Consider the following 57,671-nt stretch of genomic DNA (forward strand, 5'->3'; position numbering starts at 1 on the left):
GTTATGAGTTCAAAATGGCAGGAGAAGTCGAGCGTTCGGCCGAAACTTTTGGTGGACTTGGTACAATCATCATTATTACTATTTTTGGAATTGTCGCTATTTTAATTCTCGAATTTAAGACCTTCAAAAGTATGTTTATCGTACTTTCCGTTATTCCATTGGGAATGATTGGTGCAATTTTAATTTTACTTTTTACAGGTAATTCTCTTTCGTTTACTGCCATCATAGGAATTATAGCTTTGGCAGGAATTGAAGTTAAAAACTCTATTTTATTGGTAGATTATACCAATTTCTTACGAAAAGAGAATGGTTTGAGCATCGACAAAGCCATCGAAGAAGCGGGTGAAACTCGATTTATTCCAATAGTGCTAACAACAATGACTGCAATTGGAGGAATGATTCCGCTAATTATGGAACACTCTCCATTGTATTCGCCTTTGGCTTTGGTCATTGTTGGGGGCTTAATTTCGTCATTGATTTTGACCAGAATCGTTACGCCTGTGATGTATAAATTGCTACCTCCGAGTGTGTAATTCTTCCAAAAAAACCCTGCAAGGTCTAAAAAAAGACGGGGTCGCCCAGACCTTGCAGGTTTCAATTTCTGTTATCAAAACATCTTACAACTGCTTTCTTAAACGAGCCACTGGAATATTGAGTTGTTCACGGTATTTGGCAACCGTACGACGAGCAATATTATAACCACGATTATTGAGCATTTTTTCTAATTTATCGTCAGATAGTGGCGAATTTTTAGGCTCATTTTCTATCAATTCTTTCAAGATATTTTTCACTTCACGGCTCGAAGCATCTTCTCCTGAATCTGTCGCAATTCCTTCCGAGAAGAAATATTTCAATGGATAAATACCAAAATCGGCTTGCACAGACTTGCTATTGGCTACACGAGAAACCGTTGAGATATCCATTTCAATACGATTGGCAATATCTTTCAAAATCATTGGTCGTAACCTTGATTCATCTCCGTCTAAGAAGAATTCATGTTGGTATTCCACAATCGACTTCATAGTTTTCAAAAGCGTCTGTTGGCGTTGCTTAATGGCATCAATAAACCATTTGGCAGCATCTAATTTTTGCTTTACAAAAGTTACAGTTTCCTTAATGCTTTTATGTTGAGCCGAACCATTTTTGTCAGTTTTGTCGTAAGTATCAAGCATTTCGGCAAAAGAACGACTTACACGAAGTTCGGGGGCATTTTTAGAATTCAGAATAACATCTAACTTGCCATTGTTATTTGTTACGATAAAATCAGCCATCAAATATGCGGCTGTGCTATCACCGTTACCAATATTACCGGGTTTTGGATTGAGACGAGTAATCACTTTTATTGCAGATTTTATACCTTCATCATCAATATCTAATCGACGTTGAATTTTTTCGTAGTGTTTTTTTGTAAATTCATCAAAGAAGTTTTCAATAATTTTTACTGCTGTTTCAACCGCTATGTCTCCTTGGTCTTTACGTTCGAGTTGCAGTAACAAACATTCTCTTAAATCTCTTGCTCCAATACCTGCTGGCTCAAAAGTTTGAACTTTTTTCAGAAGACCAATCAGTTCGTCTTCGCTGGTATAAATATTTTGTGTAAAAGCTAAATCATTACAAATAGAGCGAAGCGGACGGCGGATATAACCATCTTCCTCAATACTACCTATCAATTGCATCCCTATTGTTTCTTGGCGAACATCAAGGCGTAAAAAACCTAATTGTTGTACCAAAGATTCGGCTAAAGTATTGGTCGCAATAACAGGCATTATATCTCGGTCATCATCGCCCCAACCATCGCCTTGCATTTTATAGCCCGCATAGTCATCTTGGTTCAAGTATTGCTTTACGTCAAGACCTTCATAGGTTTCGTATTCACTATACTCACTATAATCATCATGTTGACTATCTCCGTCATAATCATCATACTCATCTTTCACACGCTCATCTATATCCATGCCTTCCTCTAAAGCAGGGTTCACCTCAAGTTCTTCCTCGATTCTCTGGTCAAGCTCGGCAGATGGAATTTGTAACAGTTTTATAAACTGAATCTGCTGAGGGGACAGCCGCTGCTGTAGTGATTGGTTAAGACTTAATTTTTGCATTGTTTAAGTAGAGTTATTTCATTCATAATAGGGATCTTTATCAACCCCTCCACATTTTTCGTGCCAATTGAAACATCTTGCGTAAATAAAGTAAAATGTTTTTTTTCTAACTGCCAAATATTTTACGGAAATAAATATGAAAAATAAAATGATATTCTAATAAACAACTGATAATAAACACTTTAACTGTTTTTTATAAGTTTTTATTTTTCTGTATTATACAGACAATAATATCTGAAAAAAAGTAAAAGGGTAGAAAATAAATACTCAAAAATATTTTTCAATATTTGAGAAAAATGGGAAGTAAAAAGATTTGTATGTTGGCTCACATCAGCCTTCTTTTTAAGGATTAGGCAACAAAAAAGTAGCAGTGTAAAGCTGCTACTCAATCAGTAAAATGATTTGATTTTAGTGTTTTTTAACTTTTGCTTTTGAATTGCAATAGTCAAAATAGGTAGGTGTTGAACATCCGCCGAAGCGAAAAAATGGTATAGGTTGAATAAGGTGATGCAAATATAGTACATTTCTTTGAAAAAATATAATACTACAAAGTAATTTTAAAAAAACATTAATTCATTAGAAAAATTTGACATCAGACATTCGGCAAAACTTCAATCCAAATGAAACGAAAATATATACTAATAAACTCCATTTGCCTGTAACTAATTGATTATCAATTGTATTCATAAATCTGAAATCGCAAATCATATAATCACTTTAGTATGTTTTGCAAAAATCACTAACTTTGGGGTGTTATTTCTAACAAAACCATTGCCCAATGACAGTTCAAACAAACGTGCAGCTAAAACCTTTCAATACTTTTGGAATCGAAGCTAAAGCTAAATATTTTGTAGAAATTTCGACCATAGTCGAACTTCAAAACATCTTACAAAATCCTGATTATCAAGGTATTGAGCGACTGATTTTAGGCGGAGGAAGTAACTTGCTTCTAACAAAAGATTTTGATGGATTGGTCATAAAAATCAACATTAAAGGCTTTGAAGTTGTGAAAGAAAACGACGAAAATATTTGGATAAAGTCGGGAGCTGGCGTTGCATGGCATGATTTGGTGATTCACTGTGTGAACCAAAATTATGCAGGAATAGAAAATCTTTCACTTATTCCTGGCACTGTCGGAGCAGCTCCTATGCAAAACATTGGTGCGTATGGCATCGAAATAAAAGATGTTTTTGAGGACCTTGAGGCTATTGAGATAGCAACAGGCAAAACCAAGATATTCGATCAACAAATTTGTAACTTTGGCTACCGAGAAAGTATTTTCAAACACGAAGCCAAAGGAAAATATATTATTCTGAACGTAACATTTAAATTAAACAAAAAGCCAACGTTTTATGTAGAGTATGGGGCGATAAAAGATACGCTTGCCGAAATGGGCATTACTGAGTTAAGTATAAAGGCCATTAGTGACGCCGTAATTCATATTCGCCAAAGTAAATTGCCAAATCCTGCCGAAATTGGCAATGCGGGTAGCTTTTTCAAAAACCCTGAGATTCAGAAAACACAATTTGAAATACTGAAAGCACAATTTCCAACAATTCCTTCCTATCCTGTTAGCGAAACAACAACTAAAGTTCCTGCAGGCTGGCTCATCGAGCAAGCTGGCTGGAAAGGACAACGCTTTGGCAATGTGGGTGTTCACGCCAAACAAGCCTTAGTGCTGGTCAATTATGGCGGCGGAAAAGGTGAAGAAATCAAGATATTATCTCAGAAAATTCAAGTTTCGGTCAAAGAAAAGTTTGGCATTCAACTTTCGGCTGAAGTCAATTTTGTTTGATTAATAAAATATTTTTCACAATATAACCTATTGATAATCAGTAGATTATGTTGTGAAACTTTTGACTATTTAAAAAAAGATTTCTTATAAAGCAACCTTCTTTGCTACTTCTTGCATCTTCATTATGTAAAGCAAATTTTCAAAAACGCTGCAGCAGTTTTTCAAATATAGCTCAATAGAAATGGCATTTCTATTGAGAATAAAATACCAATCACTCACATTTAATTTAAAAAATTATGAAAACGCTTGTAAAAACAATCGCTGCTTTAGCTGTGGCTATTACAATAAATTTTGGTGCTGTTGCACAAGACGAAGACACAGATTACACCCATGTTTCGGTCAAAAAACGTAACATGTTTTCTCGAAAAGACTTTGGTTTGTACGTAGGTTTGAATAATTACGAGTCTAAAACTCTACCAGAATTAGACAACCTTAATTCAAGATATGTAGCTTTGAATTGGAGAAAAAATCATCGTTTAATCACAGGAAATAATGTAGATGTTGCTCTTGGAACTGGTTTTGAATTTGCGTGGAACAATTTTATGCTGAAAGACAATATTGTTTTGAAAAACCAAACCAACGGTGCAACTTTTATCGATGCTAAAGAAAATTTGAGCAAATCGAAATTGGTCGTGACAAACTTTAACATTCCTTTGATGTTGCAATTTGGATTCAAAGAAAGCCATTGGAAATTAGGTTTGGGAGCGTATGGCGGTGCAAGAATTGACAGTTATATGAAAACTGTGGGCGAAAATGGCAAAAAACGTAACCACGGTACCTATAACTTAAATAAATTTCACTATGGACTTGCCGCAGAATTAGGACGAAACAACTTTGCTTTCTTTGCTCGCTACGAAAAAACTCCCATGTTTCAAGACAAAAACCCTATCAATGGGAATACCATTATGTTTGGAATTCGTTTATAAAAAAATGTGGTACATATATTTTTTACTTGTAGGTGTTCAAAACTTTGAACACCTACAAGTATTTTTTCAAATCTTCCAAAAGTCATTCAAAAGTCAAATCCAAAATACAGTAATAGTTTCGTGATAACCACTCGAATCGGTATTCGTTCCACCACTGGCTTCATTGTAGGTGCGAATGCCTACTTGCATTTGGGCGAGGGCTTCATCATAATCAAAGTTAGCCACATGCCAAAGTTCACTAATCAAATGGGCTTCGTGAGTTCATTCTTTAGGTGAAAGTGTTTTGGCTCTAAAGCCATCAACAATATGCTCGAATTCTTTGTTGAGTAGAGGAGATTAAATAACTCTCGTGGCAAATTTTATTCTGTTTTTTTAAGCAAAAGAATAAAAATGCTGTGAAAATTAAAATATTATTTTGTTGCGTATTTTAACCTCAATATTATCATATATTTGTCGAAAACTAAACCTTAAAAACAATGCATATTTTCGACCATACCCTACTCAAAATCCTTCAAGTAACCATTTCGCTTTTTGCGGGAGTACTTTTCTTACAATCAGGCTTTGACAAAGTCTTTGATTTTAAAGGAAATAAACACTATATTCAGAGTGTTTTTGCCAAAACCATTTTCAAATCTTTTTCGGGTATTTTGTTTATAATTATTACGATTTTGGAAATTTTAGCAGGGATATTAGCATTTTTTGGCGGAGTTTTTTATTTTTTTGAAGGACAAGCTGACTTTGCTATTTTGGGCTTGGAACTTTCTCTTATTTCTATTCTTTGTCTTTTTACAGGTCAACGCATTGCCAAAGACTACGCAGGAGCTGCTTCGTTGGTAGCTTACTTTTTGTTGATAGCTTTCGGACTTTATTTGTTTGCTTTGGTAGGGTAAAACGCTGCCTTCGACTGCTTCGGTAGCCCGATTGGCTTAGGTAAATTTTTTCGGTAGGTGAGCGGAGTTGAAACCATTATAAAACATCAAAACCACTCGCTCCGCATTTCAATCGTTACACTATCGGCACTTTGTAAACGTTTTACTAAAGAACCAACTTTTACTAATTCGTACTCATAAAAATACCTCATTGTCATCAATTTTCCTTGATAAAAATCTTGGTCTGCTTCATGAGCCGTTGCTAAATTTTGCTTTGCCACTACCGACTGACGCAACCATTGCCACGCAATGGTGATGATGCCAAACATTTCTAAATAAAGTGTTGCATCAGCCAAATATTTCTCTACTTCGCCTTTGCCAGCCAAACCTAACAAATAGCTAGTTGCTTGCTGAGCTCTGCCCAATGATTTTTGCAGTTTTTCACTAAATGGCTGTAAGTCAGATATTTGAGAAGCATCAACCAATGTTTTAGAAACTTCTCCAAAGAAAATCTGTGTTGCTTTACCATTTTGAATCGTGATTTTTCTGCCCAATAAATCAAGTCCATGAATACCAGTTGTTCCTTCATGAATCGGGTGAATACGAGCCTCACGATAATATTGCTCCACAGGAAAATCAGTTGTATAACCTGCTCCACCCAAAATCTGTACCGCCGCACTTGTTGAAAGGCAACACATTTCGGAAGGATATGATTTGGCAATAGGCGTGAGCAAATCAAGCAATAAATTAGCTCGTTCTTTAGCTTCTCCTTCTTCAACATGAATCAAATCTGATAATTTACTACAGTACAAAAGCAAAGCCAACGAACCCTCAACTACTGATTTTTGAAACAACAACATTCGCTTCACATCGGCATGATTGATGATGCTAATTTGAGGTTTATTTGGGTCTTTTTCAGAAATCTTTCTGCCTTGCGGACGCTCTTTTGCATAAGCCAACGAAGCATAATAAGCTGCCGTTCCAATAGCCGTTGCGTTCATTCCTACGCCAATACGAGCTTCATTCATCATCTGGAACATATAACTCAAACCCTTGTGCGGCTCGCCAAGCAAATACCCCAAGCAATCATCATTTGAGCCAACCATCAAATGAGCAATCGGAGCCCCTTTATAACCCATTTTATGATAAACGCCTGCTGTCAAAACATCGTTACTTTCCAAGCTTCCATTTCGAATTCTTCTTTGAGGAACTACAAACAACGAAATTCCTTTAATGCCTATCGGCCCGCCTTTGATTTTTGCCAACATCAAATGCACCACATTTTCACACATATCGTGGTCGCCACACGAAATATATATTTTTTGTCCTTTTATCTTGAAAATATGCTCGTTTTCGGTCGGTTCGGCAGAAGTAGTGATATCCGAAAGAGAACTCCCTGCATCTGGTTCGGTCAATGCCATTGTGCCTTGCCATTCGCCTTTATACATTTTTGGCGTGAATGTTTCGACCAATGTCGATGAACCAAACGTGCGAATCAAGTTAGCTGCACCCGTTGTAAGAAAAGGGTAAACACTTGCCGAATAATTGGCAGCTTGGAAGATAAACGCTGCGGCATTGAGCACCGTAGCTGGAATTTGCTGCCCACCTTCTTCATAGCTGAATGACGCATTTATCCACCCATCTTCACCAAATTTTTTGATGATTGCCTTCATTCCTGCATGAACTCTAATTTTTCCATCAACCAATTGCGGTTCATTTCTATCCATTTCGGTCAAGAGCGGACGAAGCATTTTTTCGGAAATCTGTTCTGCAGCATCAAGCACCATTTCGAAAGACTCTCGATTATGATCTTGAAAATAAGAATACTGCGTAAGTGACTCACTATCAAGTATTTCAAATAATTGGAAATGTAAATCTCGTTTTGAAAAAAACATATTTTCAGGTTGAATTTTATTTTTGATGAAGATATTTTCACTGATAACCACTTCTCCCATCCAACGGGTTTCGCCGCCTTCAAAGGGAGATTTTTGGGTCTTTTAAACTTCTATAATTATAGGCTATCCACACAACCGACACCACAGCCACGCCCAAAATTCCTCCTGCAAAAACGTCTCTTGGGAAATGTTGAAAAAGATACATGCGTGAATAACCCACCAAAATTGCTACGAAAAGGCTGAAAAAACCCCATTTTGGTTGCTTCAAAATTAGTAAAACGAAACTTGCAAAAGCAAAAGCGGTAATAGTATGTCCCGATGGGAAACTCTGCCAATGATGTATTTCTACGCCTTTTACTAAATGAATATCTCGTCCCGTATTTTGATAAACCTCCATGGGGCGAGGCAAATTAAATATTTTTTTCAGCGAAACCGAAACAAAAACCTTTGCCAACCATACCACTAAAAGGAGTTTTATTTTACCCAATTTATCTTTTTTCAATATATAGTTTGAAAAAAAAAGTGCGACGAATAACCCTAACCAAACATAATCATCTCCCAAAAATGTTATGTATTTAAAAACCACATCAAAGAAGTCGTTATGGTGTTGATTTACCCAAAACATCAAATCATTTGTAAAATAAAAAATCTGTAATAATGCCCCTACGATGACCCAAAGCAAAAAAACAACAAAAAATGAGCGGTTATTAATAAGTATTTTAAGCATTTTCTCTAAGAAACTTTCGTAATTCCAAAATTAGCCGTAAATTTGCAACCTTTCTGTGAAAACGTGAGCAAGATACTATCAAAATATGACATTCACATTCAAGGACTCGAAGATAAGCGTTATACGCTTGATTTCGAGGGAGAGAATGCTTTTTTCGAGGCTTTCGAGCAAGACCTTATCACAAAAGGTTATTTCAAAGCGGTCGTAAAACTCAATAAAAATTCTTCTTTTATACAGTTGGATTTTGAGATTACGGGCGTTGTTGAACTGATGTGCGACCGAAGTCTTGAATTATTTGATGAGCCAATTCAGACTTTTGACAAATATATTTATAAATTTGGCGACCGTTATGAAGAAATCACCGACGAACTCGAAATGATTCCTCATGGTGCGGCAACTATAAATATTGCCCAACATATTTATGATTTTATTGCCATCACAATACCTATGAAAAGACTTCATCCAAGATTTAGAGATGAAGAGTTTGATGAAGATGGTTTATTACTTTACTCGACTGATAAAGAAACGGTTGAAGAAAAAGCACAAGAAATTGACCCTCGTTGGGCAGCTCTTGGAAAATTGAAAATTGAGAACGGTTCGCAATAGCGATTAAGTGCGTAACGCAACCAATTCCTTTTATATTTATAAAAATTGTTACATAGTTAATTGTTAAATTGAAAAATGGCACATCCTAAAAGAAGACATTCGACAAGTAGAAGAGATAAGCGTAGAACGCACGATTCTTTATCAACCAAAGCATTATCGGTAGATGCAACAACAGGCGAAATTCACGTTCGTCATCGTGCCCACGTATTTGAAGGTAATTTGTTTTACAAAGGCAAATTAGTTGCAGAAGGCTACCAAAAGGTTTAAAGTTTAATGCTTGCGATTGGTTACTGGTTACTTTAATTTGTATGTATTTTGGTTCAAAAAAACCAATTTACAGATACCAGTAGCTAATACCCAAAAACAAATATTTACTCACCAAAGAGATTGCTTTATGAAAATTGCCGTTGATGTTATGGGGGGCGATTTTGCTCCCAAAGCCATCGTCGAAGGTGCTGTCATAGCTGCTAATCAATTGCCAGAAGGAGTTAAACTGGTATTGATTGGTAAACAAAGTATAATGCTTGATATTTTGCGAACGCTGAAATATCCTGCTCATGCTATTGAAATGGTCAATGCTGATGATGTCATCGAGATGGGTGAACATCCTACACGGGCGTTTTCTCAAAAACCCAATTCCAGCATTGGAGTTGGGTTTAAACTTTTAAAGGAAAAGCAAGTTGATGCTTTTTGTAGTGCTGGTAATACTGGTGCTATGATGGTCGGCTCGCTTTTTACTGTAAAAACCGTTGGAAACATCCAACGTCCACCCATTGCGGGTTTCCTTCCTTTGAAAAATGGCGGTTATAGCCTAATGCTTGACATTGGTGCTAATGCCAACTGTAAACCAGAAGTTCTTGCCGAATTTGCCGAATTAGGTTCACTTTATTCTAAATTTGCCTTTGGTATTGACCACCCGAAAGTTGCTTTACTAAATATTGGTGAAGAAGAACAAAAGGGCTCTACCGTGGTGCAGGCTGCCTACCAATTATTAAAAATCAACAAAAAATTAAACTTTATTGGAAATGTTGAAGGTCGTGATTTATTTGATGGTAAAGCTGACGTAATCATTACCGAAGGGTTTACTGGGAATGTGATTTTTAAAATGGGTGAATCATTTTATGATTATACTGCTTCAAAAGGCATCAAAGACCCTTTGATTGATCGCATGAACTATGAAGTTGGTGGTGGTAGCCCAATCATCGGTATTAAAGGAAATGTGATTGTAGCACACGGTATTTCTTCACCTGAAGCTATCAAAAACATGATTTATTTGGCAAAACGTCAGATTGAATCAAGAGTAACTGAGCAAATAATCGAAGCTTATGAAGATTAATATCTAGTCTTCAATATTACAGGCTTCATTATTCTACAAACTGACGACCATCAGTTTATAGACAGATAAACCTAAATTAATTAGGAGGTCAGACTTTTCTTAACCAAACTATAAATGAAACTAAAAGCAGCCATCACAGGCGTTCATGGCTATGTGCCAGAAGATATTTTGACCAATGAAGATTTAGCGAAATTGGTAGATACTAACGACGAGTGGATTGTTACTCGAACAGGTATTAAAGAACGCCATATTCAACGAGGTGACGGTTTAGCTACTTCTCACATGGCATCTGAAGCTGTAAAAGGATTGCTCGAAAAAACAGGTACTGACCCAAAAGATATAGATTTAGTCATTTGTGCAACGGTTACGCCCGACTATATGTTTCCTTCTACTGCCAATTTGGTTTGTACCCAATGTGGTATTCCAACTATTGGTAGTTTTGATATTTTGGCTGCTTGCTCAGGTTTTTTATATGCTTTATCGGTTGGTTCTCAGTTCATTGAGTCTGGAAGATACAAAAAAGTAATCGTAATTGGTGCCGATAAAATGTCGGCAATTGTAGATTACACCGACCGTACCACTTGCGTACTTTTTGGTGATGGTGCAGGAGCAGTATTACTTGAGCCAACTACTGAAGATCAAGGTTTAATAGATTTCATACTTCGCTCTGACGGAACAGGAGAAAACCACTTGATTATGAAAGGTGGTGGAAGCCGTTTTCCTGCAAGCCACGAAACAGTTGAAAATAGATGGCATAATATTCACCAAGAAGGCCCATCGGTATTCAAGTTTGCTGTAACAAATATGGCAAATGTATCTGCCGAAATAATGGAAAAAAATAATTTGACGGGTGATGACATTGCTTGGTTAGTGCCTCATCAAGCCAACAAAAGAATCATTGATGCAACGGCTCGCCGCATGAATATTGGAGATGACAAAGTAATGCTTAATATACAAACCTATGGCAATACTACTGCCGCAACTATTCCGCTTTGTTTGTTTGACTACGAAAAACAAATAAAAAAGGGCGATAATTTGATTTTAGCAGCCTTTGGTGGAGGTTTTACTTGGGGAGCAGCTTATGTAAAATGGGCGTATTAATTTAATGAGTGAATGATTGAAGGGGGAGAATGTGTAACTTTTTTAAATAAAATATACTAACTTCATTCCAAATCTATCTACTATCAAATATTTACGAATAAAAAAATAAGAATTAGTAATGGCAAATACAGCAGATTTTAGAAATGGTCTTTGTTTAGATTGGAACGGCGACCTTTATACGATTACAGATTTTCAACACGTAAAGCCAGGAAAAGGCCCCGCTTTCGTTAGAACAAAGCTAAGAAATATCCGAACAGGAAGAGTGATTGATAATACCTTTAACGCTGGCGTAACTGTGGTTACAGCACGTATCGAAAAAAGAGAATATCAATTTCTTTATAAAGATGAATCGGGCTATAATTTCATGGAAAACGAAAATTTTGAGCAGTTTAATCTTGACGAAAAATTAGTTCCGCAAGCCGATTTGATGAAAGACGGACAATTAGTTTCAGTATTGGTTCATGCCGAAACAGAAACTGTTTTGAGCGTAGAATTACCTCAATATGTTGAGCTTCGTGTTACTTATACAGAGCCGGGTTTGAAAGGCGATACTAGTAATAATCCAATGAAACCTGCAACTGTTGAAACAGGTGCAACAATTAAAGTGCCTCTTTTTATCGAAAATGATGAATTAATTAAAGTTAATACGCTTACTTACGAATACGATGCCAGAGTAAAAGAAGGCAGGTAATTAAAGCCATTTTAAAGACGATAACTTTTTGAGTTCGAAAAACAGAATTTAGAGTATGGAATTTTATCAATTCCAAAATCATATCTTCACCTTTTCAAATTTCTTTGCAGCTATCGTCTTTCTTTTTACATTTGCAAACCAAATACTTAAAACCACGAATAACCTCTACCCTTCATGGAAACAAAAGACATTCAGAAATTAATAGATTTTATCTCTCAGTCTGGCTTAGACGAAGTAAATATCGAAACTTCAGAGCTAAAATTGGCTATCAAAAGATATTCAAATGCTGTACCTGTCGCAGTTCAAACACAGCCGAGTTTTATTGCACCAGCTCCAGCAATGGCTACCCCAACTGCACCACAAGTAGCGGCTGCTCCAATTATAGCTGCTCCAGTTGCCGAAGCAAGCAATTTGATTACCATAAAATCACCAATGATAGGCACTTTCTATCGTTCGACAGGTCCAGATAAACCCAACTTTGCCGACATTGGCAGTGATATTGAAATAGGAAAAGTAGTTTGTATCATTGAAGCAATGAAGCTTTTCAACGAAATAGAATCAGAAATATCTGGTAAAATCGTGAAGATTTTGGTTGAAAATGCAACTCCCGTTGAGTTTGACCAGCCTTTATTCTTGGTTGAACCAGTTTAAAAATTCATACGCTCATGGCATCTGTTCATTATCCTCGCACATTTCAAGGATTCCTTAACTGGAAACCCGAAACTCGCTATAAATACGAGTGGAATAAAGGGAAAATTGAAAAAACTGACAAAATGAAACAATTAGAATTCTTTATTTTAAAGGCACTTAGCCGCCTTTTCGTAAAGACAAATGCTTATCAAAATGGTGCAGAACTTCTTACAGAAGGTGATGTTTTAACTTCTTCTGAACAATTGAGAAGACCCGATTTGGCTTATTATACAGAAAGCCAGATTATTGAAACAACCAAGGGTATCAATCAAGTACCAACGTTTGTTATTGAAATTATTTCTCCGAGCGATAATCAGAATAAAATTTTAGAAAAAAATCAAGAATACTTTTTAGCGGGAGTACAGCTTATTTGGCTAATTATGCCTAACCTTAAACAAGTTCATATTTATTCGTCACCAAAAAAAGTACATATTTGCACAGATGATGATATTTGTTCGGCAAAACCCGTTCTTCCTGATTTTGAAATAAGTGTGAATAATTTGCTTACATTTCCGAGTTAAAGTATATCAATTAATATTGATTATTTTATTGCAAACCTAAAACCTATGTTCAAAAAAATATTAATAGCCAACCGAGGCGAAATCGCCCTCCGAATTATCAGAACTTGCCGCGAAATGGGCATCAAAACAGTAGCCGTTTATTCAACTGCCGATCGTGAAAGTCTGCACGTAAGATTTGCCGATGAAGCTGTTTGTATCGGACCTGCAGCCAGTCGTCAGTCATATTTGAGTATTCCGAATATCATTTCAGCAGCTGAAATAACCAATGCCGATGCCATTCACCCAGGGTATGGTTTTTTGTCAGAAAATGCTGAATTTTCACGAATTTGTGCCGAATATGGTATCAAATTTATCGGAGCAACCGCCGAACAAATCAACTACATGGGAGATAAAGCTACGGCAAAAGCAACTATGAGAGATTCGGGCGTACCCATTATTCCAGGTTCAGACGGTTTACTCGAATCGGTTGAAGAGGGCATCAAACTTTCGGAAGAAATGGGTTATCCTGTTATTGTGAAAGCAACGGCGGGCGGTGGTGGACGTGGTATGAGAATCATTCATAAAGCAGAAGAATTTCAGAAAGCTTGGGACGATGCCAAAATGGAATCGGGTGCGGCTTTTGGAAACGATGGTTTATACTTAGAAAAATTTATTGAAGAGCCTCGTCACATCGAAATTCAAATTGTGGGTGACCAGTATGGTAAAGTTTGCCACCTTTCGGAGCGTGATTGCTCGATTCAACGCAGACACCAAAAATTACTTGAAGAAACTCCTTCACCAGTAGTAACACAAGAATTACGTGAGCAAATGGGCGAAGCTGCCATTAAAGGTGCGGCTGCCATTGGTTATGAAGGTGCAGGAACAATTGAGTTTTTGGTTGACAAACACGGCAAGTTCTATTTCATGGAAATGAATACCCGTATTCAGGTTGAACATCCTATTACGGAAGAAGTTACTGATTTTGACTTGATTAAAGAACAAATAAAAGTAGCGGCTGGCGTACCAATTTCGGGCAAAAATTACTTTCCAAAATTATTTGCCATGGAATGCCGTATCAATGCCGAAGACCCTAAGAATAATTTCCGACCTTCGCCAGGCAAAATTACTAATCTCCATTTCCCAGGCGGACACGGTGTCAGAATTGATAGCCACGTTTATGCAGGATATACAATTCCGTCAAACTATGATTCGATGATTGCCAAGTTAATTGTAACTGGGCAATCGAGAGCAGAAGTGCTTACACGAATGAAACGTGCTTTGCAGGAATTTGTGATTGAAGGTGTAAAAACTACGATTCCGTTCCATATCAAATTGATGGATGACGAAGTTTTCAAATCTGGCTTATTTACAACAGCTTTTTTAGATACATTTGATTTTAGTGATTTATAAAAAGTAGTTAATTGCCGACAGTCAACAGATTTTATAAAAAGCTCCCTAACAGGAGCTTTTTTAGTTTCAATACATCTTCCAAATATCATAACCAAACCTCAGAATTAGCCCAAAAACTACTACCAAAAAGAGAATTCTGATAAAGCCATTTCCACGTAAAAGTGCCATCCGACTACCAATGTAAGAGCCAGCCATATTAAAAAGCATCATTGGTAATGCTACTTCAAAAACCACAAATCCTTTACTTACAAAGAAAATTAGCGAACAAATATCAGCAATGACATTGACCACTTTTGAAATAGCCGAAGCCGTCAAGAAGTTATAGCCAATGATACTTACAAAGCCAAAAACCAATAAACTACCAGTTCCTGGCCCTACAAAGCCATTGTAAAAACCCGTTGTCATGCCAATTAACAAACCATAAAGAGGAATTTTACTCAACTCAAAACGATGTTTTTCTTCATGACCTAAATCCTTTTTACGATAAGTATAAATCGCAATCAAGGTCATTAAGATCAAAATCGTTGGTTTCAAGATTCGTTCGCTCATCAAACTCGACATCAAAGCTCCTAAATATGACATAATTCCCGCCCCAATTCCTGCATAAAGAACGGTTTTGAGTGGGATTTTAACTTTTTTAGAATATTGATAGCCCGCAACGGCCGTTCCCATAAATGAAGCAAAACGATTCGTTCCGATGATTTGTGGAACCGAATAACTCGGAAATAAAATGAATAATGCAGGGGCTTGTACTAAACCGCCACCGCCAACAATAGAATCAACAAAGCCTGCTAAAAAAGCAGCAAGACAAGCAAAAAAAGTAATTGTAACCAAGAGAATTTTAATTGAAAATGAAAAATAAGACGTTTGATTTATAAAAAATACAATCTCGTGGTTTTCAAACTGTTTTATATTTTTTTATGCGTTTGGGGTTATACCAAAGCCAAAAACCACTAAAAGAAAGCAAAATTAAACTTAAAGAAACAATTGTGGTATAAAAAAGCTTTATTTCATCATTTTTAGTATTCACCCAAAAATCCAAAATAGAACCATCATGAATTTTTTCAATAATATCAGAATTTCGTCTTGAAACCGACATAATTTTACCTGATGTACAGTCAACCTGTAATTCGGTAAAATGTTCGGTAAAAACAATTTTTGCAACGCCTTTTTGTGGTCTTACATCAATTCTATCTATTTCGCTTGATAATTTTAGGCTGTCTTCGGCAAATTGCTTGGCAGTGTGCTGAATATTATCAAGCGAAAGCCATGTGGCTGATTCATTATTTGTCCCTTTTTTAGTGCTTGGCAGCAAACCTATATTTTTTTTCCATCCTAAAAGCAAGCCTGTTGCTCCAATAAGAAACATAAATACAAACAAAGGAACAGCAATCCATTTATGAAGTTTTCGGTAAAATCGGGTATTCTTGGCTATTTTTTCTGTTTGTACTGACAATGTAATATTGTTTATTTAAAAAATCATTTTTATATTCTCTCAACCTTTACTGCCACATTATTAAAAGCAGCATTGCCCGTCAATTCGTCCAAAACTAACTCGTCGGTCAAATCATTGATGCTCACTCCTGCGTGTTGGATTGCAATATCAAGTTGCACACCTTTTCGGGCATGCCCGTAGCCGTGCGGCATACTCACAACTCCTTGCATCATGTGGTCAGTAATTTCGATAGGAAGCTCAATAGTGCCAACTCTCGATGTAACTTTCACTGAAGAATTTGCTTCAAGACTCAACTTTTTTGCATCTTCCGAATGAATCATTAGCGTACAACGATTACGACCTTTTACCAATCTTTCCGAATTGTGCATCCAAGAATTATTGTCTCTCAAATGTCTTCTTCCGATTAACAAAAATTCAAAACCATTTTGTAAGTCACTCATATTCAACGACTTACGCAATCTTTCAATATCTTTTACCAAAATTTCGGGAGCAAGGTTAATTCTTTTTTCTGACGTAAAAAGTCGGTTAGGCAAGCACGACTTTAAAGCACCCAAATCAATTCCATGCGGATTTTCTCTGAGTTTTTGGAGTGAAAGTCCATAAGGTCCGAATTGCAAACCTAAGTCTAATTTTATTTCAGGAGCTTCTGAAACAAAACCTTCGTTGCTCAAATTCGGTTGATTCATGCGATAAGCTAATTCTTGATAAATTTCCCAATCGTATTTTGCCCCTTCAGTTTTCGGGAAAAGTGCTTCCGAAAATTTGGCTGTATTTCGAACCGCCAAAACGTGAAAAGTCATGTCGTAATGTGGCACTTCCAAACCAGTAGCGGGCGGCAAAATAATATTGGCATATTTGGTGCTTTCATTAATGTAAATATCAATCGCAACCATGTATTCTAAAGTTTCAAAAGCTTTATCAAGTTGCCCGCCATTGGGTGTAGACAAAATCGGATTTCCGCAACTGGTAATCAAGCATTTTATCTGATTTTCGCCTTCGGTCAAAATTTCTTCGGCGAGCGTTGCCACGGGCAATTCACCTAAAAACTCGGGCAAACCCCTTACCCTACTTTGCCAACGATTGAAACGATTATCGGTTTTAGCTCTTGCCAGAAAATCAACGGCAGGAGCAGTAAACATCGCTCCGCCAGTACGGTCAAGATTTCCAGTTAGCACATTTATCGCATTGATAAGCCACTGAGCAATACTGCCAAAAGTCTGTACCGATACCCCCACCCTTCCGTAACAAACGGCAGTTTTGGCATTGACAAAATCATGTGTAAGTTGACGAATATTTTCAGCCGAAATGCCTGTTTGTTTCTCAATTTTTTCGGGTGTAAACTCAGAAGAGATTGTCTTTAAAAGCTCAACTCCATCTGTAAAATCACTTAATCTGCTTAAATTCACTAAGTTTTCGGCAAAAAGTGTTTGAATTATTGCCAGAAGCAAAAAGGCATCTGTTCCTGGACGAATAAAGAAATGTTGGTCGGCTTTGGCAGCAGTTTCTGTTAATCGTGGGTCAATCACAACAACTTTTCCACCTCGTTTTTGAATGGCTTTTAAGCGATTTGCTACGTCTGGCACCGACATTATACTGCCATTGGAAGCAATCGGATTGCCGCCAATAATGAGCATATAATCTGTAAAATCAATATCAGGGATCGGCATCAACATTGGGTGTCCGAACATTTGCCAAGCAGCAAAATGATGCGGTAATTGGTCAGCAGATGTTGCTGAAAAAAGGCTTTTTGTATGTAATGATTTAGCAAAAAGCGGTGAGTTCATGGTAGTTCCCAAATTATGAATCGAAGGGTTTCCTTGGTACATCGCCACGGCATTTTTGCTATTTTTTGATTGAATTTCTTTGATTTTACTCACAACTTCTTCAAAAGCAGCTTCCCAAGAAATCTGTTGCCAGCCATTTTCAGTACGCTTTACAGGCAATTTGAGGCGATTTGGGTCTTCATAAATATCTTTCAGAGCAACGGCTTTCGGACAAATATGTCCACGACTAAAAGGGTCGTTTTTATCGCCTTCTATTTTTATTACAACGCCATTTTCTACTTTTATTTCGAGTCCACACATGGCTTCGCAGAGGTTGCAAGTACGGAAATGTGTCAAGTTTTCCATTATAAATTTTTAGTGTTGAATATTGAGGTAAGCAAGTTAGGTGTTTTTTAGGGAATACTTTTCACATAAGATAAGAAATTATGTTTAAATTTGAACATAATTTTTGTCCTTTTCTCGTAATTTATGTCTCTTTCAAATTTCTTTAAAAAAGTTCAAAAAGTTATAGAGGCAAATCCTGCGGTATTTAACCTCGACCCACCAACGCCCGCTATTGTAAAAAAAATGCAGGAGATTTTGGAAAAACACGTACCAGAAACTGCCGTAGAATATTGTTTCAAATTATGGCAATCACAGCCCTTTTCATTCAAGATTTCTCGTACTCGTAGCAGTTGTTTCGGAAATTATACTTTTCGTGACGGACAGCACAAAATCACCGTTAATCATGACCTACATCATTATGCTTTTTTGATAACGTATATACACGAAATTGCTCACCAAAGAGCTTGGCTCGACAAAAGCAGGCGTAAAATTGAGCCTCACGGCAAAGAATGGAAAAAAAAATTTCAGGATTTGATGACACCAATCCTCAATTTAAACGTTTTTCCTGAGAAGGTACTCATTCCCTTGAGTCAATATATGCAAAACCCTGCCGCCTCGTCGGTGAGTTATGCCCCTTTATTTGAGGCGTTGCGGAGTTTTGATGTGAAAGAAGAGAATGAAGTGTCTTTGGCAGAACTTACTGACAATCAATGGTTTATGTTTAGAAACAACGTTTTTCAGAAATTAGAAATACGCCGCACGAGGGTTTTGTGTTTGGAAAAAAAATCTAAAAAACGATATACTATTTTAGCAACGGCAAGGGTAAAGCTTATTCAGTAAACAGTTATTAGTCAAAAATCAGCATTTGTATCTATTAAAAAAAATATCGAAATCGAAAATTCGGCAAGCAGCAATGTTCTTCCTTTTTTTGCTATTTCCCTATTTATCCTCATACGCCCAACCTTCCGTACTTTCCAAAGGCGAATGGTATAAAATAGCCACCACACGTATGGGCGTACACAAAATTGATGCTAATTTTTTGAAAAGAGCAGGCATTGATATTTCAAAAGTCAATCCTCAAAACCTTCGAATTTATGGAAATGGAGGTGGTTTGCTTCCCCAAGCTAATAATATTCCTCGTCCAACAGATTTAACCGAAAATGCTATTGAAGTTGTTGGTGAAAATGATGGAAAATTTGATGCTTCCGACTACATTATTTTCTATGCCGAAAGCACACATCAAGTAATTTACAACACTGATAATCAGCAATTTACTCATCAAAACAACCCTTACTCTGATTCTACTTTTTGTTTTTTAAATATTTCTGACACAAAAGGGTTACGCATCAAAAATCAGGCTTTAGTAGCCGCTACAAAATCGGTCAATAGCTTCGATAATTTTAGTTTTCATGAAATTGACCAACGAAATATCGTTAGTTTAGGTGGTAAAGATTTGGGTGGTTCGGGGCGTGAATGGTACGGCGAGTCTTTCGGATTAAGTAACGAACAAAATTTCGAGCTAAAAACCGAAGGGATTTTGCCCAATTCTGTCATTAAAATTACTTCTGCTGTATTGGGAACTTCATTTGTGCCAACCAAAGTCAGTATAAAATTAAATACCGATTCATTGATTGGCACTCAAAATTTAAGAACGATTGGTGCAGGAACTTATGAAGTCAAAGGCAATGAAAACATTCAAACATTTTCAAGCATTTCCAACGGAAAAAATACTCAAAAACTTAGCTTTATTTTCGATAAAAATGGTCAAAATTCATCAGTTGCTTATTTGAACTATTTTGAGATTCAAACTAAGCGAAAGTTACAGTTTTATGACCAACAAACTGTCGTTCGTTCGATAGAAAGTTTAGCAAATAAGACCACCAATTTTGTAATTTCACAAGTGAGTCTTCAACAAAGAATTTGGAATATAACCAATCCTCTGATTCCTGAAAATATTTCTATTCAAACAAACAACTTAGAAGCAAGTTTTGGCGTAGAAACAAGTGATGTTTTGAAAACTTTTTTACTTTTTTCGGAGAATAATTTAATCGAACCAAATAATATACAAAAAATAACTAATCAAAACATTCAACAATCACAAACACCTGATTTGTTGGTAGTTACAGTAAAAAACTGGCGAGAACAAGCAGAAAAGTTAGCAGATTTTCGTAGAAAAAATGATGGTTTGTCTGTCATAGTTGTGAGTATTGACGAGATTTATAACGAATTTTCATCAGGTAAACCTGACCTGAGTGCCATTCGAGATTTTGCTCGTTTTTTATGGTTGAAAAATTCTCAAAAATTTAAATATTTATTACTTTTTGGCGATGCTACTTTTGATTATAAAAACATCATTCAATACTCGTCTGTCAACACCAATTTGATGATTCCGACTTACGAAAGTCGTGAATCGCTCGACCCAGTAAGAAGCTACGCATCGGACGACTATTTTGGATTTTTTGAAGAAACTGAAGGTCAATGGATTGAAAATGAAATCGGAAATCATACCCTCGAAATCGGCATCGGACGTTTGCCCGTAAAAACTGAAGACGAAGCAAAAAACGTGGTTGATAAGCTAATTTTCTATGCTAATAACCCAAAAACTGTTGGTAATTGGCGAGAAAAAATCAGTTTTGTAGCTGATGATGGCGACAATAATATTCACCAAAAAGATGCAGACGATATTTCAAAACTAACAGCAGAAACAAATAAACACCTGATAGTTAACAAGATATACGTTGATGCTTTTCCGCAAATAGCTACGGCTAATGGAGCAATTGCCCCACAAGTAAACAAAGCACTCAATAAAGCGGTCAATGAAGGTTCACTTATTATCAATTATAGTGGGCATGGTGGCACAGACGGTTGGACAGAAGAAAAGATTTTGACCAGAGAACAAATTCAAAATTGGCGAAATCTGAATAATATGCCACTTTTTCTGACTGCCACTTGTTCATTTGGGCGTTTCGACGACCCTGCTAATGTTTCGGGTGCAGAAATGGCAATGCTTAGTCCTCGAGGGGCGGCAATTGGCTTACTTACTACCACTCGCCCCGTATATTCTAACACTAATTATTTACTAAATTCGGCATTTTACAAGGCTCTCTCGACTAAAAATAGCAATAATTCGTTACGTTTGGGCGATATTTTGAAACAAACAAAAAATAATTCTTTTAGTGGTGTAATCAACCGAAACTTCTCTCTTTTGGGCGACCCTTCAATGAAATTGGCTTACCCAAAAGACAAAATTGTTTTAACAAAAATTAATGGCCAAAGTCCCGAAAAGCAAACATTAAAGGCTTTATCGAAAGTACAATTCGAAGGAGAAATTTTAAACTTAGTCAATAGCACTCGCCGAACAGATTTTAATGGAAAAATACTTATTTCTGTTTTTGATAAACCTTCGGAGGTGAGTACCTTGAATCAGAAAAAAGATGGGAAGTTTTTATACAAAGTTTATCGAAATCAAATTTTTGAAGGAAAAGTTGAAGTCAAAAATGGTATTTTCAAAGTTAATTTCATCGTACCCAAAGACATAAATTATCAATTGGGGCAAGGAAAAGTAAATTTCTATGCAGTTTTGGCTGATAGCACCGCCGATGCGATTGGAAGTTACGGCGAACTAATGATTGGCGGCAGCGAGACAAACATCGAAAGCGACACGCAAGCCCCCAAAATAAGCCTTTCTGTTGATGGAAACAATGTGCTGAAAGCTGATGTTTCAGACGAAAATGGCATCAATATTTCCCAAGCAGGCATCGGGCATGAAATGCTTTTGACACTCAATGATACCTTACAAATAGTTGCTAATCAATACTTTACGAGTGAAAATGATTATACGAAAGGAATCATCAAATACGCTTTTGGCAAACTACCTGCGGGAGCATATACCGTTAAATTAAAAGTTTGGGATACCTATAATAATTCTGCCGAAGTATCGTTAAAGTTTATAGTAGAAAGCGAAAAATTCAAGATTTTGAGCGTTTATAATTTTCCAAATCCATTTGAAGAGTTAAGTAATTTTCACATCGAACATAATGCTGAAAATCAAGATTTAACATTCAAAATCGAAGTTTTTGATGGTTTAGGAAAAGTTGTTTTTGAAAAACACGAAACCTGTTATTCTTGCGACAAAACAGTAAACCTTGGCATGAATATTGAGCCAAAAAACTGGATAAAAGGCATCTATTTTTACCGAATTTCTGCCCATTCTTCTACCGAAAACACAACAAGTACCGCATCAGGGAAAATGGTTTTTTGGAAGTAATTAAGAAAATCTGTTATATTTGACCTTATTTTTGAAACATTATACGAATTACGAGATTTAGCGGCACATAGTATTAACATATATTTTTCAAGCACTCGTAAATCGCCATTGCACCAAACAACCGTTCAAAAATTGTAAATAGAATACTGTAAATACTATAAAAAACCTTAATCAGAAGGTAGAATATTAAAAAGTCTCACATGAAACGTAAATTATTAACCGCTTTGGCAAGTGTAGTTTTGATGAATACCTTGACGAGCCAAGCACAAGTAAATAATAAAAGCCAACAAAGAGTTATTGTGCCTGCTGTGCCTTTTCTTACTATTTCTCCCGATTCGAGAGGTGCATCAATGGGCGATGCGGGCGTAGCTTCAACACCTGATGCCAACTCAATGTATTGGAATACGGCAAAATTGGCGTTTATCGATAAAAGCATTGGTTCAACCGTTTCATACACTCCTTGGCTACGCGATTTGGTTGATGATATGGGCCTGATTCATGCTTCTATCTTCAAAAAAGCAGCAAAAGACCAAGCATTAGGGCTTTCGATGACTTATTTTAATCAAGGCGAGATACAATTTACAACAGCTACTGGACAACCCAACGGAACTTTCCAATCAAGAGAATTTAATATTGCGGGTGGTTACAGCCGAAAGTTAGGAAGAGATTTTTCGATGGGTCTGAATCTAAAATATATTCATTCAAATCTTATTGGTTCACAAGTAGTAAATAACTCATCAAGCAAGCCAGCCAATACTGTTGCAGGAGATATTTCGTTCTATTATGTAAAAGAAAAACCAAGTGCAACAAGCAAGGACAAGGGCGTAATATACTCGGCAGGAGCAGTTATTCAAAATCTTGGTGGTAAAGTAAATTATGGTAGAGATGCTTATTATTTACCTACAAATCTTAAACTCGGTGGTGGCTTGAATTATAAAATTGATGCCCATAACCAATTCAATTTTTTGGTTGATGTAAATAAACTTTTAGTGCCAACTCCACCTTTGAGAAATAATACAGGAGTAATCGTGAAAGGAAAAGACCCTCAAACAACAGGAGTTATCTCAGGAATTTTTGGTTCATTCAACGATGCTCCCGATGGATTTAAAGAAGAATTAAGAGAATTTACGGGTTCATTCGGTGTAGAATATTGGTATAATAATATTTTTGCCGTTCGTGGTGGATATTTTGCAGAAAGCAATGCAAAAGGCGGTAGAAAATATGCAACAATGGGTTTAGGTTTCAGAATAAAAAATAGTTACGGTATTGACTTAGCATACTTAGTACCGACTACACAGGGTAGCCCATTGGCTAATACTTGGAGGGTTTCATTGATATTTGATATGGAAGCTAAAAAAGTAAGTAATCCAACTGAAGGCACTGGCGTAGATAATTGAGTAATAATAATATGAAATATTAACGTCAGCAGGATTTTGAATTCTGCCGACGTTTTTTTTTAAATTGGTCGCATATTTTAGGGATTTGGGCGTATATTTCTATACATTTAGCCTTTTCTGACTAAATTTGTTTAAGACAAAAACCATAAGTAAGAATGTTTAAAACCTCTCTGACCGCTACTTTTCTATTTCTAAGCATTTTTTCTTTCGCACAAAAGAAAAACGACAAAGTCGAATACCATATTCACCGAGCTACATCGCCCATAAAAATTGATGGTGTTGTTAATGAAAAAGGCTGGGCGGATGCTCAATTAGCTACCGATTTTTATCAAGTTTTGCCCATGGATACGTCTTATGCAAAAGTACGTACCGATGTAAAAATGACTTATGATGACAAAAATCTTTATGTTGTTTTTACCAATTATGACAAACTACCTGGGCCATATATGGTAGAATCTTTAAAACGAGATTTCAATTTTGGCAAAAACGACAACGATTTACTATTTTTAGATACTTTTAACGACCAAACCAATGGTTTTTCGTTTGGCTCTAATGCCATGGGAGCTCAATGGGACGGTCTGATGTTTAATGGAAGTAATATAAGTTTGACGTGGGAAAACAAGTGGGTTTCGGAAGTAAAATATGACGACGAAAAATGGGTTTGGGAATGTGCCATTCCGTTCAAAACCCTGCGTTATAAAAAAGGAATTACCCGTTGGGGTGTAAACTTTAGTCGTTTAGACTTAAAAACGACCGAAAAATCGTCTTGGGCTCCAGTGCCACGCCAGTTTCCGACGGCATCGCTTGCATATGCAGCTTCATTAATTTGGGACGAAGCACCGCCAACGGCTACCTCAAATATCTCGGTTATTCCTTATATTTTGGGTGGAATAAGCCGAAACCAAGACAAAAAGCTTCCAACCAATTACAGAGGCGATATTGGCTTCGATGCAAAAGTTGGTCTTACTTCTTCATTGAATCTTGATTTAACGGTCAACCCAGATTTTTCGCAAGTTGAAGTTGACCAACAGCAAACAAATCTCGACCGATTTGAGTTGTTTTTTCCCGAAAGAAGGCAGTTTTTCTTAGAAAATGGCGATTTATTTTCCAACTTTGGTTATCAGAATCTTCGTCCGTTTTTTTCACGTCGAATCGGTTTAAATACGCCCATTAAATTTGGGGCAAGAGTAAGTGGAAAACTCAATAAAGATTGGAGAATTGGTATTATGGACATGCAAACTGGAAAAAGTGATGCAGTCTCAAACGCCCAAAACTTTGGCGTAATTGCTTTGCAACGACAGGTTTTTGCCCGTTCAAATATTGCAGTGATGTTGATAAACAAGCAAACCATTGATTATCAGTCAGTTGCCGACAAAAAAACAGTCAATGAATATAATCGAAACTTAGCGATTGAGTATAATTTGCTTTCACAAAACAACGCTTGGACAGGAAAACTGATGTATTTTAAGGCATTTAGCCCGAATGCAAAAAAGGATGACGGCGTTTTTGCAGGAAATATATTGTATACCAATAAAAGGTTGACGACAGGATTTGAATTTGAGAATGTGGGCAACAATTACACTGCTGAAGTGGGTTATGTACCACGGATCAACTACGGGAAAATAAATCCTCAAGTTGGTTATTTGTTTTTTCCAAAATCGAAAAATATTTTGAGCCATGGCCCAACTGCCATGCTGACGCACTATTTTACAAAAGATTTTTCGCAAGAAACTGAAAATGAAAAATTTATATCCTACCGAATAAACTTTAGAAAAACCAATACCTTGATGGCGTGGGTGGCTCATAATTATGTGTATTTATTAAGGCCTTTTGACCCAACGAATTTTGCAGGAGTTTTCTTGCCTCGGAATAGTGAGCACAAATGGAATTCTTTTGGACTTGATTACACATCGAAGCCCCAATCGCTACTTACTTACTTGGTCTCGAGCCGATATGGTGGCTACTATGCCAACGGAACACGTCTCCGCCTTAATGGTGAAGTTGGTTACCGTTTTCAGCCTTATGTAGCTATCACGATGAATGCCAATTACAATCATCTGGATTTTAAATCCGACCCTATTTTACCAAAAGAATTGGTCAATAAACAATATAATTTTTGGCTTGTTGGACCTAGAATTGATGTTACTTTTACAAATAAATTATTTTTCACTAACTTTATCCAGTTCAACAATCAAAACAAAAACGTCAATCTAAATACTCGACTTCAGTGGCGTTATAGTCCAGCGTCAGATTTATTTTTGGTTTATACCGACAACTATTATTCTGATACTTTCCAAGTTCGAAACCGAGCTTTGGTTTTGAAATTTACTTATTGGTGGAATATTTAAAAACTTACGATTTACGAATTTCGAGTAAAAATCATATACGTTTCTGATAGTCAGCAATTTATGCATGAATTTAGTCAAACAATTTACAAATTGTAATTCGCAAATCTTAATTCGAAAATAATGAAAGCCTTACTCCTCATTTTATTTCCTACTTTAACCTTTGCTCAAACTATGAATTTTGAGATTCAGGGGCATCGTGGCAGTCGTGGACTAATGCCCGAAAATACTATTCCTGCTTTCAAAAAAGCAATAGATTTGGGCGTGCAAACACTCGAATTAGATGTGGTTATTTCAAAAGATAAGCAGGTGGTCGTTTCGCACGACCCTTTTTTCAACCCCGACTGCACGACCGACCCTAAAGGAGAATTTGTTACTAAAAAAACTTCTGGCAACTTATATTTACTTGATTATCAAGATATTAAAAGATTTGACGTAGGGTCAAGAGGTAATAAAAATTTTCCCGAGCAAAAAAAAACAAGTACTTATAAGCCTTTACTGAAAGACATGATTCGGGAAAGTGAAAAGTATGCTAAGGCTAAAGGTGTTCCGCCTTTAAAATATAACATCGAAATAAAAAGCGAGGAAAAAGAATACGACAAATCGCAGCCACAAGTTGCCGAATTTTCTGATTTAGTTTATAAAGTTATTATCCAACAACTACCCGTCGAAAGAGTAACTTTACAAAGTTTCGATTATAACGTTTTGAAGCATTGGCACAAACAAATGGAAACAGGGAAGTATCAAAAAATTGCTCTTGCAGCTTTAATTGAGCCAACTGATAATAATGACATACAACCCAATTTAGACAAACTAGGTTTTAAACCACCTATTTGGAGTCCATATTTTATGCAATTAAATGAAACTCGTATAAAGCAATTACATGATTTAGGCATAAAAGTTATCCCATGGACAGTAAATAAGCGTGAAGAAATGGAAAAAGTGAAGGCTTTGGGTTGCGATGGACTCATTACCGACTATCCCGACCGTGCAAAAGGTTTGTGAGAGTCAGAAAAAAACCTTAATTTTCCGCAAAATTCAACCTTGAGTAAGTAATATTTCAAATCCAATGGCACTCCTAAACGACGTTCTCAGCTTTTTTATCAAACGCCGCATCGAACGTATTGAAGAGTTTTTGCGACACCCGATTGATACGCAGCATCGGGTTTTTCATGACCTTATCGAAAATGCTCGTTATACAGAATGGGGCTTGAAATACGACTACAATAGCGTTGATACCATCAAAGATTTTCAGGAAAGAGTGCCTATTTCGACTTACGAAGAGCTTTTTCCATATATTGAGCGTGTCTTGAAAGGCGAGCAGAATATACTTTGGGCATCAGACATAAAATGGTTTTCAAAATCTTCTGGTACAACCAATTCACGCAGTAAATTTATTCCCGTTTCCGACGAATCGCTCGAAGATTGTCATTATCGTGGAGGTAAGGATATGATGACCCTCTATTTTCATAACCGTCCTGATTCAAAACTGTATGAAGGAAAAGGTCTTTCGATTGGCGGAACTTTACACCCAAATCCTTATAATATTGAAACCCAAGCGGGCGATATTTCGGCAGTAATTACCAAAAATCTTCCTGCATGGGCCGATTTTATTCGTACTCCCCCAAGTGAAATTGCATTATTAGACAATTGGGAGCAAAAAATGGAGCAAATGATTCAGATTTGTACGCCCGAAAACGTGACGAGTATTCTGGGCGTGCCAACTTGGACGGTGGTATTACTCGAAAATATGTTGGAACGGTCAGGCAAGAAGAATATGCTTGAAATTTGGCCTAATTTTGAGGTTTTTGTACATGGAGCCGTTGCTTTTCAGCCATATCGAGATTTATTTCGAACCAAACTTTTCCCATCAGACCAAGTAACTTATCTCGAAACTTATAATGCTTCTGAGGGTTTTTTTGCTATTCAGGATGAACTTGGTAGAGTTGGTGAAATGCTTTTGATGCTTGATTATGGCGTTTTTTATGAATTTATTCCAATGGAGGAATGGGACAAAGAGCATCCTAAAACGCTGACATTGGAAGAAATAGAATTAGACAAAAATTATGCTTTGGTGATTTCGACCAATGCCGGTTTATGGCGATATAAAATTGGAGATACTATCAAGTTTACGTCGCTTGACCCTTATCGAATCAAAGTGAGCGGTCGCACTAAGCACTTTATCAATGCTTTTGGTGAAGAAATTGTTATTGAAAATGCCGATGAGGCTATTACGGAAGCCTGTGCTGCAGCAAATGCAAGCATTGTGGACTATACGGCTGGGCCAGTTTATATGGGCGACGGCAGCAAAGGTCGTCATGAATGGATAATCGAATGCTCGCAAAAACCTGATAACGAAGTAGTTTTTATTAAGGTTTTAGACGATACACTTCGCAAAATAAACTCCGATTATGATGCCAAACGCTACAAAGACATGGCTCTTTTGCCACCAAAAGTCCATTTCGTAGAAAACGGCACATTTTACCATTGGATGTCGAAACGAGGTAAATTAGGTGGACAAAACAAAGTTCCACGCCTAAGTAATTCACGAGAATATTTAGATGATATATTATTGATGGTCAATGAATTAGCATAAAAATTATTTGCGAATGACGATTTAAGATTAAAAAAGTAAATCATTGATAATCAAATAGTTATATCGCTGTCATTCGTAATCGCAGTGGCGAACCGCTCGTAATTCGTAAATATTCCCAACATTCACTCATTCTAACAATCACTCATTCAAAATTAAAGATGAAACTATTCCGTTTTGGTGAACCAACCAAAGAAAAAACTGGTATTATTCTTTCCGATGGAAAAAAAATTGATGTATCAGCCTTTGGCGAAGATTATAACGAAAACTTCTTTGCCACCAACGGCATTCCAAGATTAGCCGATTGGCTTGAAACCAATTTGGAAAACTGTGCCGAAGTAGCCGATGATATACGTTTAGCCTCGTGCGTAGCTCGTCCATCAAAAATTATTTGTATTGGATTGAATTATGCCAAACACGCTTTGGAGTCGAGTATGCCAAAACCAACTGAACCCGTTGTTTTTTTGAAAGCAAGTTCGGCACTTTGTGGGCCAAACGATGATGTAATTATTCCCAAAAACTCTGTTAAAACCGATTGGGAAGTTGAATTGGCTTTTGTCATTGGCAAGAAAGCAAGTTATGTGAGCCAAGAAGATGCGATGAATTATATTGCGGGCTATTGCTTGCACAATGATTATAGCGAGCGTGAATTTCAGTTGGAACGTGGCGGACAGTGGGCAAAAGGAAAAGGTTGCGATACTTTTGCTCCACTCGGGCCATTTTTGGCAACAATAGACGAAGTAGGCGACCCACAAAATTTGAGACTTTGGCTAAAAGTAAACGATGAATTACTGCAAGATTCTAACACTGACGATATGATTTTTGATATTTCTGTCATTGTGAGTTATCTAAGTCAATTTATGACTCTGCTTCCTGGCGATGTTATTTCTACAGGAACTCCCGCTGGCGTAGGTCTTGGTTTCAAACCACCACGCTACCTAAAAGCAGGTGATATTGTAGAGTTAGGAATCGAAAATTTGGGTACACAAAAGCAGACTGCTGTAGCCTATGTGTAAAAAACAAATAAAAGCATTTATTAGAAAGCCACATTTATAAGTAATGTGGCTTTTTTATTGATATTTTTAGAATATAACCTTAAAATCATCTAATTTTAGGGACGATTATAGCCCTTTTTTCTACAAAAATATCAAGCCCAAAATGAAAAAGTTTTTATTATTTATCTGCCTGATAGTCAGTCATTTAAGTTTTTCGCAACAAGCGTGTCTTTGTTCACAGAACTTTGATTTTGCTTATCAAAAAATTAAAGATAATTATGCTGGTTGGAGCGATAAAATTACGCCACAAAACCAAGCCGAATTTGATAAACTCACGCAAGAGGTTCGAGAAGCAGCAAAAAAAATTACTAATGAGCGTGAGTGTTTTTTTCTACAAAAAAAATGGTTTGATTTCTTCAAAGATGGTCATCTTTTTATTAGCCCAATTACACCTTATACCGTTAATGATTTACCCGAAGTTATAGCAAGTCGAGCGGCAAAAGTGCCTCAATTGGCATTTAACGAAACTAATTTTACACAATATTTGAAAGAAAATGAAGCAAAATTACAATCCGTTGAAGGGATTTGGGAAAGTGATGATAAGGCATATAAAATTGGTATTTTGAAAGACAAAGCTAATCCAAAAAAGTTTACCGGCTTTCTTTTAGCAGACCGTGATGCCGCCTGGAAAGCAGGTAAAGCCAAGTTTGAAATGCTCCAAGTAGCTCCTTTAAAATATGTAACCAATTATTATTATGCCGATTTTTCGAACGAAAAAAACTTTACTCGTGAAATAAAAAACTTCTTAATCATAGAAAATATCTATAAATTCAACAAGATTTTTCCTATTCCAAAAGAAGAAATAAACAATGAAGATCTACTACACCGAATTGCTGATTATCGTATCGAAAAAATAGATAATGAAACAGTTTTTCTTGTTTTACCGCCTTTTACTCTACCCAATGCCCCCGAATTTGTGCAAGAATTGCTAATGGCAAATGAGGAAGTTTTGAAAAATACGCCTAATTTAATCATTGATTTGCGTAATAATCCAGGGGGCGATGATGCCGCCTTCACGGCATTGTTTCCTTATATTGCAACGAGTTCGATTATAAGAAAAGGAGGTATTTTTCGGTCAACAGACGAAAACATCATTTCGCTCAAGCATGAGTTAGAAGCAATTCAAGAATATCCTATTTATAAAGAACGACTTACACCTAAATTACAGTACGTTGTGCAACAGATGGAAGTAAATAAAGGCAAATTTATTAATGGTCCAGACAAAGAATTTGCTTCTGGAAAAGTGATGGCGAACCCTAAAAAGGTAGCTTTTTTAGTTAATAAAAATACTGCAAGTACAGCAGAGCAGTTTATTTTAGAAGCAAAACAAAGTAGTAAAACAATAGTTTTTGGAGAAAACACAAAGGGTTTGGCAGATTATATTGAAGTTCGAGATTGGGGTTTGCCGTGTTACGGCTGGCGAGTAGCATTTTCTTTAGCAAAAAATCCACGTTTAGCTCAAAAAGCTATTGACAACGTTGGTATTGCTCCCGATGTCAAAATCGGAGAAAACGAAGCCGATTGGGTAGAATTTGTAAAGAATTATTTAAAAAAATAACAATAAATTTTTCTTCGTAAATTCAGTTACATCAAAAGGTTTTTTATCTTTGACGCAACAAAATTTTCTCAAACTATGAAAAAAACATTCTGGATAATTCTCTCAGGAATTGTCTTACTTACCTCCTGCCGCAAAAATGCGTCTTCAAACGACCCTAAAATCAATGAACTTCTCAAAGATTTTGCCAACAAACGAGTAAAACTACCTAATGGCTGGTCGCTTACTCCAGCAGGCAGAAGTGTAAATTTAGCCAACGATTTACCGCTAAATTTAGTTGTTTCCCCGTCAAAAAAGTATTTAGCAATTACTAACAATGGTCAAGGAAAGCAAAGTATTACGCTCATTGATGCCCAAACCGAGCAAATTTTAGACGATAAAGCTATCGAAAAATCGTGGGTGGGCTTAGCTTTTAGTCCTGACGAAAAAAACGTTTATGTTTCGGGTGGAAATGATAATAAAATATTAGTTTATCGCCTTGAAAATGGCAAATTGATTAATGATTCTGAAATAGTTTTAGGTAAACCGTGGCCCACAAAAATATCCCCAGCAGGTTTATGCGTTACAGACAAAAATTTGTTTGTGGTGTCAAAAGAAAACAGCTCGCTTTACGTTTGCAATCTTGCCGATAAATCAATTACGAAGCAAGTGCAATTGCCCGCCGAGCCTTATACCTGTTTGCTTTCTCCCGACAAAAAAACTTTATATATTTCGCTTTGGGGCGGAGCAAAAATTTTGTTCTATAACATTGACAATCAATTAATTACGGCAGAAGTTAATGTTGATAAAAATCCCAATGACTTACTTTTAAGTAAAGACGGAAAGTATCTTTTTGTAGCTCATGGAAACGACAATACGGTTTCATTGATTGAGACGTCTACCAAAACAAAAATCGAAAGTTTATCGGCATCATTGTACCCAAATTCACCCATCGGCACTACGCCCAATGGCTTGGCTTTGAATAATGACGAAACAAAACTTTTCATTGCCAACGCCGACAATAACTGCTTGGCAGTTTTTGATGTTACCGAAAAAGGCAAAAGCAAATCTTTGGGTTTTATTCCTACTGGGTGGTATCCAACGTCGGTAAAATTGGTTAATGATAAAATTTTTGTAACCAACGGTAAAGGTTTTTCATCATTGCCAAACCCGAAAGGGCCAAATCCTGTAAGTTCAAAAGCCTCACAAGTGAAAGGTGCAAATCCAGAAGCAAATCGTGGTTTGCAATATATTGGGGGGCTTTTCAAAGGTACACTTTCGATTATTGATATGCCTGACGAACGAACTTTGGCAGCATATTCATCATTAGTCTATGAGAACTCACCCTATAATAAAGATGTAGAACGTCAAGCAGAAGGAGAAAAAGGCAATCCGATTCCAACAAAATTAGGGGAGAGCTCACCCATCAAATATGTTTTTTATATCATTAAAGAAAACCGTACTTACGACCAAGTTTTGGGCGATATGAAAGAAGGTAATGGTGATGCGGCATTATGCCTTTTTCCTGAAAAAATCACACCAAACCAGCACGCTTTGGCTAAACAATTTGTGCTTTTAGATAATTTTTATGTTGATGCCGAAGTAAGTGCCGATGGTCATAATTGGTCAACGGCAGCTTATGCCAATGATTTTGTAGAAAAAACTTGGGTAAATAGCTACGGTGGCCGTGGTGGGAATTATGATTTTGAAGGAAGTCGAAAAATTGCCCATCCAAAAAATGGTTTTATTTGGGATTTTTGTAAAAGAGCAAATGTTAGTTATCGCACCTACGGAGAATTTACTTCTAATGGAAAAGCCACCGTTGAGATTTTGGAGGGACATTATTGCAAAAACTTTAAAGATTATAGTTTGAGCTACAAAGATATTGACCGTGAGAGTGTTTGGGAGAAAGATTTAGACTCTTTGATTGCTATTAATGAAGTTCCAAGATTCAATTCAGTTCGTATGGGCAATGACCATACTTCGGGAGCAAGAATCGGAATGCCAACCCCCGAAGCTGCCGTGGCAGACAATGATTTGGCTGTCGGTAGATTTGTAGAACATTTATCAAAATCAAAGATTTGGAACGAATCGGTTGTTTTTATTTTGGAAGATGATGCCCAAAATGGCCCCGACCATGTGGACGCTCACCGTTCGCCATGTTATGTAGCTGGGGGTTTTGTGAAACGTGGTTTTGTTGACCACACTGCCTATTCTACCACATCTGTTCTTCGTACGATGGAGCTAATTTTAGGGCTTCCGCCAATGAGCCAATATGATGCGGCCGCCAAACCTTTGTGGCGTTGTTTTTCACAAAAACCTAATAGTCAAGGTTTTACGTCGTTGTTAGCAGGAATAGATTTGAATGAAAGAAATGTGGCAATTAATATCAACTCCAAAAAATCTTCGATGTGGGATTTAAGCAAAGAAGATGCCGCCCCTGATGTTGCTTTCAATGAAGTTATCTGGCAAACCGTACGTGGACTAAATAGCAAAATGCCCGCTCCTCGTCGAAGTGCTTTTGTAGTAATTGCAAAAAAAGATGACGATGATGATGATGATTGAGAAACTTATGTACGGCGGGTTAGGAAACCCGCCGTATGTTACCTACTTTCCATAAAACTCTGCAAGATAATTACGGCACTGATTTTATCAATATTGCCTTTTATTTGGCGGTCTTTTTTCTTCATTCCGCCTGCAATCATGGTCTGAACAGCCATTTTTGAAGTAAACCGTTCGTCGTGGAGATGCACAGGTATTTCGGGGAAAGCAGTGTTTAATTCAACAATAAATCGTTCCACATAAGCAGTACCGTGGGTGCTTGTACCGTCTAAGTTTTTTGGCATTCCAACCACAAAAGCCTCAATTGGCTCATTTTGGGCATATTTTTTAAGAAATTCCAAAAGTTTTTCTGTGGGAACAGTTTCGAGTGCCGAAGCAATAATTTTGTTGGGGTCGGTTACTGCCAAACCTGTTCGTTTAGCACCGTAATCAATAGCGAGGATTCTTGGCAATTTTTTGTTTATTTAGAAAATAATTCTTACGAGATTGAAGATTTCTGATTACAGTTTTTTTGCTTCTTCCCAAAAAACATCCATTTCTGCCAATGTCATATCTTTTAGGTTTTTGTTGGCATCTTTGGCTTTTTGTTCGAGGTATTGAAAACGCTTTGTAAATTTTTTGTTGGTACGTTCCAAAGCTGTTTCGGGGTTTAAGTCAATAAAACGAGCATAATTTACCAACGAAAATAGCAGATCCCCAAATTCGGCTTCGGCTTTTTCTTTGTCGATGGCTACATCATTTTCAACATCAAACATTTCTTTAAATTCGCCTATTTCTTCTTCAACCTTCGCCCAAACTTGGCTTTTTTCTTCCCAATCAAAACCTACGCCACGAGCTTTTTCTTGAATCCTCATTGCTTTTACCAATGCAGGAAGCGATTGTGGCACACCACCCAAAACCGATTTATTTCCCTCTTTTAGCTTCAATTGCTCCCAATTTCGCTTCACTTCTTCTTCGGTTTCGGCAATCACATCACCATAAATATGTGGGTGACGAGAAACCAATTTATCGCAAATCGCATGAAGTACATCTGCTACATCAAATTCGCCTGTTTCGGAAGCAATTTTTGAATAAAATACTAAATGGAGCATAATATCCCCTAATTCTTTCTTTATTTCGGGTAAATCTTTTTCCAAAATAGCGTCTGAAAGTTCGTAAGTTTCTTCAATCGTCAGATGGCGAAGTGTATCCATGGTTTGCTTTTTGTCCCACGGACATTTTTCACGAAGTTCGTCCATGATGGTCAGCAAACGGTCGAACGCCATGAGTTTTTCCATGCGTTGCGGAGGGAATATTGGGGGAAGTTTGTTACTCATAAGCTAATGAGTGAATTTTTGAGTGAATGAGTAATAATTTTTCGATTATTCTTCTAATTCTGCAAAGTTCGTCAAATAAAAATAAAAAAGCCACCCGTTTTCACAGATGGCAATCAAAATCGTATTTTCTATGTTCTTGTGATCAATTGACCATCGACTGAAATCAACTTTTCCACTTTATTGCACAACCAACGGCTTTGGTTATGGTTGTTACTACTGGCTTACCTGTTAAAAGATTATTTACTGCATCTTCCACATACCGCTTCGTAACGCCCGACGGGTCTTGAGCATTATCGTCAATTGCACCTAAATAATGCACAACTATTTTGCCTCCTTCTTTTTTCAATACATAAACTTGTGGTGTACGCATGGCTCCAAACATTTTCGAGACTGTTTGCGTATCATCAGCCAAATATGGATATGTATAACCTTTTTCCTTCGCTCGTGCTTGCATATTGGCAAAAGAATCTTCTTCATAAGCCTCCGGATCATTGGGGTTTATACCAATAACAGGAAAGCCTTGTGACGCATATTTATTATCAAGGGCAATTACTCGGTCTTCATAAGATTTTGAAAATGGACAATGGTTTGAGGTGAAAATTACAATAAAACCTTTGGCAGAAGCAAATTCTGAGAGAGAAACCATTCTCCCATTAATATTTTTGAGCTTAAAATCAGCGATTACATCACCAATATTATACCCAAGTGCTTCGGAAGTTTTGACGGTTGGTGATTTTTTAAGTTGGGCAGCATCAACTTTTTTGAAAAAATAAGTCGAAAATACACCTCCTACAACCAACACTGCCCCCACAATCAAAATTTGCTTTTTCATTTTTACTTTATTTTAAATTTACATTAGGAATAGCGGAAAATCTATCTGCAGATTAACGTTTTGAAAATAATTTTATTTCAAAAAAAGTGCTTTATTTTTTCAGTAAGTGTCTGATAATCAAACGCTTGTTCGTAAAATTCTTTTTTACTTCCTTGACTAATCAAAGTAGCAGGAATTGACCCTGACCAATCTTTGCTTACTTTATTAATCCAACTATCATAATCTGGTTCATCCAATAAATAAACTGGCGAATTGATTTTTTTGTCCACCACAAACTTCTTTACGCTCTCCAAATCTCGCTTAAAATCAAGACTTATAAAAATAACCTTTACTTTATTTTTACGAAAATCGTTGGCTATAGCCTCAAAATTGGGCATTTCGGCAACACAAGGACTACACCACGATGCCCAAAAATTAATAACATAAATGCCCTCATTTTTTTGCATCAGTTTATCTAAGTCAGCATATTTTATCACTTCCACATTCTGAGCTGAGAGCCTATAACTGCCTAAAAAACAAGTAGTTACGAATAACAATTTGAAAATTCTCATAATTATTATAAAAAGTATTATGTAAATTTATTTTTAAATTCTGTGATTAACAACAAGTTTAAGAAATGATTGATTGCTGGAGCGAATGATTAGAATCACTTAATAAGAAATTTATCAAAATTATTCTTTTTATTTGTTCAAAAATCAACCAAACTTATAAAACAATGAAAAAACTTATCGTATTGCTCTTCATTTCTTGCTTTTGTGCAAATATTACTTTCGCACAAACTGCCTCATCCGACTCACTAAAACAATATGTTGGCACTTATAAAATGAAAGGTGATAGCCCATTTCAGTCCTACAATATTACTTTTGCCGACGGTTCAATTTCGGGCGAAGCAGATAGTTATGGTGCTAATAAATTGGTAATACAGGCAGGAACTGATAAATTTCAATCAACCAGTTCATATGGTTCTATTATTACTTTTACTCGCAATACTGATAAAAAAGTAATTGGGTTGAAAATGCTGATTGAAGGCTCTGAAATTCTTGCGGATAAGCAATAGCATTGTTTTTGGAGAATGACTTATTTCAAACCATTCTCCAAACTTATCACTTTTCCGTGTTGTAATTTCAGTCTTTTATCTACACAAGGAGGAATTTCATCTTCATAATGGGTTACATAAATTAGGGTTTTATCTAATTCTTGTACCAATTCATTGACCAAATCTCGAAAATAAACAAGGTGATTATAATCTAAACCCTGACAAGGTTCATCCAATAAAAGTAGCGGAGGATTTTTAATTAAAGCTCTTGCCAAAAAAACTTGCCGCTGTTCGCCTGTCGAAAGCTGATAAATTTTTCTTTCTGATAAATGATTGATATTCAACAATTTAAGATAGTTTTTCGTCAGTTCTCTTTCTTCATCAGTTAATTTTTTAAACAGTCCAGCCGAATCAAAAAGCCCTGAGGCTGTTGCTTTCCACACCTCTGTATTTCGGTTGAAATATAAATGCAATTCGGGAGAAACATAGCCGATGCGTTGCTTAATGTCCCAAATACTTTCGCCCGAACCACGTTTACGGTCAAAAAGATCATAATCGTTTTGGTAGCCTTGCGGGTTATCGGCAGTGATTAAGCTCAAAATTGTACTTTTCCCCGAACCGTTAGGCCCCATTAATGCCCATTTTTCGCCTCGTTTTACTTGCCAACTCACATTATCAACTACATTTACACCTTTATAACTCACCGTTACATTTCGCATATTTAAGGCATAAACGAAATCACTTTTAGTTTGTAATTGCTTTATTTTATCTAAAATTTCGGAATGAAGACTTGTTCTTGATTTGTGGACAACTTGTTGAAAATCAGCCACTTGTGTGGATAACCTACTAATTTTACCGTCAGTCAATTCTAAAACATGTGTAATACAAGATGAAATTTCATTGGGCGAAGTTATTAAAATAATTTGCACGCCCGACTTGGCTATTTGATTTAAGACTTCGTGCAACATTATTCTGCTTTCAACATCCAACCCAACAAATGGATTATCGAGCAAAAGTAGCTTGGGTTTTCGTAGCAATGATAGCGTTATGAGTGTTCGGCGAGTTTCGCCATTAGAAAGCGTAACAATGTGTCGGTCTAATAAATGACTAATTTTTAGCAAGTTAGCTTTTTCTTCAAGTTCATGATTTGAAAATTCGGGTGGTGGAAGGCTGACCGAATTTTCATCAACTGTGCCAATAGGTTTTATTTGATTTTGCAAAATTTCTCGTACTGTTGGAGCAATCTCAGCATCCATTGAGTTGAATCTTTGTTGGTAATATTGTGTAGCTGCCTGCACGATGCGATTGAAACTATAATCTTTCGCCACAAAAGCGATTTCATCATAATTGGGTTTGGTAATTGTGCCGTGTATCGGAAATGTTTTTCCCGCAATAGCATCTAAAAAAGTGCTTTTGCCCGCACCATTTCCACCGACAATTGCCCAATTTTCTCGTTCTTTTGCTTGCCAGTTTATGTTCTCTAATACTATTTGGTCGCCTTTCTGAATACTTACTTGATTGAATATTATCATTGAATTGATTGCTATGATTTATCTAATTTTCTTGATTTTTAAAAGAATTATATTTCTTACCTTTATGCTTCGCTTCAAAATTAATCATTTTTTTATGCAAGATTTAGTTTTTCTCACCCTTCTCGGCATCGTTGCCTTTCTCTATGCTTCAGTTGGACACGGTGGGGCGAGTGGATATTTGGCATTGATGGCACTTTTTAGTTTTCAGCCATCTTTGATGAAATCTTCTGCCTTGATATTAAATATTTTTGTATCTATTACTTCATTTATTCAATTTTATCGAGCTGGGCATTTCCGTTGGAAATTGTTTTATCCATTGGCTTTAGCAAGTGTTCCGATGGCATTTTTGGGTGGAACAATGGTCATTTCTGATAGTTTATATAAGAAAATGTTGGCGATTTGCTTAGTTTTGGCAATTTTCAGAATGCTGGTGAAACCTCAAAACGACAATGCTCAAAGAGAAGCCTCATTTATAGGAAGTTTGCTCATAGGTGGAGTTATCGGTCTTTTATCAGGAATGTTGGGTATCGGCGGAGGAATTATTTTGAGCCCCATTTTGATTTTATTGAATTGGGCGAATCTCAAACAAACAGCAGCGATTTCGGCTTTATTTATTTTTGTGAATTCGATGGCAGGTTTTGCAGGATTAGTTTCTAAAGGTTTTCAACCGAATACTCAGATTTATACTTGGTTGGTAGTAGCTTTTGCGGCTGGACTTTGTGGCTCATATTTTGGTAGCAAGAAATTTAATGTTCCAACTTTGCGTTATACTCTTGCAGGCGGACTAATTATTGCTTGTTTGAAATTGATTTTTACTTAGAAAGTTAAAAAACTGTGGAACGGAACGCCGCCCACTACCGTCTATTGACCATCGACTATTTTTATGAATTTACGTATTTTGTGCTTCGGCATTACCCGTGATATTATTGGACAATTTGAATATGCCACTTCGCTCGAAAGCGGTGCAACAGTTGCCGATTTGAAACAAAAACTTTCTTTACAATTCCCTGATTTTCAGGCACTTATGTCTTTACGAATTGCGTTAAATTCTGAATACGCTAATGATGAAATGACCTTAAAAGAAAATGACGAAATTGTTCTAATTCCACCTGTGAGTGGTGGATGATTTAATAGACAATATTTTTTTGTAATTTTGTGTAAACTTTGAGTTGAAAAACTCATTCTTAATCGCTACGGCGAACCATTCTACATCTTTAATTCTTAATTATGCTTTAGCATACTGTTCATGGAAAACCCAATTTTAATTTTTGGTGCTGGAAACCTCGGCAAAATAGTTTTAGATATTTTTAACAGAAATAATGTTTTAGTTTTTGGCTTTTTAGATGATAATAAAGCATTGCACGGCAAGGAAATTAGCGAAGTAGTAGTTTTGGGCGATACTGACGATAATAGTTTTTTGAATATAATTGGTCAAAAAACAGAGGCATTTGTGGCTTTAGAAAACAACAAAGAGCGTAAAAAAGTGGTCGAAATGCTCATTAATCGCCGAAAAGTAATGCCTGTAAATGCTGTGCATAACACTGCGGTAGTTTCGGAAAATGCAGTAATTGGGCATGGGAATTTGATTGCTGCTCGCACAGTAATAAACCCCTATGCTACAGTTGGAAATCATTGTATTATGCATGCTTCGGTAATAATTGATATTAATACAAAAATCGGAGATTATGTGCAAATCGGAGCGGGAGCAATCATTAATAGTGAGGCTGAAATAGAAGAAGGAGCATTTATTGGCTCAGGTGCTGTAATAATTTCTGGCATAAAAATTGGCAAAAATGCTCGTGTAGGTGCTGGGTCTGTGGTTGTTGAAAATGTTCCTGGCGGAAGCACAGTTTTTGGAAATCCAGCGAAGAAAATATAACTTATTGCCTTTACCAATCAACCTATCTCTATGAAAAATTTACTTTTATTGACAACATTTATGTTTATGAACCACGTTTCTTCTGCACAAAACAAAACCATAGGTCAGATAATTCGACTTGACCCTTCTTTTGATAATCTTATAGAGAAAAATACCAAAATTGAAATATTGGGAGAAGGTTTTGTTTGGTCTGAAGGACCTGTTTGGATAAAAAATGGAGGATATTTATTGTTTTCAGATGTTCCTGCCAATACGGTTTATAAATGGAAAGAAGGTGAAAAAATTACTGAATTTTTGAAGCCTTCGGGTTATACCGGAATTATGCCTTATGGCAATGAGCCTGGTAGTAATGGATTGATTATAAATAATTTAGGGCAATTAGTTTCGTGCGAACATGGCGATCGACGTATTTCGGCAATGCCACTTGATATTGGAGGAAAACGAACACTGGCTGACAATTACATGGGTAAAAGATTCAACAGCCCTAATGATATTGTGCAGAAGTCAAACGGTGATTATTATTTTACTGACCCACCTTATGGATTACCAAAAAAAGAAAAAGACCCAAGCCGTGAAACCGAGCTTTTTGGCGTTTACCGCATTGGTAAAAACAGTACAGTTTCGCTTATCATAAAAGACTTAACTCGCCCCAATGGATTAGCGTTTTCACCCGATGAAAAAACTCTTTATGTAGCACAATCTGACCCTGAACGAGCTTATTTGATGTCATACCCAGTTTTGGCAGATGGAAAAGTTGGCAAAGGAAAAATCTTTTTTGATGCTACACCAATGGTAAAAGACGGCTCAAAAGGCTTACCTGATGGTTTGAAAATTGACAAAAAAGGCAATATTTTTACAACTGGACCGGGCGGAATATTAGTAGTTTCTCCAGCAGGAAAACTTTTGGGTAGAATAGAAACAGGCGAAGCAACTGCCAATTGTGCATTTGGTAATGATGGCTCAACGCTCTATATTACAGCCGATATGTATTTACTTAGACTTCAAACCAAAACTGTGGGAATTGGCTTTTGATTTGTTCAGGCAAAGCTGCAAAAAATAGCTTTGCCTGAGTTTTTATAGAATTATTTCCCTCCCACAACCACTTCGCACATATCTTCGGGATTGTAATATTTATTTGCAATTTCCATTACTTCGCTTGCCGAAACAGCTCTTATGTTTTTGATATAGTTTTGGTAATAATCGGCTGGTAGGTTATCTAAAAGAATAATTTTTTGGCGGTCGGCTACGTCAAAAGGTGTATTTAACGAACCTACAAATGAGCCAATCATGTAATTTTTAGCTGTTTCTAATTCATTTTCATCAACTAGTTCGTTTTGTAAAATATTTATTTCTTTGAAGATTTCATTGAGGGTTTGTTGAGTAAATTCTTTTTTTACGTCAGTTCCCATCACTAAATATCCTCCCTCTTTTTGTGGTACTATCGATGACGAAATACCATAAGTAAAACCTTTATCTTCACGGATATTTTTCATTAATCGACTTCCAAAATAGCCACCAAAAATAGTATTAGTTACCAGAAATTTTAAAAAATCTGGGTGTGAACGATTAAACAATTTTCGTCCCAAGCGAATAGAGGATTGCAAGTTTTCTGGTTTTTCAACTAATATATTTTCAGCCTTCAAAGTTGTAAAATCAGTCGAACTTCCTTCGTTTTCTATATTTTTTAAAGCCATTTGGCCAAAAGATTGATTCAACGCCTGAATTTCATTTTCTCCGAACTTTCCCGCAAGAAAAATCTTAAATTGCTTACCTTGAATCTGTTTTTCATAAAAACCCCTGAGCGATTTACGATCGATGTTTTCTATCAAAGATTGGTTCAACGATTTGCCATAAGGATGTGTAGCCCCATATATTTGCTCTCTAAAAACCTGTCCTGCCACATAAGCAGTTTTCTCTAAATTGACTTTTAGCGTTTGGGAGGCTATGTTTTTTTGCATCAATAATTCTTTTTCAGGAATCACCGATTCTGAAATCATCTCTTGAAGCTGCGACAGTAGTTTTGGCAAATGTTTTGTCATGCCATGTACTGTTATTATTAATCTTTCAGTCGATTGATTGATTTCAAGAAAAGCCCCAAATTGGTCAAAATATTGACTAATTTCTGTTCCAGAACGATATTTTGTACCTTCCGCAAGCATTTTTGAGGTAAATAAAGACTCGCCAGTGTTTGCTTCAAAACGACTTCCTGCATCGAAAATTAATTCTAAACGACTAACGGGCTGTTCGCCCGCTTGAATAGAATAAACTGCAATTTGATTATCAAGAAGTATTATTTCAGCTTTTGGAATATTTACGTGTTCTATCTTCTTTGAAGGGGGGGCAATAGTTCGGTCTAAAAACATCAATCTGAATTATGAGTTAAGGCATTTTTTTCTACAACTAAAAATGCACTTACAAAGATAAAAGCTTATCTTCATAAGTGCGTTTATATTTTTTTTGAATCTTACTTGAATGAAGCGACAAAATTCAGCACTCAGAACTATTCTAAAGTTAATCCATAGCAAGATGTGCGTGATATGCTTTGGTAAGTTCCGCAAATCATTACGCCATCATCACCACTTTCTTTTACTTCTTTGATAGCTGCTTTAAAATCGCTTACCGAATTTATTTTACGTTCACCCACTTTCAAAATTACAAAACCTTCTCGCATTTGGGTATAATCTGCCACGTCACCCTCAAAAATTTTCTTGACTAACACACCATTAGGAAGCCCCATTTTTTGTTTATCAGCCGATGAAAGTTCGGTTAATTCTATGCCTAATTTATTAAATGTGTTATTTTCAGGTACAACATTATTCTTAACAATATCATTGCCACCATCACGGTTACGCAGTGTTACGTCAAACTCTTTCGTTGAACCATCACGATTGACGGTTATTTTCGTTGATTCACCTGGACGCTTACGACCTATCATTTCTTGCAATTTTGGTCCACTTTTAGTATCCATTCCATCAATTTTTACAATAACATCACCTTTTTTGATGCCTGCTGCTCTTGCGGCACCATTTTCGAGAACATCGCCTACATAAATCCCTTCCGAAACTTTGGTATTGTATTCGTTCGCTCTCTTGCTATCAAGTTCAATTAAATTGATGCCTAAATAGCCACGTTGCACATTGCCATACTTAACGATGTCAGCCGTTACTTTCTTTACAATTTCTGATGGAACAGCAAAAGCATATCCTGCATAAGCCCCATTTGGACTGGCAATAGCAGTGTTGATTCCTATTAACTCTCCTTTAAGGTTTACCAAAGCTCCACCACTATTTCCTGGATTTACGGCTGCATCTGTTTGTATAAATGACTCAATGGCATCGCTTGTTTTTGCTTGGCGGCCATCATCGCCATAGCGGCGATACATTTGTTGTTTTTCGGCAAGAATGCCAATATTTCGTCCTTTTGCACTCACAATTCCTGCTGTAACGGTTGATTCAAGGTTAAAAGGGTTTCCTACTGCCAATACCCATTCGCCAACTTTTACGTTGTCAGAATTGGCAAAACTCATTACTTGAAGTTTTACGCCTCCTTCAATCTTAATCACTGCAATGTCTGTTGATGGGTCAGTACCTACAACCTTTGCTTTATATGATTTATGATCTGAGGTTACAACCTCCAATTCGTCGGCACCTTCCACAACGTGGTTATTGGTAGCAATATAGCCATCGGCGGTAATTATTACGCCCGAACCCGAAGATTCTTGTGGTTGATTTTGACCACGAGGATTTGCGAAAGGGCTTTCTCCACCAAAAAAATCGTCAAAAATTGAACGTTGCTGCGAAACTGTTCTTGAAGATTTTGCTTTAATATGTACTACTGCGGGCGTAGAAAGTTCTGCGGCATAAGTAAAATCGCCTGGTACACCGACTGGCCCTTCATAGTTTGCCAAACGATTGATAGAAGGAGTTGATGCTTCATTAAAAATCACGTCTTTTCCTTCAAGTCCGAGAATTCGATAGCCAGCAATGGTGGCGATGCTACTAAAAACAGCAATTCCGATGGTTTTTACTGTGTTATTCATTTTATTGACCGTTGATTTTAAATATTATATTTATTTACCTAACTGTTTTCTTATTCAATTATTAGTAAAAGTTTTTGTCAAATATAGTTAATGTTATAACGAAAAAAATAAATATTTGTTTGATTCAAATTTAACGTAAAAGTGTGAATGAAAATTCAAGTATTTTATAAAAATTAACAAATTTTAACGGAAATTCCATCTGCTTCTTTACATAAAAAAGGCAAGACCCAAATATCAACTTGTATCTTGCCTTTTTTAAGCTCAATTCATTGCTTATGCAATTTCAATCAAACGAGGTTCTTTTGGTTTAGCTTCTTCTTTTTTCGGTAATTCTAAGCCTAAAACTCCGTCATTATAAGTTGCCACAATTTTCTCGCCATCAATCGATTTTGGTAAGGTAAATGAGCGTTTGAACGAAGTATAATTAAATTCTTTACGTGTATATTTACCTACAGTTTCTGCTGTTTCTATTTTGTTTTCGGTCGAAATCGTCAAAGTGTTTTCGTGAATATTTACTTTGAAATCTTCTTTTTTCAACCCGGGTGCAGCCAGTTCAATCTTGAAATAATCTTGATTTTCTAAGACATTTACTGCAGGAAATGATTGTTGGTGAGTTGGTGCTACTTGCTCAAACTCATTGAAAATGTTTGCCAATAATGACGGAAATGATGGAGCGAAATTTCTTACTAATGTTGCCATGGTTTTTATTGTTTTTAATGTTTGTTTCTTGATTTGCCACTTGGTTGTGGCGACGCAAAACAATTGAACAATTTGCATACCAATCAATTTTCTATGACTTTTTGTCTTGAATTCATTGATTTTAAAGAAATTAATATGACAAATTGTCTGTTTTCTAATTTTTAGTCTGACTCCTCGTCAGACTAAAAATTACAAAACTCTTGAAAGTAACAAAAAAACGTGCCGCATCTCAAAGATGTGGCACGTTTAGTTGACTAAAAATATATTTTCACAGACGAATTAGGAAACCCGTCGCACAAAATTATGGCTGAATACCCAATTTTATTAAATTATTTCTGGCATCAATGTAATTCGGATTTCGCTTCATTACTTCTTTTAAATCTTTAATTGCCCCATCTTTATCGCCTAAACTATATCGAGCTACCGCACGGTCGTTGTAGGCAGTATCGACCGCAATGCCGAGGTCAATCATGCGAGTATAATCATTATATGCCTCGGTAAATTTATTTGCTTTTAGGTTAGAAAAAGCCCTCAGGGGTAAATAGGCAACTTTATTTTGTCCGAGTTCCATTGCTTTAGTAAAATCATCAGCAGATTGTTGAAAATTGCCTGCATCACGGTTGGCAATTCCACGGTTATAATAAGCTACAAATTTTCGATGATTTGGCGAATTATCAATGCTTTTTTGATACAAATCTAAAGCCTTTTGTGTTTGTCCTTTCAAATAGTAGGCATTTGCCAAAGCTCCCATCAAAGCATAAGATTGCACTCCTTTTGAAACAGCGTATTCACCATAACGAACTACTTGGTCTATTTTTCCTGAGCGTCCAAAATGATTGGCTAAGTTTTCATTGACCACGGGAGATTCTGGTTCAAACTTATAAGAATTTTCAAAAAGCGTTCCCGTATCTTTATATGTAAGTGTCTGTTTATAAGCAAGATACATGAAAAATGCTGCTACAATTCCACTCCCAAATAAAAGTATATTTTTAGATTGAATTTTCTGATTCAACCAATAAAAAACCATAAAAAGAATACCAAAATAAGGAATATAAGTATAGCGTTCTGCCAAAATTGCTCCACCGACCGAAAGAAATTGTAGTACCAAAACAATAGTAAAAAAGAAAAACATGATACCAAAAAAGACTTCTTTCTTGCGACGATAGAAAAAAACTGCTCCACCCAAAATAAGAATAGACCAAATCGGAGCGGTTGTGTATTGAATCGCACCATATTGGTCGAAATTTGGGTAAGCATAAAAATTGTGTTGATTTATAGGAATAAATAATTTGAAAATGTAAACCAAAAAGCCATAAAAGCCAAATTTTATTCTATCGCCAAGGCTCAAGGCATTGCTCAGAGCCACATCTAAAGTCATTTTTTCGAGTCTTCCGCCCAAATTTCCACCGCCTTGAACATGAACAGCCAAAGCCCCAAATAATATAGCTACAATGAAAAATGGAATTTTTGCGGTGATATTTTTTACAGTCAAAAAACCTTTATCGAACCAATAATCAATTAGTAAAAGTATGAGCGGCAACACAACTGCCATTGCTTTAGATAAACAAGATAAAACAAAGAAAACGAAGCAAAGAACAAGCATTTTACGTTCATTTTTTTCTAAATACTTCACATATTGAATACAAGCTAAGAAGAAAAACATTGAATAAAGTACGTCTTTTCGCTCCGAAACCCAAGTAACCGATTCTACGTGCATTGGGTGAATTCCCCAAAAAAGAGCAACTAAAAAGCTCACTAAAACATTGTTTTTAGTGAGTTGTTGCGAAAAACGAAAGACAAGAATAGTATTGAATAAATGAATAAGTGCATTAACAACAATAAAAGACATAGCACCTTTGCCAAAAAGAGCAGAATTAAGCCAAAGTGAAGCAACTGTAAGTGGGTGATAGTTCAAGGCACATTCTACGCCTAAAAGCCTAATAAGGTTGGCAAATGTAGGATTTTGAATCATTATGTTTTCGGTAGCATACATTTGGTCGTCCCAATTGACAAACCCATTGGAAAAGCCTCCTGCAAATGTAGCTATCACACAAATTGCCAAAATAATATAGGCAACCGTTGGACTGAAAGAAAAGCCATTATTGCTTGATTCTGCAATAGTAGCCGCTTTTGGTGCTTGAAAAGTAGTTTTTTGATTAAATTTTTGCTTGTTTTTTGCCATGATTCAATGAGGTTGGGTTCTCATTGCGAATATAGCAATTTCTTTGCCAATTGAAAAATTGCACCTTAATTCACTACTCAAAATCCATCTTTTTCATCTTCAGCTTTTTTCTTTTTTTCGTCTTTTTTCTGAGTTGCGTCTTTCGGTACTTCTGCTAATTTTTTGGCATCGGCTGGTTTTTGACCTGGTGCTTTAGGTTTTTCTTTTATTCCACGATAAACTTCCAAGAAGTTTTTGCGGTAAACCAAAGCTTCAGCAAAGTCAACAGGAATAACTTGATAGTCTTTTACTTTTTTCTTATCGGCCTTTGCCGTAATCAAAGCATTGAAATTATCGTCTGATGAAATCAAACCCATTTGTCCCTCTTTGTAACCCATGTAGTACCAGTTTTCGCCAGAAAGCTCTAAGAAAACATACATTTCATCGCCTGTAATAGGGTTTTTGCGAATTTCTACATAGCCATTTACTTTGGCGTTAATATCGGTCGCACCAATGTTTGAAATGCCCAATTTTCCTACGCTTCGATAACTATTATACTTGGGCGACCATAATAATTTCAAATCGCTAAATACAATTGTATTGACAAATTTTGGCGAAAACTTAAATAACGGCACATACTCACGAGCCGATTTACCTTTGTATTCTTCGATGTCTTTATCACCTACAAAATGTGCGATTTTTGATACAAGTTCAGGCGAATTTAATTCTATGGCAGCTTCATTTACACCCAAATCGAGGTTAGTTTTTACGATTTTCTCAGCCATGTTTGTTAATAAAGGTTGTGCCATAGGGAAGTTCATGAGCATCATGGTATTAAACTCATGATAGGCAGTATCTAACCTAATTTTGGCAAAGCCCGATGTTTGCACGTATTGAGTTAATTTTTCATTTAATAAATCAAAGCGACCTTCCAGATTAATAATGCCTTTTTCGTCTAATATTTCATATTTATTACTTGCCAGCGTTAGCCCTTCTTCTGGAATAATGCTAAACAATTTATTTGGCTCATCTCGGCGGCAAATGCCACTTGCCAAAAATACATTTTGGTCTTCGGGGGTTTCTTTTGCCGACAAAAATGTTGGATATAGTCCATTCGACGAAGTAGTTGTTCGAAAATGAAGTCCCGCAAAAATAGGAGAATTGCCACTTTTAAGATTTTTATCAACTGCAATTCTAATCTCCTCCGATTTATTTCCTTTATAGGTAATCCAATAGCCACCAAGTTTGGGGTATTTTTTCAATTCAGGAATAATGAAACCGTCCAACGAAAGGTTTTTTATAGGAGCAAGCATTGTTATTTCGCCTTTATAGAGCATTTTTGGCGATAAAAACATACTATCACGCTCAATCACCGTTGCCCGTGCAACCGTTGAAAGGTTTTTGTTTTTACTTCTTTTTGCCTCAACATCTGCAATGTCACGTAGCTCGAAGTTACCCATTTTTATATTGAACGTATCTTTCTTAACATTCACAAATTGATAGGTAGCATCCCCTGTAAATTTATTTTTTGATACAATTTGGATATTGCCATTAATCAAATTATGATAACCGTTGAGCGTGTCGATTGTCAAACGAGCATTTTTGAAAGGCAACATATCGGCATCTCGGCGAATAGAAACCAACCCTTTATCTGGTAAAATTTTGGCATCTGCCGATTTAATGAATGGTACGCCACCAATATTGAAAGTCATTTGTTCAATGTCATATATTGCCGAATTTCCGTTGAAAGCAAGCCCTTCTTGAGAAACATTTGTAGAAGTAAATACCGAAGTTTCTACATCTCCTTTCATGCTAATTTTTTTGTTTTTAATATTCCATTCGGCTCTATCAATATTTGTTTTATAGGCGGCATAAGGAAATTCGAGTGTCGAGCCTGTACTGTCGTTAAAATTACCTTGATTGGTTGCAATATTGACAATACTATTGTTTACATTGAAATTTACGTTCACATTTTTACCCAAAAGCACCGATTTTGCAGTCGTTTGAGTAGATTTTATATTAAATTGTGACCTGTCAGCTATGAAACCTTCTTTGTTGAATTTGAATTGTTCGGAAGCGGTTTCGGAGTCGGTACGAATCAATTTTCCGATACCAAATAAACCACCCGTACGCACAACCAGTTTACCCTTTAATGACGAAGTTCCTGTATAAAAATTAAAACCCGCCTTCGAGGAAACAATCATACTATCGGCTTTGGGCATCCATTTCAAGGTATAATCGTTGATAGCAACTTGTGGAAAATATGAGCCTTTTAATACGCTCTCATTGATTTTGCCTAATTGTCCTGAAGCGGTCAGTGAATCTGCCATGAACAAAATCTCTTTGGCGGTCATATTTGCTGCTAAGTGATTGATATTCCCTTCTGAATGTAGTCCATTGCCATCCATTGCCAATTCCGATGAAAAAGTAACTGAGGTTTCGTTACCAAAAACATTGTATTTCCCGTTTGGCACTTTATGCAAGAACCCCAAGGTTGTATCGGGCATAATTCTCAGCACTTCTTTAAAAGGTTTGAAAATATTTCCTGAATAGAAAGTCCCATCAAACTCAATATCTTTAACCGCCAAACTATCGAAATCAATCTTTGGCACATCGAAACGCACATCTCGACTATACTTTCGTAAACCACGAGCAGGTTCATCAAAATAAACAATTACTCCTTCATCAATTTTAAGTCTTGGATATTGCGGCAAATAGGTTTTACCCGATTTATTATCAGCACGATTGAGGAAAAGTGTACCTGATTTTAGAAATTTAATATGCCCACCTATTTCTTGCCGTCCACCCTTGGCATAAACGGTTTGTGGAGTGAAGGTTACTGAGTCGATTTTGTTGAGGGAAAGCGAAAATTTTTCGTAATCAAATACTAAATCTTTTCCCGAAAAACGATAATTTCTTGCTTTAAACTGTCCGCTAAAACTAAAAGTACGATTTTTTATAACCTTGATAGTTCGGTCATAAGGAAGTACATAAATTCTAAGAGAGTCACTCACATTAAATCTTCGTATTCCTCTGATAGTCAATACTTTATCATTTAAATTTAGTGTTGCATTAGACGTAGAATCTTTGCTATTTCCGTAAATAGATGGAATCAAGAAGTCGTCAAAATCTGTTTTTCCTGCAAAAGCCGAAAGGTAATGTTTGCCCTTACTTGTTATTTTAAAAATATCGGCAGAAGGGTCATAATCTACAAAACCCTGCTGCACGGCCACCATCAAACCTCCACGAATATTCTGAGCAGGAACTTTATTGTAAGAAGCAATTTCGTTGAGTGTAAAACTCAATTTATTATTTTTTTGAGTAAAATTTCCGACCATCAATAAAGGATTAAATCCTGCACTGCTATTAAGTCCTGTGAGCCGCTGAGCATCATAAAAATCGAAAGACTCGAAAACAGCAGGCACTTGAGTTTTAGCAGAAACGATATAAAAATCCATTTTCCCATCATTCAAGTTCCATCGCATAGCATCGCATTTGATATTCATTTGGTGATAAGTATCCGAAAAAGTTGTTTCCTTAAACCCTCCAGCATCTATCTTATTGAGACGGAGTACATAGTTTTTTTGGTTATAATTGAATTTTACGGCAGGATGATAAATTGAGTCTTTGTCTATAAAAGTAACAAAGTTTGCCAGTTGAGAAGTAATGAGTGAATCACTCAACTCAAAGCGAGTGCTACTGGCTTTGAAGGCGACCTTTCCATCTTTTTTAACCGAAATATTTGAATAACGATTTTGAACTGAGGAAGAAAATATTCGACTTCCCGACATCGAAAATCCCCCTCGATACTCAACACTTCGGTCAATGTTTTTTATAAAAGCATCGCTTTGATAAGACATAAAACGTGGATAAGTAGGTGGTACACCCTTATTACGTTTTTCACTTTTATACTCAAAAACACCTTTGATTGGAGCTGTTAGTCGATCGGTATAAGTAAGAGTAACATCTTCGGCAAGAAATTTCGGGTTTCGGATTTCAAAAGCAAAATCTGTCAAAACAACCGAAATTTGGGGTAGTTTTGCACTTTCAAAGGTAAAAACGCCTCCTTTGCCTACATAAATTCCATCTTTTAGTGAAACCGTTCCTGTTGTTTTTTTAATCCAAACCGAGTCACTCGATGTTGCCATTATTAAATCAACATTGTCTAACTGAACCGAAAGTCCACCAATGATTGGCATTACTTTTTTGTCTGGTTCAAAAAGAGATTGAGCCGAGGTGATGACTGCCTCAGCAGTTGTAGGAGTATCCCAATCATCAAAATATTTTTTTTCTTCAAGTCCAACGGGTGCTTGGATCGTAGTAGCTGGCTGAGTCGTTGTTGGAGCGTTGCTATCAGATTTTTTATCTAAAAACTTTAATTCATAACTTCCGCCAAAAGCGTACAAACGGTTAAAATTAGACGCATAGAGGCGGCGTTTTTCTATAAAATCCTTCAAAACCTCTAACATTTTGGTCGAAGTTTTTAAATCAGAACCGTCAACAAATTTATTTGTAATATCTATAAGGTTGCTTATTTGTATGTCCGAAAACTTCTCTTGCTCAATGGCTTTGTCTAAAATCGTGAAAAAATAGTAAAACTGAGCCATTTTATGCCCACGAGTTCCCATTTTTCGGCTGGTAGCAATCAGAGCTGCTTTTTGTTCGCTACTAAAACGACTTGTCCAATACGTCTCAAACTTCTTTCCTGTTGCAATCGCAACAGCATTATTGTCGGCTGCCATTACAGTCTGTATGTCTGTAATAAATGTCTCTGGCTTTTCAGAAAGTCGTATCAGCTGTGCTTTTGATGGAAAAGACAGCAGAATAATTGACAGAACAAATATAATTTTTAACTCCCGCATAATAGTTTCATGACTTTACATAACTTTTAAAAACGACCGAAGCCCACTGATTCTTGCTTAGTTGAGCAACTTTTTTTAGTCCGACAGATTCAGCAACCTCTTGAATATCAGCAATATCTGCTTCATAAAATCCACTTATGACTAATGATGCACCTTCGGTCATAAAAGTTGCATACTCAGGAATTTGCTGCAATAAAATATTTCGATTGATATTTGCCAAAATAATCTCGTACTTTTCCTTTGGTTCATCTTCGATTGTACCTAATCTAACCGAAATATTTTTGGCATTATTTAGAGCTACATTTTCTATTGTATTTTCAACCGACCATTCGTCAATATCAAATGCACTAATATGCGTTGCACCAAGTTTTGAAGCTAAAACCGCCAAAATGCCTGTTCCAGTGCCTACATCTAGCACTTTTTTGCCTTGATGAGGAATAGTTAATTGATGCTCCATCACCATCGAAGTAGTTTCATGATGCCCTGTGCCGAACGACATTTTTGGTGTAATGATGATTTCGTAAAGATAATCAGGCTGGGTTTCGTGGAAATCAGCACGAACATAAATATCATTTCCTATCGAAATCGGTTGGAAGTTTTTTTCCCATTCTTCGTTCCAGTTTTGTTTTGCAATCTGCTTGAACGAATATGAAATAGCTGTTCGCTCGGCATAGCCTTCTAGCATTCTTTTAATGTCTAAATCATTAAAAATATTTTCTTGAATATAAGCCTCTAAGCCTTCATCGGTTTCGACAAAAGATTCAAAGCCAAGTTCTGCCAATTCTGCCATCATGATTTCGGCAAAATCTGGGTCAATTTGTAAGGAAAGTTCGATATAAGTATCCACTGAAAATTAGTTTTGGTCAATTTGGAAAATTGCTATACAAGATAAATCGTAAAGTTCGGAATTTCTTGGCTATGAACAAGTGAATTGTTGAAAACCCAATTTTATTCAACCATTCCACTCCAAAATCATTCAAGTTTATTCCTCAAAATTTAAGAAAACATTTCTTTTTCTTGTATCTCAAATCTCCGCATCCCGTATCTATTTTTAGCAATTTTTGCTATTCACATCACAAACCTCACCAACTGCATCGGTAGGTTGCATTTCTTGAGCTACTTTTTCTAAAGTTTCTAAAAATACACTCGTAGGTTGAGCTCCGCTGATACCATATTTATTGTTCAAGATAAAAAATGGCACGCCAGTCACGCCCAAACCTTGGAAATGTTTTATTTCTTGAGTGACCTGATAAGTAATTTCTTCATTTGATAAAACGCTTTCGGTCTTCTCACGATTCCAGCCAAAGTCTATCATAAAAGTTATTAATTGCTCTTTTTCAGAAAAGTCAATTCCATCGGTAAAATAGCCTTTAAATAATTTTTCTTCTAAGGCTATTTGCGTACCGTCTTCACGGGCAATGTGTAGTAACTTATGCAACGGAATCGTATTAACTGCTTTTGGCATTTTATCAAAATTGAAGTCAATACCAACCTTCTCTCCTACCCCAATTACTCTTTCAAAAATCTGCTCAATTTGGTCAATGCTACCAAATTTATTGGTAAAGTATTCATCACGAGAAATGCCTTCAACAGGAATCGTTGGGTCAAGTTGGAAAGGATGCCAAGTAATCTCAACAGGCTGACTATCAAAGGCTTCAAGTGCTTTTTCTAAATGTTTTTTTCCAATATAGCACCACGGACAAGCTACATCTGATACTATATCTATTTGCAAAGGTTTGTTGTTCATCTATATAATTGTTTTAACAACTAAACCTTTGAATTTATAATTTGGTTCAAAAAATATGGGCACAAAAATAGGGATTCAACATTTTGAACCCCTATAAAATTATTATTTTCTATCGAAAAATCTATACAAATTCCTTACCTTTTGTAGTTGCCGTTGCCACAAATTCTTTAACTTTTTGCTCGTCTTCTTTCTTACAAATCATCAAAACATTATCAAACTCGGCAACGATATAGCCATCTAAACCTTTTACAACCACCAATCTATCTTTTGGGGTCTTGATGATACAATTTTTAGTGTCATAAATCATCATATTGCCATCAAGAACATTTTGATTTTCGTCTTTTTCTGAAACTTCATACAATGATTTCCATGTACCTAAATCTGACCATCCAATTTCAGAAAGCACCACATACACATTTTCGGCTCTTTCCATTACACCATTATCAATCGAAATGTTTTTGCATTGCGGATAGGCTCTATTCAAAGCATCGGCTTCTCTGTCAGTATAAAAATCGCCCTTAATCTCTTCAAAAGCCTCGGCCATTTCGGGCAAAAATGCTTCAAAACATTTCTTTATAGTATTTATATTCCAAATAAAAATGCCTGCATTCCACACAAATTCACCACTTTCAACAAACTTTACAGCCCAATCGGCAGTTGGTTTTTCGGTAAAAGTTTGAACTCGTTTAATATCACCTTCCGATTCTGTAAACTGAATATAGCCATAACCAGTATCAGGGCGTGTTGGCTTAATACCAAGTGTAACGAGTACATCATTTTTTGCTGAAAAATGCAACGCTGTATTGATTCTTGCACGAAACTCTTCTTCTTTCAAAATAATATGGTCAGCAGGAGCAACCACAATATTGGCATTGGGGTTTTGAGCTGCAATTTTATAGCAAGCATAACCAATACACGGTGCTGTATTTCGACGGTTAGGTTCAAGCAAAATTTGGTCATCGCTGAGATATGGCAATTGTTGTTTCGTTATCTCATAATATTCCTTACTTGTAACAATATAAATATTTTCTTTGGGGCAAACACCTTCAAAACGCTCAACAGTCTGTTGAATCATTGTTTTCCCGATACCCAAAACATCATGAAATTGCTTAGGATTTGTACTACGACTAAAGGGCCAAAACCTTGTTCCGACTCCCCCTGCCATTATTATTACGTAATTGTTATTTATCATCACTACAAGGTATGTTGTTTATTACTCACTGTTTCAAATAGTTTTCTAAACGTAAAGCTACGTTTTCTCTAATATTCATCCAAAAAAGATTTATATCAGCAACATGCCAAACTTTTGTCTTCAAAAAAGCCCTGCCTCGTACATAAGGTTTATTAATCCACAACATTCCTTGATGGCTTTGTGCATCGGCAGCTTGTTTCACAAAAGTATATTTAAGTCCAACCCCGCCTTTGTTTAGTTCTTTCGATGCAAAATCTTCATTGCATTTCCATGTGAGTGGATTAGTGCAAACGGCTGTACTTAGTCCATTTTTATAATATTCTGGCGTAAAATTTCGGGCAAATGTATTCCAAGAAACAAAACCACCTATCTCCTCCGCCGATTGACTTGGTTTTATATTCTCGAAAGTATCAGGTTGAGTAGCAATTCCAATTAAATAGGCTTCTACCAATTGCTTTTGTAGTGGTTTTCCATCAAAATATTCTTTTAACAGACGTTTGGCATGCACTGTTCCCTGACTATGCGAAGCAATTATAATAGGACGACCTTGGTTCCAATTTTTCAAATAATATTCAAATGCTGCTTTGATATCAGAATACGCCAAATCTAATGCCTGTTTTTTATCCTCAGCATTGGGTGTAAGAAAACTATAATAATGTGCTTGTCGGTAGCGAGGAGCATAAATTTTGCACGAACCATTAAACGCTGATGCCTGATTCAAAATCGTTGAGTTATCGGTTTTTTCATTCAATTCTGCATCTTCTACATTTGCATTCCATAAGTATTGATTTTTAGGTTCATAAGTAAATGTTGTTGGATGTAGAAAAAAAACATCTGCTTTTGCATCGCTTTGTTTTTCTATGATATTCGATTTCAAAGGAGTTTTATCTGCCCTATCTTCTTTGGTTGGCAATGCTGCCCAAGCTTCACTCTGCGTATAATCAGGTACTTTTGGAACGTTGGATTGGTCAAAATGAGTTTTAAGAATAACCGAATTTTGAGCATTCCCATTTAACGAAAAAAATGCTACTAAAGAAAAAATTGATAGAAAAATCGTCTTTCGCATTGTATATGATTATTTTTTGGTAAAATTGTAACATTTTGATACAAACTAATAATAGTATGCTTGCATATTATTATTTTCTTTTCTAAGTTTGACACAAAATTACGTTTTGTTAACCCACTAACCAATATTCTTATGTACAAACTTTCCGTAAAAAAATGTTTGCTTGGAATTTGCTGCTTACTTATTACTCAGCTTTCCTTTGCTCAAACAAAAGTGTCTGGAACGATTACTGACGCATCAACTAAAGAGCCACTAATCGGTGTTAGTGTTCAAGTAAAAGGCAAGGTCGTAGGAACTATCACCAACACTAAGGGTGAGTTTTCATTTAGTGTATCATCGGCACCGCCATTCACACTTATAATATCTTCTGTAGGATACGAAAGTCAAGAAATGGTAGTTTCTGGAAATAACGCCTCTATCAATATTTCGTTGAAAGAACAAGCAGTTTTAGGACAAGAAGTAGTTGTTTCTGCCTCAAGGGTTGAAGAATCTGTCTTGAAATCGCCTGCGGCAATTGAGAAAATGGACATTCGTACTATTCGTGAAACGGCTTCTCCATCGTTTTATGATGCTCTTGCCAACATGAAAGGCATCGACATGACTACTCAAGGTTTATTATTCAAATCAATCAATATGCGTGGATTTGGTTCTACTGGTAATCCTCGTACAGTTCAGATGATTGATGGAATGGATAACCAAGCTCCTGGTCTAAATTTTCCAGTTGATAATATCGTTGGTATGCCTGAATTAGACGTTGAGAGTGTGGAGGTTTTGCCAGGAGCAGCATCTGCTCTTTATGGACCAAATGCCATCAATGGCTTGATTTTGATGAATAGCAAAAGCCCATTCTTGTATCAAGGTTTGAGTGCAACGTTGAAAACTGGCGTAATGAGTGCCAGCAACAGAACCGAGCCTACAACGCCAATGGCAGATTTCTCGATGCGTTATGCAAAAGCATCTAAGAACAATAAATTTGCTTTCAAAATAAACTTGGCTTACATCACAGCTAAAGATTGGCAAGCGACTGACTACTCAAATCTGAATTTGGGTGGCATACAAAATGGTACAAGAGGTGCAGGTGTAAAAAACGATTATGACGGAATGAACGTTTATGGCGATGAAGTTCAAGCCAATATGACTACCGTTGCAAATGGACTAATTGCCGCTAAACTTTTACCGTCAGCAGCATTGGGATTGATTCCAAGTGCCAATGTTAGTAGAACGGGCTTCTTAGAAAAAGACATGGTTGATTATAATACCAAGAGTTTTAAGACTAATTTGGCTGCCCATTATCGTATAAATGATAAAGTAGAATTAGTAGGACAACTTAATTATGGATATGGAA

The 57,671-nt window shown here is 36.4% G+C and carries 48 protein-coding genes (1 of these 48 running past the window's edge); 27 read left to right on the forward strand and 21 right to left on the reverse strand.

Features of this window, described 5'->3' with window-relative positions; genetic code table 11:
- The coding region (locus ACH2CJ_RS13805; RefSeq protein WP_394993489.1) for an efflux RND transporter permease subunit at positions 1-533 on the forward strand (533 nt) is incomplete at its 5' end.
- Between the two features lie 84 nt (positions 534-617).
- Here ACH2CJ_RS13805 and rpoN read toward each other — a convergent pair.
- The gene (gene rpoN, locus ACH2CJ_RS13810; protein WP_394993490.1) at positions 618-2,102 is read right to left on the reverse strand and encodes an RNA polymerase factor sigma-54; all 1,485 of its coding nucleotides are present in this window, start codon (positions 2,100-2,102) and stop codon (positions 618-620) included.
- A gap of 778 nt (positions 2,103-2,880) precedes the next feature.
- Between rpoN and murB the strand changes: the two genes are divergently transcribed.
- Entirely contained in the window at positions 2,881-3,897 is a 1,017-nt protein-coding gene (murB, locus tag ACH2CJ_RS13815; RefSeq protein WP_394993491.1) for a UDP-N-acetylmuramate dehydrogenase, read from the forward strand.
- A gap of 236 nt (positions 3,898-4,133) precedes the next feature.
- Positions 4,134-4,823: an outer membrane beta-barrel protein gene (locus tag ACH2CJ_RS13820; protein WP_394993493.1), complete on the forward strand. Its 690-nt coding sequence runs from the start codon at positions 4,134-4,136 to the stop codon at positions 4,821-4,823.
- Positions 4,824-4,916: 93 nt separating this feature from the next.
- On the opposite strand, the gene ACH2CJ_RS13825 is transcribed toward ACH2CJ_RS13820, so the two are convergent.
- The gene (locus tag ACH2CJ_RS13825; protein WP_394993495.1) at positions 4,917-5,069 is read right to left on the reverse strand and encodes a hypothetical protein; all 153 of its coding nucleotides are present in this window, start codon (positions 5,067-5,069) and stop codon (positions 4,917-4,919) included.
- A 230-nt stretch (positions 5,070-5,299) separates the two neighbouring features.
- Between ACH2CJ_RS13825 and ACH2CJ_RS13830 the strand changes: the two genes are divergently transcribed.
- Positions 5,300-5,713, forward strand: coding sequence for a DoxX family protein (locus ACH2CJ_RS13830; protein ID WP_394993496.1), 414 nt, complete (start codon positions 5,300-5,302; stop codon positions 5,711-5,713).
- 86 nt (positions 5,714-5,799) lie between these two features.
- Here ACH2CJ_RS13830 and ACH2CJ_RS13835 read toward each other — a convergent pair whose 3' ends face one another.
- Together ACH2CJ_RS13835 and ACH2CJ_RS13840 are read right to left on the reverse strand one after the other, a co-directional pair.
- Positions 5,800-7,587, reverse strand: coding sequence for an acyl-CoA dehydrogenase (locus tag ACH2CJ_RS13835; protein ID WP_394993498.1), 1,788 nt, complete (start codon positions 7,585-7,587; stop codon positions 5,800-5,802).
- A 79-nt stretch (positions 7,588-7,666) separates the two neighbouring features.
- Complete coding sequence (locus ACH2CJ_RS13840) at positions 7,667-8,314, reverse strand: phosphatase PAP2 family protein (RefSeq protein WP_394993500.1); 648 nt, start codon at positions 8,312-8,314, stop codon at positions 7,667-7,669.
- A gap of 63 nt (positions 8,315-8,377) precedes the next feature.
- On the opposite strand from ACH2CJ_RS13840, the gene ACH2CJ_RS13845 reads away from it, so the two are divergent.
- From ACH2CJ_RS13845 to accC, 8 genes are all read left to right on the forward strand, one after another.
- Complete coding sequence (locus tag ACH2CJ_RS13845) at positions 8,378-8,920, forward strand: YceD family protein (protein ID WP_394993501.1); 543 nt, start codon at positions 8,378-8,380, stop codon at positions 8,918-8,920.
- 75 nt (positions 8,921-8,995) lie between these two features.
- Positions 8,996-9,187, forward strand: a complete 192-nt coding sequence (gene rpmF / locus ACH2CJ_RS13850; protein ID WP_394993502.1) for a 50S ribosomal protein L32 — start codon at positions 8,996-8,998, stop codon at positions 9,185-9,187.
- 127 nt (positions 9,188-9,314) lie between these two features.
- On the forward strand, positions 9,315-10,256 hold the full coding sequence (gene plsX, locus ACH2CJ_RS13855; protein ID WP_394993503.1) for a phosphate acyltransferase PlsX: 942 nt from the start codon (positions 9,315-9,317) through the stop codon (positions 10,254-10,256).
- A 114-nt stretch (positions 10,257-10,370) separates the two neighbouring features.
- Entirely contained in the window at positions 10,371-11,357 is a 987-nt protein-coding gene (locus ACH2CJ_RS13860) for a beta-ketoacyl-ACP synthase III (RefSeq protein WP_394993504.1), read from the forward strand.
- 118 nt (positions 11,358-11,475) lie between these two features.
- Entirely contained in the window at positions 11,476-12,048 is a 573-nt protein-coding gene (gene efp / locus ACH2CJ_RS13865) for an elongation factor P (RefSeq protein WP_394993505.1), read from the forward strand.
- A 174-nt stretch (positions 12,049-12,222) separates the two neighbouring features.
- Entirely contained in the window at positions 12,223-12,699 is a 477-nt protein-coding gene (accB, locus tag ACH2CJ_RS13870) for an acetyl-CoA carboxylase biotin carboxyl carrier protein (RefSeq protein ID WP_394993507.1), read from the forward strand.
- Positions 12,700-12,713: 14 nt separating this feature from the next.
- The gene (locus tag ACH2CJ_RS13875; protein WP_394993508.1) at positions 12,714-13,259 is read left to right on the forward strand and encodes a Uma2 family endonuclease; all 546 of its coding nucleotides are present in this window, start codon (positions 12,714-12,716) and stop codon (positions 13,257-13,259) included.
- Positions 13,260-13,304: 45 nt separating this feature from the next.
- Positions 13,305-14,648 carry an acetyl-CoA carboxylase biotin carboxylase subunit gene (accC, locus tag ACH2CJ_RS13880; protein WP_394993510.1) on the forward strand — a complete coding sequence of 448 codons (1,344 nt, stop codon included), beginning with the start codon at positions 13,305-13,307 and terminating at the stop codon, positions 14,646-14,648.
- Between the two features lie 66 nt (positions 14,649-14,714).
- Here accC and ACH2CJ_RS13885 read toward each other — a convergent pair whose 3' ends face one another.
- From ACH2CJ_RS13885 to ACH2CJ_RS13895, 3 genes are all read right to left on the reverse strand, one after another.
- Positions 14,715-15,482, reverse strand: coding sequence for a sulfite exporter TauE/SafE family protein (locus ACH2CJ_RS13885; protein ID WP_394993511.1), 768 nt, complete (start codon positions 15,480-15,482; stop codon positions 14,715-14,717).
- A gap of 64 nt (positions 15,483-15,546) precedes the next feature.
- Positions 15,547-16,104 (reverse strand): PepSY domain-containing protein, encoded by a 558-nt coding sequence (locus ACH2CJ_RS13890; protein WP_394993512.1) that lies wholly within the window; start codon positions 16,102-16,104, stop codon positions 15,547-15,549.
- Positions 16,105-16,133: 29 nt separating this feature from the next.
- Positions 16,134-18,233 carry a molybdopterin oxidoreductase family protein gene (locus ACH2CJ_RS13895; RefSeq protein WP_394993513.1) on the reverse strand — a complete coding sequence of 700 codons (2,100 nt, stop codon included), beginning with the start codon at positions 18,231-18,233 and terminating at the stop codon, positions 16,134-16,136.
- Between the two features lie 123 nt (positions 18,234-18,356).
- Between ACH2CJ_RS13895 and ACH2CJ_RS13900 the strand changes: the two genes are divergently transcribed.
- From ACH2CJ_RS13900 to ACH2CJ_RS13940, 9 genes are all read left to right on the forward strand, one after another.
- Complete coding sequence (locus ACH2CJ_RS13900; RefSeq protein WP_394993515.1) at positions 18,357-19,052, forward strand: SprT-like domain-containing protein; 696 nt, start codon at positions 18,357-18,359, stop codon at positions 19,050-19,052.
- Positions 19,053-19,125: 73 nt separating this feature from the next.
- Positions 19,126-22,479: a type IX secretion system sortase PorU gene (gene porU, locus ACH2CJ_RS13905; protein WP_394993516.1), complete on the forward strand. Its 3,354-nt coding sequence runs from the start codon at positions 19,126-19,128 to the stop codon at positions 22,477-22,479.
- Positions 22,480-22,679: 200 nt separating this feature from the next.
- Positions 22,680-23,876: a type IX secretion system outer membrane channel protein PorV gene (gene porV, locus ACH2CJ_RS13910; RefSeq protein ID WP_394993518.1), complete on the forward strand. Its 1,197-nt coding sequence runs from the start codon at positions 22,680-22,682 to the stop codon at positions 23,874-23,876.
- 155 nt (positions 23,877-24,031) lie between these two features.
- Positions 24,032-26,224 (forward strand): DUF5916 domain-containing protein, encoded by a 2,193-nt coding sequence (locus ACH2CJ_RS13915; RefSeq protein WP_394993519.1) that lies wholly within the window; start codon positions 24,032-24,034, stop codon positions 26,222-26,224.
- 120 nt (positions 26,225-26,344) lie between these two features.
- Positions 26,345-27,226: a glycerophosphodiester phosphodiesterase family protein gene (locus tag ACH2CJ_RS13920; RefSeq protein ID WP_394993520.1), complete on the forward strand. Its 882-nt coding sequence runs from the start codon at positions 26,345-26,347 to the stop codon at positions 27,224-27,226.
- Positions 27,227-27,290: 64 nt separating this feature from the next.
- Positions 27,291-28,817, forward strand: a complete 1,527-nt coding sequence (locus ACH2CJ_RS13925; RefSeq protein ID WP_394993522.1) for a GH3 auxin-responsive promoter family protein — start codon at positions 27,291-27,293, stop codon at positions 28,815-28,817.
- Positions 28,818-28,975: 158 nt separating this feature from the next.
- A complete protein-coding gene (locus tag ACH2CJ_RS13930; protein ID WP_394993524.1) occupies positions 28,976-29,830 on the forward strand; it encodes a fumarylacetoacetate hydrolase family protein in 855 nt (284 codons plus the stop codon).
- Positions 29,831-29,972: 142 nt separating this feature from the next.
- Entirely contained in the window at positions 29,973-31,427 is a 1,455-nt protein-coding gene (locus tag ACH2CJ_RS13935) for a S41 family peptidase (protein ID WP_394993526.1), read from the forward strand.
- A gap of 75 nt (positions 31,428-31,502) precedes the next feature.
- A complete protein-coding gene (locus tag ACH2CJ_RS13940) occupies positions 31,503-33,968 on the forward strand; it encodes a bifunctional YncE family protein/alkaline phosphatase family protein (RefSeq protein WP_394993528.1) in 2,466 nt (821 codons plus the stop codon).
- 38 nt (positions 33,969-34,006) lie between these two features.
- On the opposite strand, the gene ruvX is transcribed toward ACH2CJ_RS13940, so the two are convergent.
- The 4 genes from ruvX to ACH2CJ_RS13960 form a co-directional block, all read right to left on the reverse strand.
- A complete protein-coding gene (ruvX, locus tag ACH2CJ_RS13945; protein ID WP_394993529.1) occupies positions 34,007-34,417 on the reverse strand; it encodes a Holliday junction resolvase RuvX in 411 nt (136 codons plus the stop codon).
- A 48-nt stretch (positions 34,418-34,465) separates the two neighbouring features.
- The gene (gene mazG, locus ACH2CJ_RS13950; RefSeq protein ID WP_394993530.1) at positions 34,466-35,281 is read right to left on the reverse strand and encodes a nucleoside triphosphate pyrophosphohydrolase; all 816 of its coding nucleotides are present in this window, start codon (positions 35,279-35,281) and stop codon (positions 34,466-34,468) included.
- A 163-nt stretch (positions 35,282-35,444) separates the two neighbouring features.
- Entirely contained in the window at positions 35,445-36,113 is a 669-nt protein-coding gene (locus ACH2CJ_RS13955) for a thioredoxin family protein (RefSeq protein ID WP_394993531.1), read from the reverse strand.
- 77 nt (positions 36,114-36,190) lie between these two features.
- A complete protein-coding gene (locus ACH2CJ_RS13960) occupies positions 36,191-36,664 on the reverse strand; it encodes a TlpA disulfide reductase family protein (protein WP_394993532.1) in 474 nt (157 codons plus the stop codon).
- Positions 36,665-36,828: 164 nt separating this feature from the next.
- Here ACH2CJ_RS13960 and ACH2CJ_RS13965 point away from each other — a divergent pair, with 164 nt between their 5' ends.
- The gene (locus ACH2CJ_RS13965) at positions 36,829-37,170 is read left to right on the forward strand and encodes a DUF3471 domain-containing protein (RefSeq protein ID WP_394993533.1); all 342 of its coding nucleotides are present in this window, start codon (positions 36,829-36,831) and stop codon (positions 37,168-37,170) included.
- Between the two features lie 20 nt (positions 37,171-37,190).
- Here the strand turns inward: ACH2CJ_RS13965 and ACH2CJ_RS13970 are convergent, their stop codons facing one another.
- A complete protein-coding gene (locus tag ACH2CJ_RS13970; RefSeq protein ID WP_394993535.1) occupies positions 37,191-38,681 on the reverse strand; it encodes an ATP-binding cassette domain-containing protein in 1,491 nt (496 codons plus the stop codon).
- Positions 38,682-38,745: 64 nt separating this feature from the next.
- Here ACH2CJ_RS13970 and ACH2CJ_RS13975 point away from each other — a divergent pair, with 64 nt between their 5' ends.
- From ACH2CJ_RS13975 to ACH2CJ_RS13990, 4 genes are all read left to right on the forward strand, one after another.
- Complete coding sequence (locus ACH2CJ_RS13975) at positions 38,746-39,501, forward strand: sulfite exporter TauE/SafE family protein (protein ID WP_394993536.1); 756 nt, start codon at positions 38,746-38,748, stop codon at positions 39,499-39,501.
- A gap of 63 nt (positions 39,502-39,564) precedes the next feature.
- Entirely contained in the window at positions 39,565-39,807 is a 243-nt protein-coding gene (locus ACH2CJ_RS13980; protein WP_394993537.1) for a MoaD/ThiS family protein, read from the forward strand.
- Between the two features lie 120 nt (positions 39,808-39,927).
- A complete protein-coding gene (locus ACH2CJ_RS13985; RefSeq protein WP_394993539.1) occupies positions 39,928-40,560 on the forward strand; it encodes an acetyltransferase in 633 nt (210 codons plus the stop codon).
- Between the two features lie 30 nt (positions 40,561-40,590).
- On the forward strand, positions 40,591-41,592 hold the full coding sequence (locus tag ACH2CJ_RS13990) for an SMP-30/gluconolactonase/LRE family protein (RefSeq protein WP_394993541.1): 1,002 nt from the start codon (positions 40,591-40,593) through the stop codon (positions 41,590-41,592).
- A gap of 50 nt (positions 41,593-41,642) precedes the next feature.
- Here ACH2CJ_RS13990 and ACH2CJ_RS13995 read toward each other — a convergent pair whose 3' ends face one another.
- The 9 genes from ACH2CJ_RS13995 to ACH2CJ_RS14035 form a co-directional block, all read right to left on the reverse strand.
- The gene (locus ACH2CJ_RS13995) at positions 41,643-42,923 is read right to left on the reverse strand and encodes a M16 family metallopeptidase (RefSeq protein WP_394993543.1); all 1,281 of its coding nucleotides are present in this window, start codon (positions 42,921-42,923) and stop codon (positions 41,643-41,645) included.
- A 137-nt stretch (positions 42,924-43,060) separates the two neighbouring features.
- Entirely contained in the window at positions 43,061-44,599 is a 1,539-nt protein-coding gene (locus ACH2CJ_RS14000) for a Do family serine endopeptidase (protein WP_394993544.1), read from the reverse strand.
- Positions 44,600-44,872: 273 nt separating this feature from the next.
- Complete coding sequence (locus ACH2CJ_RS14005) at positions 44,873-45,298, reverse strand: Hsp20/alpha crystallin family protein (protein ID WP_394993545.1); 426 nt, start codon at positions 45,296-45,298, stop codon at positions 44,873-44,875.
- Between the two features lie 301 nt (positions 45,299-45,599).
- On the reverse strand, positions 45,600-47,480 hold the full coding sequence (locus ACH2CJ_RS14010; protein WP_394993547.1) for a tetratricopeptide repeat protein: 1,881 nt from the start codon (positions 47,478-47,480) through the stop codon (positions 45,600-45,602).
- A 77-nt stretch (positions 47,481-47,557) separates the two neighbouring features.
- On the reverse strand, positions 47,558-52,321 hold the full coding sequence (locus ACH2CJ_RS14015) for a hypothetical protein (RefSeq protein WP_394993549.1): 4,764 nt from the start codon (positions 52,319-52,321) through the stop codon (positions 47,558-47,560).
- A gap of 7 nt (positions 52,322-52,328) precedes the next feature.
- A complete protein-coding gene (gene prmA, locus ACH2CJ_RS14020; protein ID WP_394993550.1) occupies positions 52,329-53,168 on the reverse strand; it encodes a 50S ribosomal protein L11 methyltransferase in 840 nt (279 codons plus the stop codon).
- A gap of 204 nt (positions 53,169-53,372) precedes the next feature.
- Positions 53,373-54,068 carry a DsbA family protein gene (locus ACH2CJ_RS14025; protein ID WP_394993551.1) on the reverse strand — a complete coding sequence of 232 codons (696 nt, stop codon included), beginning with the start codon at positions 54,066-54,068 and terminating at the stop codon, positions 53,373-53,375.
- Positions 54,069-54,189: 121 nt separating this feature from the next.
- Positions 54,190-55,257 carry a mannose-1-phosphate guanylyltransferase gene (locus tag ACH2CJ_RS14030; protein WP_394993559.1) on the reverse strand — a complete coding sequence of 356 codons (1,068 nt, stop codon included), beginning with the start codon at positions 55,255-55,257 and terminating at the stop codon, positions 54,190-54,192.
- Positions 55,258-55,285: 28 nt separating this feature from the next.
- Positions 55,286-56,326: a DUF3089 domain-containing protein gene (locus ACH2CJ_RS14035; protein ID WP_394993552.1), complete on the reverse strand. Its 1,041-nt coding sequence runs from the start codon at positions 56,324-56,326 to the stop codon at positions 55,286-55,288.
- A 132-nt stretch (positions 56,327-56,458) separates the two neighbouring features.
- On the opposite strand from ACH2CJ_RS14035, the gene ACH2CJ_RS14040 reads away from it, so the two are divergent.
- A protein-coding gene (locus ACH2CJ_RS14040; RefSeq protein WP_394993553.1) for a carboxypeptidase-like regulatory domain-containing protein crosses the window boundary here: on the forward strand, positions 56,459-57,671 show its beginning. 2,120 nt of this gene lie beyond the right edge of the window; 1,213 of the gene's 3,333 nt are visible here — the first part of the coding sequence; it begins with the start codon at positions 56,459-56,461; its stop codon lies off the right edge, out of view.

It is taken from the genome of Emticicia sp., assembly GCF_043780375.1.
Classification (GTDB): Bacteria; Bacteroidota; Bacteroidia; order Cytophagales; family Spirosomataceae; genus Emticicia.

What these genes read in the sequence shown, in the direction of transcription:
- rpoN (WP_394993490.1), bottom strand. Translation starts at nt 2,102, where the DNA reads ATGCAAAAATTAAGTCTTAACCAATCACTACAGCAGCGGCTGTCCCCT.
- murB (WP_394993491.1), top strand. Translation starts at nt 2,881, where the DNA reads ATGACAGTTCAAACAAACGTGCAGCTAAAACCTTTCAATACTTTTGGA.
- ACH2CJ_RS13820 (WP_394993493.1), top strand. Translation starts at nt 4,134, where the DNA reads ATGAAAACGCTTGTAAAAACAATCGCTGCTTTAGCTGTGGCTATTACA.
- ACH2CJ_RS13830 (WP_394993496.1), top strand. Translation starts at nt 5,300, where the DNA reads ATGCATATTTTCGACCATACCCTACTCAAAATCCTTCAAGTAACCATT.
- ACH2CJ_RS13835 (WP_394993498.1), bottom strand. Translation starts at nt 7,587, where the DNA reads ATGTTTTTTTCAAAACGAGATTTACATTTCCAATTATTTGAAATACTT.
- ACH2CJ_RS13840 (WP_394993500.1), bottom strand. Translation starts at nt 8,314, where the DNA reads ATGCTTAAAATACTTATTAATAACCGCTCATTTTTTGTTGTTTTTTTG.
- rpmF (WP_394993502.1), top strand. Translation starts at nt 8,996, where the DNA reads ATGGCACATCCTAAAAGAAGACATTCGACAAGTAGAAGAGATAAGCGT.
- plsX (WP_394993503.1), top strand. Translation starts at nt 9,315, where the DNA reads ATGAAAATTGCCGTTGATGTTATGGGGGGCGATTTTGCTCCCAAAGCC.
- ACH2CJ_RS13860 (WP_394993504.1), top strand. Translation starts at nt 10,371, where the DNA reads ATGAAACTAAAAGCAGCCATCACAGGCGTTCATGGCTATGTGCCAGAA.
- efp (WP_394993505.1), top strand. Translation starts at nt 11,476, where the DNA reads ATGGCAAATACAGCAGATTTTAGAAATGGTCTTTGTTTAGATTGGAAC.
- accB (WP_394993507.1), top strand. Translation starts at nt 12,223, where the DNA reads ATGGAAACAAAAGACATTCAGAAATTAATAGATTTTATCTCTCAGTCT.
- ACH2CJ_RS13875 (WP_394993508.1), top strand. Translation starts at nt 12,714, where the DNA reads ATGGCATCTGTTCATTATCCTCGCACATTTCAAGGATTCCTTAACTGG.
- accC (WP_394993510.1), top strand. Translation starts at nt 13,305, where the DNA reads ATGTTCAAAAAAATATTAATAGCCAACCGAGGCGAAATCGCCCTCCGA.
- ACH2CJ_RS13895 (WP_394993513.1), bottom strand. Translation starts at nt 18,233, where the DNA reads ATGGAAAACTTGACACATTTCCGTACTTGCAACCTCTGCGAAGCCATG.
- ACH2CJ_RS13900 (WP_394993515.1), top strand. Translation starts at nt 18,357, where the DNA reads ATGTCTCTTTCAAATTTCTTTAAAAAAGTTCAAAAAGTTATAGAGGCA.
- porU (WP_394993516.1), top strand. Translation starts at nt 19,126, where the DNA reads ATGTTCTTCCTTTTTTTGCTATTTCCCTATTTATCCTCATACGCCCAA.
- porV (WP_394993518.1), top strand. Translation starts at nt 22,680, where the DNA reads ATGAAACGTAAATTATTAACCGCTTTGGCAAGTGTAGTTTTGATGAAT.
- ACH2CJ_RS13915 (WP_394993519.1), top strand. Translation starts at nt 24,032, where the DNA reads ATGTTTAAAACCTCTCTGACCGCTACTTTTCTATTTCTAAGCATTTTT.
- ACH2CJ_RS13920 (WP_394993520.1), top strand. Translation starts at nt 26,345, where the DNA reads ATGAAAGCCTTACTCCTCATTTTATTTCCTACTTTAACCTTTGCTCAA.
- ACH2CJ_RS13925 (WP_394993522.1), top strand. Translation starts at nt 27,291, where the DNA reads ATGGCACTCCTAAACGACGTTCTCAGCTTTTTTATCAAACGCCGCATC.
- ACH2CJ_RS13930 (WP_394993524.1), top strand. Translation starts at nt 28,976, where the DNA reads ATGAAACTATTCCGTTTTGGTGAACCAACCAAAGAAAAAACTGGTATT.
- ACH2CJ_RS13935 (WP_394993526.1), top strand. Translation starts at nt 29,973, where the DNA reads ATGAAAAAGTTTTTATTATTTATCTGCCTGATAGTCAGTCATTTAAGT.
- ACH2CJ_RS13940 (WP_394993528.1), top strand. Translation starts at nt 31,503, where the DNA reads ATGAAAAAAACATTCTGGATAATTCTCTCAGGAATTGTCTTACTTACC.
- mazG (WP_394993530.1), bottom strand. Translation starts at nt 35,281, where the DNA reads ATGAGTAACAAACTTCCCCCAATATTCCCTCCGCAACGCATGGAAAAA.
- ACH2CJ_RS13955 (WP_394993531.1), bottom strand. Translation starts at nt 36,113, where the DNA reads ATGAAAAAGCAAATTTTGATTGTGGGGGCAGTGTTGGTTGTAGGAGGT.
- ACH2CJ_RS13960 (WP_394993532.1), bottom strand. Translation starts at nt 36,664, where the DNA reads ATGAGAATTTTCAAATTGTTATTCGTAACTACTTGTTTTTTAGGCAGT.
- ACH2CJ_RS13965 (WP_394993533.1), top strand. Translation starts at nt 36,829, where the DNA reads ATGAAAAAACTTATCGTATTGCTCTTCATTTCTTGCTTTTGTGCAAAT.
- ACH2CJ_RS13970 (WP_394993535.1), bottom strand. Translation starts at nt 38,681, where the DNA reads ATGATAATATTCAATCAAGTAAGTATTCAGAAAGGCGACCAAATAGTA.
- ACH2CJ_RS13975 (WP_394993536.1), top strand. Translation starts at nt 38,746, where the DNA reads ATGCTTCGCTTCAAAATTAATCATTTTTTTATGCAAGATTTAGTTTTT.
- ACH2CJ_RS13980 (WP_394993537.1), top strand. Translation starts at nt 39,565, where the DNA reads ATGAATTTACGTATTTTGTGCTTCGGCATTACCCGTGATATTATTGGA.
- ACH2CJ_RS13985 (WP_394993539.1), top strand. Translation starts at nt 39,928, where the DNA reads ATGGAAAACCCAATTTTAATTTTTGGTGCTGGAAACCTCGGCAAAATA.
- ACH2CJ_RS13990 (WP_394993541.1), top strand. Translation starts at nt 40,591, where the DNA reads ATGAAAAATTTACTTTTATTGACAACATTTATGTTTATGAACCACGTT.
- ACH2CJ_RS13995 (WP_394993543.1), bottom strand. Translation starts at nt 42,923, where the DNA reads ATGTTTTTAGACCGAACTATTGCCCCCCCTTCAAAGAAGATAGAACAC.
- ACH2CJ_RS14000 (WP_394993544.1), bottom strand. Translation starts at nt 44,599, where the DNA reads ATGAATAACACAGTAAAAACCATCGGAATTGCTGTTTTTAGTAGCATC.
- ACH2CJ_RS14005 (WP_394993545.1), bottom strand. Translation starts at nt 45,298, where the DNA reads ATGGCAACATTAGTAAGAAATTTCGCTCCATCATTTCCGTCATTATTG.
- ACH2CJ_RS14010 (WP_394993547.1), bottom strand. Translation starts at nt 47,480, where the DNA reads ATGGCAAAAAACAAGCAAAAATTTAATCAAAAAACTACTTTTCAAGCA.
- ACH2CJ_RS14015 (WP_394993549.1), bottom strand. Translation starts at nt 52,321, where the DNA reads ATGCGGGAGTTAAAAATTATATTTGTTCTGTCAATTATTCTGCTGTCT.
- ACH2CJ_RS14025 (WP_394993551.1), bottom strand. Translation starts at nt 54,068, where the DNA reads ATGAACAACAAACCTTTGCAAATAGATATAGTATCAGATGTAGCTTGT.
- ACH2CJ_RS14035 (WP_394993552.1), bottom strand. Translation starts at nt 56,326, where the DNA reads ATGCGAAAGACGATTTTTCTATCAATTTTTTCTTTAGTAGCATTTTTT.